Source organism: Gloeothece verrucosa PCC 7822, assembly GCF_000147335.1.
In the GTDB taxonomy this organism is placed as follows: domain Bacteria; phylum Cyanobacteriota; class Cyanobacteriia; order Cyanobacteriales; family Microcystaceae; genus Gloeothece; species Gloeothece verrucosa.
Genome location: NC_014501.1, coordinates 4263184 through 4320854, shown reverse-complemented (window position 1 = coordinate 4320854; position 57671 = coordinate 4263184). Strand labels below are relative to the sequence as shown.

General features: G+C 40.4%; 56 protein-coding genes and 1 pseudogene (1 of these 57 running past the window's edge). 27 read left to right on the top strand and 30 right to left on the bottom strand.

Annotated elements, in window-relative coordinates; genetic code table 11:
* Positions 1-78: 78 nt before the first annotated feature.
* The 3 genes and pseudogenes from CYAN7822_RS39530 to CYAN7822_RS19140 all read left to right on the top strand — a co-directional run.
* Positions 79-542: pseudogene (locus tag CYAN7822_RS39530) on the top strand (alpha/beta hydrolase family protein); the annotation flags it as partial.
* Positions 543-608: 66 nt separating this feature from the next.
* A complete protein-coding gene (locus tag CYAN7822_RS19145) occupies positions 609-1058 on the top strand; it encodes a GNAT family N-acetyltransferase (protein ID WP_013323909.1) in 450 nt (149 codons plus the stop codon).
* A gap of 91 nt (positions 1059-1149) precedes the next feature.
* The gene (locus tag CYAN7822_RS19140; RefSeq protein ID WP_013323908.1) at positions 1150-2574 is read left to right on the top strand and encodes an efflux RND transporter periplasmic adaptor subunit; all 1425 of its coding nucleotides are present in this window, start codon (positions 1150-1152) and stop codon (positions 2572-2574) included.
* A 102-nt stretch (positions 2575-2676) separates the two neighbouring features.
* Here CYAN7822_RS19140 and CYAN7822_RS19135 read toward each other — a convergent pair whose 3' ends face one another.
* A complete protein-coding gene (locus CYAN7822_RS19135; RefSeq protein ID WP_013323907.1) occupies positions 2677-3129 on the bottom strand; it encodes a GNAT family N-acetyltransferase in 453 nt (150 codons plus the stop codon).
* Between the two features lie 170 nt (positions 3130-3299).
* On the opposite strand from CYAN7822_RS19135, the gene CYAN7822_RS19130 reads away from it, so the two are divergent.
* Together CYAN7822_RS19130 and CYAN7822_RS19125 are read left to right on the top strand one after the other, a co-directional pair.
* Positions 3300-4052, top strand: a complete 753-nt coding sequence (locus CYAN7822_RS19130) for a sterol desaturase family protein (protein ID WP_013323906.1) — start codon at positions 3300-3302, stop codon at positions 4050-4052.
* A 100-nt stretch (positions 4053-4152) separates the two neighbouring features.
* Positions 4153-5322, top strand: a complete 1170-nt coding sequence (locus CYAN7822_RS19125; protein ID WP_013323905.1) for a transporter substrate-binding domain-containing protein — start codon at positions 4153-4155, stop codon at positions 5320-5322.
* Between the two features lie 85 nt (positions 5323-5407).
* Here CYAN7822_RS19125 and CYAN7822_RS19120 read toward each other — a convergent pair whose 3' ends face one another.
* Entirely contained in the window at positions 5408-5833 is a 426-nt protein-coding gene (locus CYAN7822_RS19120; protein ID WP_013323904.1) for a Spy/CpxP family protein refolding chaperone, read from the bottom strand.
* A gap of 198 nt (positions 5834-6031) precedes the next feature.
* Here CYAN7822_RS19120 and CYAN7822_RS19115 point away from each other — a divergent pair, with 198 nt between their 5' ends.
* The 8 genes from CYAN7822_RS19115 to CYAN7822_RS19080 all read left to right on the top strand — a co-directional run bounded on the left by CYAN7822_RS19115 (position 6032) and on the right by CYAN7822_RS19080 (position 17377).
* Complete coding sequence (locus tag CYAN7822_RS19115; protein WP_013323903.1) at positions 6032-6925, top strand: SGNH/GDSL hydrolase family protein; 894 nt, start codon at positions 6032-6034, stop codon at positions 6923-6925.
* A 108-nt stretch (positions 6926-7033) separates the two neighbouring features.
* Positions 7034-8611, top strand: coding sequence for a metallophosphoesterase family protein (locus CYAN7822_RS19110; RefSeq protein ID WP_013323902.1), 1578 nt, complete (start codon positions 7034-7036; stop codon positions 8609-8611).
* A 224-nt stretch (positions 8612-8835) separates the two neighbouring features.
* Complete coding sequence (locus CYAN7822_RS19105; protein ID WP_013323901.1) at positions 8836-11850, top strand: PAS domain S-box protein; 3015 nt, start codon at positions 8836-8838, stop codon at positions 11848-11850.
* Positions 11851-11877: 27 nt separating this feature from the next.
* On the top strand, positions 11878-12999 hold the full coding sequence (locus CYAN7822_RS19100) for a hybrid sensor histidine kinase/response regulator (protein WP_013323900.1): 1122 nt from the start codon (positions 11878-11880) through the stop codon (positions 12997-12999).
* 438 nt (positions 13000-13437) lie between these two features.
* On the top strand, positions 13438-13740 hold the full coding sequence (locus tag CYAN7822_RS19095; protein ID WP_083786935.1) for a hypothetical protein: 303 nt from the start codon (positions 13438-13440) through the stop codon (positions 13738-13740).
* A 388-nt stretch (positions 13741-14128) separates the two neighbouring features.
* Entirely contained in the window at positions 14129-14842 is a 714-nt protein-coding gene (locus tag CYAN7822_RS19090; protein ID WP_013323898.1) for a hypothetical protein, read from the top strand.
* Positions 14843-14877: 35 nt separating this feature from the next.
* A complete protein-coding gene (locus tag CYAN7822_RS19085; RefSeq protein WP_013323897.1) occupies positions 14878-15816 on the top strand; it encodes a Uma2 family endonuclease in 939 nt (312 codons plus the stop codon).
* A gap of 91 nt (positions 15817-15907) precedes the next feature.
* The gene (locus CYAN7822_RS19080) at positions 15908-17377 is read left to right on the top strand and encodes a leucyl aminopeptidase (RefSeq protein ID WP_013323896.1); all 1470 of its coding nucleotides are present in this window, start codon (positions 15908-15910) and stop codon (positions 17375-17377) included.
* A gap of 166 nt (positions 17378-17543) precedes the next feature.
* Here the strand turns inward: CYAN7822_RS19080 and cpcA are convergent, their stop codons facing one another.
* The 5 genes from cpcA to CYAN7822_RS19055 form a co-directional block, all read right to left on the bottom strand.
* On the bottom strand, positions 17544-18035 hold the full coding sequence (cpcA, locus tag CYAN7822_RS19075; RefSeq protein WP_013323895.1) for a C-phycocyanin subunit alpha: 492 nt from the start codon (positions 18033-18035) through the stop codon (positions 17544-17546).
* A gap of 60 nt (positions 18036-18095) precedes the next feature.
* Positions 18096-18617, bottom strand: coding sequence for a C-phycocyanin subunit beta (locus CYAN7822_RS19070; RefSeq protein WP_013323894.1), 522 nt, complete (start codon positions 18615-18617; stop codon positions 18096-18098).
* Positions 18618-19477: 860 nt separating this feature from the next.
* Positions 19478-19816: a P-II family nitrogen regulator gene (locus CYAN7822_RS19065; RefSeq protein WP_013323893.1), complete on the bottom strand. Its 339-nt coding sequence runs from the start codon at positions 19814-19816 to the stop codon at positions 19478-19480.
* 22 nt (positions 19817-19838) lie between these two features.
* Positions 19839-20330, bottom strand: a complete 492-nt coding sequence (locus tag CYAN7822_RS19060) for an acyl-CoA thioesterase (protein WP_013323892.1) — start codon at positions 20328-20330, stop codon at positions 19839-19841.
* A 37-nt stretch (positions 20331-20367) separates the two neighbouring features.
* Positions 20368-21378 (bottom strand): Gfo/Idh/MocA family protein, encoded by a 1011-nt coding sequence (locus CYAN7822_RS19055; protein ID WP_013323891.1) that lies wholly within the window; start codon positions 21376-21378, stop codon positions 20368-20370.
* Between the two features lie 129 nt (positions 21379-21507).
* Between CYAN7822_RS19055 and CYAN7822_RS19050 the strand changes: the two genes are divergently transcribed.
* Positions 21508-22191 (top strand): RibD family protein, encoded by a 684-nt coding sequence (locus tag CYAN7822_RS19050; protein WP_013323890.1) that lies wholly within the window; start codon positions 21508-21510, stop codon positions 22189-22191.
* A 76-nt stretch (positions 22192-22267) separates the two neighbouring features.
* The gene (locus CYAN7822_RS19045; RefSeq protein WP_013323889.1) at positions 22268-23458 is read left to right on the top strand and encodes a GNAT family N-acetyltransferase; all 1191 of its coding nucleotides are present in this window, start codon (positions 22268-22270) and stop codon (positions 23456-23458) included.
* 83 nt (positions 23459-23541) lie between these two features.
* Here the strand turns inward: CYAN7822_RS19045 and CYAN7822_RS19040 are convergent, their stop codons facing one another.
* Positions 23542-24156, bottom strand: coding sequence for a heme-binding protein (locus tag CYAN7822_RS19040; protein WP_013323888.1), 615 nt, complete (start codon positions 24154-24156; stop codon positions 23542-23544).
* 66 nt (positions 24157-24222) lie between these two features.
* On the opposite strand from CYAN7822_RS19040, the gene CYAN7822_RS19035 reads away from it, so the two are divergent.
* Positions 24223-25056, top strand: a complete 834-nt coding sequence (locus CYAN7822_RS19035; RefSeq protein ID WP_013323887.1) for a beta/alpha barrel domain-containing protein — start codon at positions 24223-24225, stop codon at positions 25054-25056.
* Positions 25057-25092: 36 nt separating this feature from the next.
* On the opposite strand, the gene CYAN7822_RS19030 is transcribed toward CYAN7822_RS19035, so the two are convergent.
* On the bottom strand, positions 25093-25539 hold the full coding sequence (locus CYAN7822_RS19030) for a hypothetical protein (RefSeq protein ID WP_162052175.1): 447 nt from the start codon (positions 25537-25539) through the stop codon (positions 25093-25095).
* Positions 25540-25971: 432 nt separating this feature from the next.
* Between CYAN7822_RS19030 and CYAN7822_RS19025 the strand changes: the two genes are divergently transcribed.
* A complete protein-coding gene (locus CYAN7822_RS19025; RefSeq protein ID WP_013323885.1) occupies positions 25972-26262 on the top strand; it encodes a hypothetical protein in 291 nt (96 codons plus the stop codon).
* A 156-nt stretch (positions 26263-26418) separates the two neighbouring features.
* On the opposite strand, the gene CYAN7822_RS19020 is transcribed toward CYAN7822_RS19025, so the two are convergent.
* The 3 genes from CYAN7822_RS19020 to hcp form a co-directional block, all read right to left on the bottom strand.
* Positions 26419-26667 (bottom strand): hypothetical protein, encoded by a 249-nt coding sequence (locus CYAN7822_RS19020; RefSeq protein ID WP_013323884.1) that lies wholly within the window; start codon positions 26665-26667, stop codon positions 26419-26421.
* Positions 26668-26854: 187 nt separating this feature from the next.
* Positions 26855-27640 carry a globin domain-containing protein gene (locus CYAN7822_RS19015; RefSeq protein ID WP_013323883.1) on the bottom strand — a complete coding sequence of 262 codons (786 nt, stop codon included), beginning with the start codon at positions 27638-27640 and terminating at the stop codon, positions 26855-26857.
* A 108-nt stretch (positions 27641-27748) separates the two neighbouring features.
* Entirely contained in the window at positions 27749-29383 is a 1635-nt protein-coding gene (gene hcp / locus CYAN7822_RS19010) for a hydroxylamine reductase (protein WP_013323882.1), read from the bottom strand.
* A gap of 90 nt (positions 29384-29473) precedes the next feature.
* Between hcp and CYAN7822_RS19005 the strand changes: the two genes are divergently transcribed.
* Together CYAN7822_RS19005 and CYAN7822_RS19000 are read left to right on the top strand one after the other, a co-directional pair.
* Entirely contained in the window at positions 29474-30157 is a 684-nt protein-coding gene (locus CYAN7822_RS19005; RefSeq protein WP_013323881.1) for a Crp/Fnr family transcriptional regulator, read from the top strand.
* A 427-nt stretch (positions 30158-30584) separates the two neighbouring features.
* Positions 30585-31589, top strand: coding sequence for a linear amide C-N hydrolase (locus CYAN7822_RS19000; RefSeq protein WP_013323880.1), 1005 nt, complete (start codon positions 30585-30587; stop codon positions 31587-31589).
* A 79-nt stretch (positions 31590-31668) separates the two neighbouring features.
* On the opposite strand, the gene CYAN7822_RS35830 is transcribed toward CYAN7822_RS19000, so the two are convergent.
* From CYAN7822_RS35830 to CYAN7822_RS34685, 10 genes are all read right to left on the bottom strand, one after another.
* Positions 31669-32700, bottom strand: coding sequence for a PAS domain-containing protein (locus CYAN7822_RS35830; RefSeq protein ID WP_157871827.1), 1032 nt, complete (start codon positions 32698-32700; stop codon positions 31669-31671).
* A gap of 92 nt (positions 32701-32792) precedes the next feature.
* Positions 32793-33824 (bottom strand): glutaminase A, encoded by a 1032-nt coding sequence (gene glsA / locus CYAN7822_RS18990; RefSeq protein WP_013323878.1) that lies wholly within the window; start codon positions 33822-33824, stop codon positions 32793-32795.
* A gap of 17 nt (positions 33825-33841) precedes the next feature.
* Positions 33842-34597, bottom strand: coding sequence for a MinD/ParA family ATP-binding protein (locus CYAN7822_RS18985; RefSeq protein ID WP_013323877.1), 756 nt, complete (start codon positions 34595-34597; stop codon positions 33842-33844).
* 311 nt (positions 34598-34908) lie between these two features.
* Positions 34909-36147, bottom strand: a complete 1239-nt coding sequence (locus CYAN7822_RS18980) for a DUF4159 domain-containing protein (protein ID WP_013323876.1) — start codon at positions 36145-36147, stop codon at positions 34909-34911.
* Between the two features lie 99 nt (positions 36148-36246).
* On the bottom strand, positions 36247-37266 hold the full coding sequence (locus CYAN7822_RS18975; RefSeq protein WP_013323875.1) for a phage tail protein: 1020 nt from the start codon (positions 37264-37266) through the stop codon (positions 36247-36249).
* Positions 37267-37378: 112 nt separating this feature from the next.
* A complete protein-coding gene (locus CYAN7822_RS18970; RefSeq protein WP_013323874.1) occupies positions 37379-39592 on the bottom strand; it encodes a putative baseplate assembly protein in 2214 nt (737 codons plus the stop codon).
* A gap of 2 nt (positions 39593-39594) precedes the next feature.
* A complete protein-coding gene (locus CYAN7822_RS18965) occupies positions 39595-39993 on the bottom strand; it encodes a GPW/gp25 family protein (RefSeq protein WP_013323873.1) in 399 nt (132 codons plus the stop codon).
* Positions 39994-40134: 141 nt separating this feature from the next.
* Complete coding sequence (locus CYAN7822_RS18960; protein ID WP_013323872.1) at positions 40135-40737, bottom strand: DUF2808 domain-containing protein; 603 nt, start codon at positions 40735-40737, stop codon at positions 40135-40137.
* 41 nt (positions 40738-40778) lie between these two features.
* On the bottom strand, positions 40779-41474 hold the full coding sequence (locus CYAN7822_RS18955; RefSeq protein WP_013323871.1) for a hypothetical protein: 696 nt from the start codon (positions 41472-41474) through the stop codon (positions 40779-40781).
* Positions 41475-41522: 48 nt separating this feature from the next.
* Entirely contained in the window at positions 41523-42962 is a 1440-nt protein-coding gene (locus CYAN7822_RS34685; protein ID WP_013323870.1) for a peptidoglycan-binding protein, read from the bottom strand.
* 417 nt (positions 42963-43379) lie between these two features.
* Here CYAN7822_RS34685 and CYAN7822_RS18940 point away from each other — a divergent pair, with 417 nt between their 5' ends.
* Positions 43380-44429, top strand: a complete 1050-nt coding sequence (locus CYAN7822_RS18940) for a DUF2235 domain-containing protein (protein WP_013323869.1) — start codon at positions 43380-43382, stop codon at positions 44427-44429.
* Positions 44430-44513: 84 nt separating this feature from the next.
* Here the strand turns inward: CYAN7822_RS18940 and CYAN7822_RS18935 are convergent, their stop codons facing one another.
* The gene (locus tag CYAN7822_RS18935; RefSeq protein WP_013323868.1) at positions 44514-46001 is read right to left on the bottom strand and encodes a hypothetical protein; all 1488 of its coding nucleotides are present in this window, start codon (positions 45999-46001) and stop codon (positions 44514-44516) included.
* Between the two features lie 385 nt (positions 46002-46386).
* Between CYAN7822_RS18935 and CYAN7822_RS39525 the strand changes: the two genes are divergently transcribed.
* Entirely contained in the window at positions 46387-46506 is a 120-nt protein-coding gene (locus tag CYAN7822_RS39525; RefSeq protein WP_245602600.1) for a hypothetical protein, read from the top strand.
* A 72-nt stretch (positions 46507-46578) separates the two neighbouring features.
* On the opposite strand, the gene CYAN7822_RS18930 is transcribed toward CYAN7822_RS39525, so the two are convergent.
* Positions 46579-47406: a tetratricopeptide repeat protein gene (locus CYAN7822_RS18930; RefSeq protein WP_013323867.1), complete on the bottom strand. Its 828-nt coding sequence runs from the start codon at positions 47404-47406 to the stop codon at positions 46579-46581.
* A gap of 61 nt (positions 47407-47467) precedes the next feature.
* On the opposite strand from CYAN7822_RS18930, the gene psbP reads away from it, so the two are divergent.
* Positions 47468-48019, top strand: a complete 552-nt coding sequence (gene psbP / locus CYAN7822_RS18925; RefSeq protein ID WP_013323866.1) for a photosystem II reaction center PsbP — start codon at positions 47468-47470, stop codon at positions 48017-48019.
* A 145-nt stretch (positions 48020-48164) separates the two neighbouring features.
* Positions 48165-48758 (top strand): Maf family protein, encoded by a 594-nt coding sequence (locus tag CYAN7822_RS18920; protein ID WP_013323865.1) that lies wholly within the window; start codon positions 48165-48167, stop codon positions 48756-48758.
* Between the two features lie 5 nt (positions 48759-48763).
* On the opposite strand, the gene rppB is transcribed toward CYAN7822_RS18920, so the two are convergent.
* The 3 genes from rppB to CYAN7822_RS18905 all read right to left on the bottom strand — a co-directional run bounded on the left by rppB (position 48764) and on the right by CYAN7822_RS18905 (position 51537).
* Positions 48764-50119 carry a two-component system sensor histidine kinase RppB gene (rppB, locus tag CYAN7822_RS18915; RefSeq protein WP_013323864.1) on the bottom strand — a complete coding sequence of 452 codons (1356 nt, stop codon included), beginning with the start codon at positions 50117-50119 and terminating at the stop codon, positions 48764-48766.
* Between the two features lie 12 nt (positions 50120-50131).
* On the bottom strand, positions 50132-50824 hold the full coding sequence (rppA, locus tag CYAN7822_RS18910; protein ID WP_013323863.1) for a two-component system response regulator RppA: 693 nt from the start codon (positions 50822-50824) through the stop codon (positions 50132-50134).
* Between the two features lie 83 nt (positions 50825-50907).
* A complete protein-coding gene (locus CYAN7822_RS18905; RefSeq protein WP_013323862.1) occupies positions 50908-51537 on the bottom strand; it encodes a DUF305 domain-containing protein in 630 nt (209 codons plus the stop codon).
* Positions 51538-52027: 490 nt separating this feature from the next.
* Between CYAN7822_RS18905 and CYAN7822_RS18900 the strand changes: the two genes are divergently transcribed.
* Positions 52028-52264 carry a type II toxin-antitoxin system HicB family antitoxin gene (locus CYAN7822_RS18900; protein WP_013323861.1) on the top strand — a complete coding sequence of 79 codons (237 nt, stop codon included), beginning with the start codon at positions 52028-52030 and terminating at the stop codon, positions 52262-52264.
* A 78-nt stretch (positions 52265-52342) separates the two neighbouring features.
* Here the strand turns inward: CYAN7822_RS18900 and CYAN7822_RS18895 are convergent, their stop codons facing one another.
* Positions 52343-53068 carry a 4'-phosphopantetheinyl transferase family protein gene (locus tag CYAN7822_RS18895; RefSeq protein WP_013323860.1) on the bottom strand — a complete coding sequence of 242 codons (726 nt, stop codon included), beginning with the start codon at positions 53066-53068 and terminating at the stop codon, positions 52343-52345.
* 148 nt (positions 53069-53216) lie between these two features.
* Between CYAN7822_RS18895 and solA the strand changes: the two genes are divergently transcribed.
* Both solA and CYAN7822_RS18885 read left to right on the top strand, forming a co-directional pair.
* Positions 53217-54359 carry an N-methyl-L-tryptophan oxidase gene (gene solA / locus CYAN7822_RS18890; RefSeq protein WP_013323859.1) on the top strand — a complete coding sequence of 381 codons (1143 nt, stop codon included), beginning with the start codon at positions 53217-53219 and terminating at the stop codon, positions 54357-54359.
* A 187-nt stretch (positions 54360-54546) separates the two neighbouring features.
* Positions 54547-54900, top strand: a complete 354-nt coding sequence (locus CYAN7822_RS18885) for a hypothetical protein (protein WP_013323858.1) — start codon at positions 54547-54549, stop codon at positions 54898-54900.
* Positions 54901-54926: 26 nt separating this feature from the next.
* Here the strand turns inward: CYAN7822_RS18885 and CYAN7822_RS18880 are convergent, their stop codons facing one another.
* Positions 54927-56372: a sugar transferase gene (locus CYAN7822_RS18880; RefSeq protein WP_041933311.1), complete on the bottom strand. Its 1446-nt coding sequence runs from the start codon at positions 56370-56372 to the stop codon at positions 54927-54929.
* Between the two features lie 347 nt (positions 56373-56719).
* On the opposite strand from CYAN7822_RS18880, the gene pirA reads away from it, so the two are divergent.
* Complete coding sequence (gene pirA, locus CYAN7822_RS18875) at positions 56720-57130, top strand: arginine synthesis PII-interacting regulator PirA (RefSeq protein ID WP_013323856.1); 411 nt, start codon at positions 56720-56722, stop codon at positions 57128-57130.
* On the opposite strand, the gene CYAN7822_RS18870 is transcribed toward pirA, so the two are convergent.
* Positions 57120-57671: the final stretch of a CocE/NonD family hydrolase gene (locus tag CYAN7822_RS18870; RefSeq protein WP_013323855.1), read on the bottom strand. The gene runs 1092 nt beyond the window's last position; only the last 552 of its 1644 coding nucleotides appear in the window; its start codon lies beyond the right edge, outside the window — the gene reads right to left on this strand; the stop codon is at positions 57120-57122. The two genes, pirA and CYAN7822_RS18870, sit on opposite strands and share 11 nt — an antisense overlap.

Here is a 57671-nt window from a genome sequence, read left to right as displayed (position 1 = left end):
GGGATAACTATTTATTGTATCAAGAGAGGAAATGGTTTTCCGGTTTTATTATTACAGGGTTATCCCCAAACTCATCTGATGTGGCACAAGATAGCTCTTGTGTTAGCTCAATTTACTGTCCTCGCCACCGACTTGAGAGGCTATGGGACAGTGCTAAACCCCCCAAGCAAACCGATCACAGCAATTATTCTAAGCGGGTGATGACCTTAGATTATCCTCAACGGGAAAAAAATTAGTGCTTTTAGATATTGCCCCAACCTATAAAATGTATAATACGACTGAGCGAGAATTTGCCACTGCTGATTATCATTGGTTTTTTCTCATTCAACCTTATCCTTTACCGGAAACTTTAATTAGTGCTAATGCGGACTTTTTTTTAGAAACTTGTCTAAGGCGTTGGAGTGGCAATTTTGCGGCTTTTACGCCTGAAGCCTTAGCCGAATATCGCCGTTGTTGGGTGCGCCTTCTCTACCATTCATGCCACTTGTGAAGATTATCGCGCCTTCTCTACCATCGATCTAGAACAAGATCACCTAAGTCTGTGAGTTTTTGGTTAACTAAACTCTACTCAAAGCGGCTCAATAATTCCCTCTAAAATCAATCATAATATGGAATGGAATATTCGTCTGGCTAATCTTGAAGATTTTCCACAAATTCATCAATTAATTAAACAAGTTTTCGAGGAAAATAGTAAATATGAAATGACCGAAGAAGGACAAAAAAACTTTCTTCTGTTTATTCAAACTCATGAATTAATCTCTCGTAGCCAAAACGGAGCCGAATTTTGGGTTTGTGAAGCAGACGCGAAAATTGTCGGCGTGATCGAGTTTGCTTATTATAATCATATTTATCTATATTTTGTTGAGAAAAATTATCGCGGTCAAGGCGTGGGAAAAGCCTTATTTAATCAAATAAAAACTCGAGTAAAAGGAGACATCACAGCTAACTCAACAGCTTATGCTCTGCCGGTCTACCTAAAATTAGGCTTTGTGCAAAATGGAAAGCTATTCACTCGTAAAGGAATTAGCGCTTACCCGGTTATGTATAAAAGAGACTAATGTCATTAAATTTGTTAGACTACATTAACGATGGGCTTTTTTGCACTTATCAGAAACTCCAGCCAACAACAGCTATTGCAATAATCGGGTTATGCTAATTGTCAAGAGGGTAAAAGGTTTCGTAAGATGGCAACTCTTAGGAGGGGTAACAGTTTTAGCCCTACTAGGAACACTCATTAGCGGCTGTGAAAACTTGTGGGAGCCAGAAGCCGACGCTCAGTCTAAACCGCGTCAACCCCAAAACCGTAGCATTGCTGTAGATGCCGCCGAAGCCGGTTTAGGGAAATTGCGCCAAGATATTGAATACACCGGTAATACCACCCCCGTGCGAGAAGTGTCACTGCGCTCGCAAGTAGAAGGCCAACTCCAACAACTGAACGTGGATGTGGGGGATGAAGTTAAACTCGGACAAATTCTCGCTCGTTTAGATGATGACTTACTGTTGAGTGCGGTGAACCAGGCAAAAGCCCAAAAAGCGGCTCAACGTTCTCAAGTCGTCAGCGCCCAAAGTGAAGTCAATGATGCTCGCATTAAAGTCGAACAAGCGCGGCTCGAATTACAACAAGCGAGTGCCGATATTACCCGCCTAGAAGCTTCCCTCAAGGCGAGTATTGAACAAGCGCGTCTAGAAGCCCAACAAACCGCCGCCGATGCTGCAAGACTTAGGTTACTCGCTAACCAGGGAGCCATTCCCGAACAACAGGCAGAACAAGCAGAAACAAAAGCCCAACAAGCTCAACAAAGTTTATTAAACCAACAAGCCAGTGCCTCTCAACAAATTAGTCAAGCCAAAACCCGGGCCCAAACCAATGCCCAAATTTTACGCTCGGCACAAGCTCAAGTGGCTATTGAACAACAACAAGTATCGGCGGCACAAGCTGAAGTAGATGCTCAAAAAGCGCTAATTAATCAAGCCAAAACCCGACAATCTTATGCGGTTCTTACCTCACCGGTAACGGGAAAAGTTCTGCAAAAATCTAGCGAATTGGGTAACTTAGTGCAACCGGGGACAGAAATTCTCAAATTAGGAGATTTTAGCCGCGTTAAAATTATGGTAGAAGTCTCTGAGTTACAACTCAGTAAGATTAAAATAGGGCAAAAAGTACCGATCAAACTCGATGCTTTTCCCCAGGAAAATTTTAGCGGTATTGTTACTAGAATTTCGCCGGCGGCTGACCCTACTGCGCGTTTAGTTCCCATAGAAATTACGCTTAATAACCCAGATGTAAAGATTGGCAGTGGTTTATTAGCTAGAGTCAGTTTTCCTGAAGATGAACCCACAAAAATTGTGGTTCCTGAAACGGCTTTACAAGATGAGTCAACTGTTTTTATTATTAAAGGCGAAAATCAACAAACTCGAGTTGAAGCGCGTTCTGTTGTGGTGGGAAATAAAGCCAATGGACAGGTAGAAATTCTTTCAGGTTTATCTGCGGGTGAGCGTTATGTTGCCCGTAGTAGTCAACCGTTAAAAGAGGGTAGCCCGGTTCGTTTAAGTGTTCTGTCGCCCCAAAAATAAAGCGATTTCAATTTATTAGAGATCATACAGTTATAAGGGAGATACTTAGTATCTTGAATCTAACTTTTTTTTTCATTAAGTTAAATTTGTTGAGAGACAGGCTTAATCCATCAGCCATTTGCTCATAAAGTAACGATTTTTATCCTCATAGCCTAGCCTTTGATAAACTTGCTTGGCTCTATCATTATTATAATCAACTTCTAGATGAGTCGATTGTATTCCCAAATGGCGGCAAGTTTCTTCAACCACTTGTAATATTTGTGTGCCAATTCCTTGTCCGCGATGGGATGAGCGCAGATAAAGTTCATCAATTAGGGCAAATTTCCCTCTATATTCGACACTATAACCAAAGGTTACCACTGCATAACCAATAGCCTCTTGCTCTGACTCAATTAACCACACTCGTCCAAAAGATTCTGTATTGATAATATCTCTAAGAACTGTTCGACAGACATCTTCATTAAAATCGAGATGTTCAAATTCATAAAACTCTTTTTCCAGCAGGATCAATCTATCAAGATCATCGATTTGAGCTAGAGGAAATTTAATAGTCATTAAGCTTTTTTTTTACTACTATACACTATTGGCGAAAATTTTGAATAAAAGAATAAGAAATTGCTGACTCACCCTATTATGCGGTCTTCTCTACCCCTTTTAGGAGAGGACAGACAGACTCTAACCGTTGTATGGTCAGATTAAGACCCAAAAAAGAGTTAATTTATTGAATGGAAACCCTACTAAGATCTTCCTCCTTTTGGTATTACTGGTATGTTTTCTTTGGAATTATTCTGGTAAGATATTTACTCATGGCTGGAGGAGCGTATTGGTTATTTTATCGGGTTTTGAGAAAATTTATAACAGGGCGAGGAATAACCCTTAAACCCCCTCCAGACAATGCCATACTTCGGGATATTAAATTATCGGTTTTTTCGGCGGGTGTTTTTGCGGTTGGAGCCGCCTTAATCACCTTAAGTTATCGGCAAGGAATAACCCTATTATATACTCAAATTGAGGCTTATGGGCTGTGGTATTTAGGAGCAAGTTATCTCGCCATTTTAATGCTTCAAGACACTTATTTTTACTTCACTCATCGCTTATTTCATAACCCTTTTTTCTTCAAATTTTTCCACCAAAGCCATCACCTATCCAGACAACCTACCCCTTGGACATCTTTCGCTTTTGATCCAGCCGAAGCGCTAGTACAAGTCATATTTTTATTGGTAATAGTTTTTATCATCCCAGTTCATTTTATCATCTTGGGGGCAGTTCTGATCACCATGACAGTCTGGGCAATGTTTAATCATCTGGGGTTTAAACTGTTTCCTACAACCAAACCCTATAATTATCTCGGTAGGTGGTTTATTGGTCCGTCACATCACTTAGTTCATCATCGCAAATATAAGGTACACTACGGCTTATACTTCACCTTCTGGGATCAATGGCTTAATACTAATGAGCCTAACTCCCATCTTGGCTGAAAACAATCATTGATCAAGATTGACTTTATTGACAGAATACGCTTTATTGATCTCGGTGGTACTTACAAAACTTTCTTGTAGGTAATTTAAGGATAGCAAAGTGGCTAAATCTATTCAAAAAAATGTCATGATTTTAGGGATTGCTGTACAGATATTCTCGATTTTTCCTGTACAAGCAACTCCTAAGTTAAAAGTTGGGGTTTATGTAGCGGCTCCTTTTGTCATGGAAACCGATTCATTTTCTGTCAATAAAATTCCCCCCAAAACTCCCCCATCTAAATCTCAAAAACCGGAAAATTATTCAAAACTTAAAGTCGATTTTAAATCCGTTAATTTTCAAGGAATTAGTATTGACCTATGGCAACAAATCGCTGTTTTAGAAAATTTAGATTATGAATATTTTCGTGAACAGACAGTAGAAGATGGTATTGAGGCAGTCGCTAAGGGAGAAATTGATATTTTGATCGGTTCTATTCCCATTACACCCGAAGGATTACACAAAGTTTCTTTTACTCAACCTTACTATCTATCTGCACCGGCTTTATTAGTTCAAAATCCCCGTCTTACTTTCTGGGACTTAGTTCATCCATTTTTACGACTAGCACTCATTTCTAGTTTAACAGGAGTTCTAATACTAAAATTTATCATCGCCCATTTGATTTGGCTAGTAGAGCGGCATGAAAATTCAAAACTATTTCCTAAAGATTATCTTACAGGAATTCGAGAAGCTTTTTGGTTTGCAGCCGTTACCATGACCACAGTGGGCTATGGCGATAAAGTTCCCATTACCCCACTAGGAAAATGTATCGCTTTTATTTGGATGTTGATATCGATGGTTATTGTAACCACCCTTACGGCGGCTTTAGCAACAAATTTTACTCTATCTTTATCCAAAGAAACCGTTAAGAAATTGACTAAGCCAGAGGATTTAAAAGGGACAAAAATAGCGGTTATTTCCGGAACTGAATTAACGGATATTACCAAAAAATATCAAATGCCAACTGTAGAAACAAAAAATTTAGATCAAGCGATTAATCTTTTGCTTCTGGGTCAAGTTCAAGGAGTGCTTTATCTTGAATCGGCTCTCAAATATTATCAGCATCAACAGGCCGCGCAATCTTTCACTGTAGTTCCGCTCCATTCTTTACCTTTAACCTACGGATTTGCCGTGAAGAAAAATAGTCCTTTAGTGGAAAAAATTGACGTGATTATTCTCCAAATGCAGCAAGATAATCAGCTTGCCGATATGATTCATCAATGGACTAATTAAGAGAAGGCAATAGGCAACAGTTTTCCTTAAACCCTTACCTTTTGCCTATCTTAATGAGCAACTTAAATGAGTGACAACCGATTAATTAAGACTGGCGACGGTTTTGTCGCATTTGTTCAAGTTGTTGCTGTTGTTCTGGGGTTAAAATAGCTTTCATTTTTTGCTGAGAATCTTGTCTAATGGCTTGAATTTGGCTTTGTTGCTCAGAAGTCAAATTGAGTGAAGACCAAACTTGACGCATATTTTGCCCCTTATCTTTGGCCGTTCTCAATTGATTTTTTTGTTCTTCAGTTAAAACATTTTCAATTTGAGTGCGGGTAGATTGCCAAATTTGCCGCATTTGAGTTTGTTGCTCAGGTGTTAGATTGAGCTTTGATGTCTTTCTTTCACTAATGAGAATCTCTGGATGAGAAGAAGTAATTACAGGTCTAGCTTGAGATGGATTCGATAAACCAAAAAAGAAAAGTAATGTAGAGATCGTTCCTAAAAGCCCCAGCAATTGTACCTTCATGTTTTCAATCTGTCGGTGAGAATGTTAGCGTCCTTTTAGACCCCACGAGTTACAAAATGGTTCAAAGCCCTTTTAAAAACAAAAATCGGCGAGCGGCTTTGATTGTTTGTCATAATTAAGAGTAAATTGAAGATTCAAGAAATTTACTCTAGTAACCCAAGGTAAAAAATCATTGTGTTTTTTAGAAGAATATCAGGAATGAAAAAACGGATTTTTCCAGTATTAGCGGCTATATTAGCTTTTTTAATCGTTATTTCGGCTCAGTCCACCTGGAGTAGCAATGGAATTGAACAATTATATATTTTTGGGGATAGTCTTTCTGATGTGGGTAATATTTTTCAGCTAACTGAACAACAACGTCCTCCCAGTCCACCTTATTATTCAGGACGTTATTCAAATGGGCGGCTGTGGGTAGAATATCTCGCTGATGAACTGCAATTAACTCCCAATCATGTCACCAATTTAGCTTGGGGAGGAGCAACAACACAAGGCACCATTGGCAATACAGTTTCTTTGAAAAAGCAAATAGAAAAATTTTTGGCTAACCATCCCAATATTAACTCACAAGCACTTTGTATTATTTGGATAGGCGCTAATGACTACCTCTATGGGGCTACCAATGTTAAAGCGACTGTAGGAAATATCGTAGAAGGGGTTTTCTCGCTCGTCAATACAGGGATGAAAAAATTTTTAATCGTTAATTTGCCAGATTTAGGAAAGCTACCGGCTACCCGTGACACAAAAGCCGCTACTTCTTTAAGTGCTTTAACGAAAGCTCACAATAAATACTTATCTCAATCTATACAGCAATTAAAACAGGATTTAGGCCCAAGGGTTGAAATTGCCGAGTTTGATGTATATTCTGTTTATCAACAAGTCACCAGAAGACCCAATCAATTTGGCTTAACCAATGTCAATGACAGTTGTTTAAAGAATTCTTCAGTTTGTCAGCATCCCGAGGGGTTTTTATTTTGGGATGGCGTTCATCCAAGCACAGCCGCTCATCAAATTTTGGCAAAAAAAGCCTTTTCAAAAGTTGAAGAAGCCTATTTTAGCAGTCATGGCCAAGACCCTTATGTAAGATATCAGTAATCCACCCTTGGTTAATTGAATGGATGAGGATAATTCGTTATGATTGGTGGTTGTTTATGGTTGAGTTCATAAACCGGGCAAGCGGCAAAATCAATACCTATCTAAACTATGAAATTTATTTATGATCCCCCCTCTGAAGTCAAAATTAATAAAATGAAGCAAAGGGTAAGATGGCAAGAATCCTGTATTAAAGCCCGTTCTATTGACCAAACCCAATTAGTAATCGAGGATCAGGGTGCCCATCAACCCGAATTTTCCTTTTTAGTTATAGGAGATAGTGGTTGTGGAGAACATTTAGGTCATAACCCCCAACGACAAATCACCGAAATGATGCTGTCTCATTACGACCAAATACAGTTTTTATTGCACACAGGAGATGTGATTTATCAAGTGGGGTCTAGTGAATACTATTATAAAAATTTTATTTGCCCTTATCGTGAATTTTTAGTAGGGGGAGAAGGGGATAAAATAAAGGCTTATACCGAGATGGTTTTTAACAAACCTTTTTTAACCGTACCGGGTAATCACGACTATTATGATTTACCTATTATTTATGGTTTCTTATTCCAAGTTATTTGGCCTTTACGGCATTTATTAAAGAATAAAATTGATCTAGATGTGGGTTGGCATGGCTCCCATCAAGGAGAAGCTTATGCCGAAGCTTTTTTAGATTATCTCCTAAAATATAATAACAACAAACAACTAGAAACCCATCTCGATTCTCATTACACCGCCCAGATGGGGAATGCTCGATGTCTGCGTTATCAGCCCGGTCAATTTACCCGTTTACCCAACCGATATTATACCTTTCGTTATGGGGGGATCGATTTTTTTGCCTTAGATTCTAATACCTTTAACGAACCCGAACCCATCCCGCAAACTCGAGAGGGTGAAGCTTTACGCCGCCAGTTAATGCTCCAACTCAATGAGTTAGAATTTAGCAAGCAAGACATCCTGGAAAAATCGAGTGAACTCGATCCTAATCATCCCGAACAAGCTGAACAACTCGATGATTATCGGGGGAAGTTAAACCAAATTGAAGAAACTCAACAAGACATAGAAAAACGACTAAAATACAAAAAAGTTGTCGTAGATTTTGAACAATTAAATTGGCTTAAAAACCAACTCATTGAATCTTGGCATACCGAGGAAGTTCGGGGACGAATCCTATTTTTTCATCATCCGCCTTATGTCACTGAAGCAACAAAATATAATCACGGAGAAACCCTTGCCATTCGTCGCCGCTTGCGAGAGGTTTTTGATCAAATAGACAAAGAAGTCAAACAATTAAGAGGAAATCGTCCCCTAGTAGACTTAGTCTTATGTGGTCATGCCCATTGTCTAGAATATTTATATACAGAAAATACAGGACACGCAGACTCGAATATTAATTGGATTATTTGTGGAGGCAGTGGCCATAGTCTCCGCCGCCAAAAAAAAGATGGTCCAATTCTCAGCGAAAGCACTCTCGATGATCAAATTCGGCCTACTCAACCCCGTGAAATAGGACGATCTAAACTCTTTGTCGGGCGCAACGGACGCTCCCGAAGCAAACGCCGCCCTTATTCCTTTTTACGAATTGATGTTAAAGAAGGAACACCTCCTCAATTAATCATTCGTCCCTTTGTGGCTGAACGCTATCAGCATCAATGGAATAATTACTCATTAGAACCCTTTACACTTTAAAACAAATTTTCTCAAATCCTGACAAAAATCTTGAAAAAAATTTCTCTAATTAAAATATAATAGTTATTATATCCTTTGCGAAATAGTCCATAAATGAACACAGATAAGATGATAATATAGTCATCCGTTGCTCAGCTATCAGTATTGATCCCGCTTTTGTTCATAACTTATCTGTATTCATCGGCGTTGATCTGCGTTCATCTGTGGACAAATATTGCCCAATTATGCAGCCGCAAAACCCCCTAAAAAACCTCTTTTGGTTAACTCAGGTCTTACTCATTTATCCCCCAACAGTAACCCCTGAAACCCCAATAACAGAAGTAATCAAGCTGATGCACCAAGAAGGCTCAAGTTGTGTTTTCGTGAGCCAAAAAGAGCAATTTATCGGACTTGTGAGCGAAAGAGATATCATTCGATGTCTAGCCACCAAGAGCAACCCGCAAAAAATCCCCGTGACGAGTGCCCTCAACAAAAAAGTCATCGCTCTTAAAGACATTACCCAACTGAAAATCGATCAAGTCATACACTTACTGTTAGAGTATCATCTCTCTCACATAGCCGTCCTCAAACCCAACAATCAGCCTTTAGGCGTATTGACAGCAGAAAGCCTATTAACGGTCATCCTAGGATTACAACACCAAGTCACTCAACTCGAAGCCCAACATCAAGAACGAGGACGCATCGCCGCCGCTCTGCGAGATGTAGAAGAACGCTATGCCACCCTAGTCTCTGCCGCCCCAGTAGGCATATTTCGCACCGATGTCGAGGGGCATTGTCTCTATGTTAATGAGCGTTGGTGTCAAATTACCGGACTCTCCCGTACTGAAGCAATGGGAATGGGTTGGCTGATTCGGGTACATTCCGATGATCGAGAACGCATTACGCGACAATGGTATCGATCAACCCAAACCCATCTCCCGTTTCGAAGTGAATATCGCTTTCAACACAAAGATGGGACATTGATCTGGGTATTAGGGGAAGCCGTTGAAGAAAGGTCCAACGATGGAAAACTGATCGGCTATATTGGCACCGTGACCGATATTAGTGATCGTATTCAAGCCGAGGAAGCCTTAGCCAAAAGTGAAGCGACCAATCGGGCCTTACTCCATGCCTTGCCGGATATGCTTTTACGTCACAACCGTCAAGGAACATATATTGACTTAATCTCATCAGGAGAGTTAAAACCTTTTGCCTCTCCTAAAGAATTAATTGGTAAACTTCCAGAAGAGGTCTTACCGTCCAAAGTGGCCAAAATCGCTAATCAGGCTATTCAAGATGCACTGCGAACCAATGAATTACAAACCTATGAATATCAGTTACAAGGCACTGATCATCATTGGTGTGACTATGAGGCACGGGTGGTGAGTACCGGCAATGGAGAAGTTTTATCCATTGTCAGAGATATTAGTGACCGCAAAGCGGCTGAAGCGGCTTTACAACAATTAAATGCACAATTAGAGGCCAGAGTAGAACAAAGAACCTTAGCCTTAACCGAAAGTGAAGAAAGATTTCGTAAAATCTTTGAAGAAAGTCCCATCGGCATGGCCTTAGTGGGATTAGATTATCATTTTTTAAAAGTTAATACTGTGCTTTGCCAGATGTTGGGTTATAGCGAATCCGAGTTACTCGAATTGACCTTTGCTGAGATTACTCATCCCGAAGATATAGACAACAGTTTTGATCCCGCTACACAAATTTTTGAAGAAACCCATACTCGCTCTCAGGTGGAGAAACGTTACCTTAAAAAAAATGGGGAAATTGTTTGGGTGAATTTAACCTCTTGTATTATTCATCAAGCCAATGGTCAGCCGCTCTATACTTTGTCTTTAATAGAAGATATTAGCGAAAAGAAAAAGGCTGAAGAGGAACGAATGCGGTTCTTAAATGTGATCGAAGCTAGTCTCAATGAGATTCATATTTTCGATGCTCAAACCTTTAAATTTCAGTATATCAATCAACGCACTTTGTACAATTTAGGTTATACGCGAGAACAGATGAAGCAGATGACTCCTTTAGATATTAAAACGGAGTTGAACCGGCAACAATTGGTCGATCTGCTCAGTCCTTTAGTGGAAAAAAAACAAGAAGAAGTGGTTTTTCAAACTTTTCAAAGACGGGCGAATGGAAATTATTATCCGGTGGAAGTTCATTGGCAATTAATTGAGCAACAGGGTGAACATCTCTTTTTATCAGTGATTCTCGATATTAGTGATCGTTATACAGCCCAAGCCGAAAGACAAAAGCTCGTGGCTTTAGTAGAAAATAGTACCGATTTTATTGCCATGACTACTGTAGAAGGACGCATGACTTATTTAAATAAAGCCGGACGCAAATTAGTGGGTTTTGATGAGAAAGGAGACCTTACTAAAAAATTCCTGGAGGATTTTTATTTGGGCTATGATTGCTCTTTTTTTCAACAAGAAATTATGTCTAAATTAATTAGAGGAGAACCTTGGCAAGGCGAATCTCGTTTGCGTCATGTAGCAAGCGGCGCATCCATTGCCGTTTTACAAAGTTTATTTCCGATCAAAGAGCCTCAAACGGGAAAAATTCTGGCCTTTGCCGGTATTATTCGTGACCTCACTGAACGCAAACGCGCAGAGGTTCAACTGAAAACCTCTTTAGAGCAAAAAGAATTATTACTCAAAGAAGTGCATCATCGGGTGAAAAACAATCTTCAGGTAATCTCGAGCCTCTTTTCTCTGCAATCTCAGTATATTCAAGACCCCCAAATTCTCTCTATTTTAGAAGATAGCCAAAATCGAATTAGTTCTATGGCTCTGATTCATGAAAAACTCTATCATTCAGAGAATTTAGCCAAAATCGATTTTAAAGATTATATTAAAACCCTCGTACAGTATTTGTTTACTTCCTACAATATTAATCCCGAATTAATACACCTCAATTTTAATGTTCAAGATATTTCCCTCAATCTTGATCAGGCGATTTCCTGTGGATTATTACTCAATGAATTAGTTTCTAATTCCTTAAAACACGCTTTTCCTAGACCGATGAACCGACAGGGGACAATTACCATTGATTTTACTCCCCTACAAGAGCAGCAATTGTGTCTGCGGGTAGAAGATAATGGCATCGGTTTACCGGAAGGATTAAATGTAAAGTCTACGCCTTCTTTAGGGTTACGCTTAGTTCGTGCCTTAACCCGACAACTCAAAGGTAAACTAGAGATGTATAACAACAAAGGCGCAGTCTTTGAACTGGTTTTTCCCCAAGCGTAAATTTTTCCTGGCAGATCAATTAATCAAATGTCAAATAAAAAAATTTTGGTAGTCGAGGATGAAGCAATTGTTGCAGAAGACATTGCTAGTCGTTTAGAAAGAATGGGCTATATGATTACAGATATAGTCGCATCCGGAGAAGAGGCGATCATCTCAGCTATCACCACACCTCCGGATTTAGTGCTGATGGATATTATGTTACAGGGAAAGATAGACGGGATTACCGCCGCCACGCAAATTTATAAAACCGTCAAACGTCCTGTGGTTTATTTGACAGCTTATGGAGATGAAGATACTTTACAACGCGCCAAATCATCGGGATCTTTTGGCTACCTCCTCAAACCCTTTCACGAAAGAGAACTGCGGGCAACCATTGAAATTGCTCTTTCTCGACACCAAGTTGAAACTGATATTCAACAAGCTTTGGATTTAGCTCAGGTGTTACGCCAACAAGCGGAAACTCAAAGCCAACTCAAATCTCAATATATTTCTTTGGCTTCCCATGAATTTCGCAATCCTCTGACTAATATTAAAGCCTGGGCACAATTATTACAACGTTATGGACATACTTGGTCATCGGAAAAACAACAACAAAGTTTAGAACGAATTCAAGTTGCGGCTGAACAGATGAATCAGTTATTAGAGGATATCTCGACTTTAGGACGTACAGACCTAATAAAAAGCCGCTTCAACCCTGTCCCTGTTGATTTCGTCGCCTTTTGCCAAAATTTAATTCAAATACATCAAATGATGGTGGGAGAAACTTACAAGCTGACCTTGACTTATGAAGAAAATTGTGATAGGAATACGATCGCTCTCGATGAAACACTTTTAGGATATCTTCTTAATAATCTTCTCTCGAACGCGATTAAATATTCCCCTCAAGGGGGTGAAGTCGCTTTAAAGTTATTCTGTCAAGAAAGCGAGATTTATTTACAGGTTCAAGATCAGGGGATCGGTATTCCTCCATCAGATTTGCCACAGGTATTTGAACCATTTCAAAGAGCCAGTAATGTCGGCACAATTCCAGGAACCGGTTTAGGATTGGTAATTGTCAAACGAGTGGTAGAATTACATGGCGGTCGTATTGAGGTGGAAAGTCTTGAAGGTACAGGTACAACTTTTACAGTGACATTGCCTAAACTCTAGATCAATCCATCAACTCATTCAAGTTTTCTCGGGGTTATTGTGACTTTTTTGGACTTGAAAAAAAAGTATATTTTGCTACAAATTAATAGCGGCTTCAGTCAAACCTGCTCGGATTTTTGTCAGTTTTTATCTTTGGAAAAGGGGGAAATTCTCCCTTAAGCAAATTTACTTAATTCCAATGGAATAGAACAAGATTAGCGCAACAAATCTTTAAAAAACTGAAGGCGAAAAAAGGCTTTTTTGAAAAAATTTATCTTTTTGCATAGTTTTGTGAATAGTATTGACGAATGTTTACCAAGTTTGTTTAAGATAATTTTAATATTTTGACATTTTTGGCCAACTTGTGTTTTTTTTGCTTATCGTATAAGCAAGCAGGAATATAATAATTTCATTTTTATTCTTGTGAAGTGGTTATAAGCTAGCTTGGAGATGAGCATGGTGTTTAGTTTATTTCGTTCTCTGTTTTTATCAACACTACTGAGTTTTGCCATGCCGGTGATTTTAGTGGGTGGGATTTTAGCGTCTCTATACACAGCCAGTTATATTCCCGGCTTTACCTGGATTAGCGAAACAGGTACAACTCAGGTTTCTAAGTTCTTAGCGGTTTTTGGCAATGGATGTCCTTTAGAAGGAATGCTCACCATTGGTTTTGCTTTCGCCTTTGTAGGTAGTTTGTTCGATTTGTTCAACTTTTCAATGTATCAAGGACTACGAAATCACTCGAGTGAACAAGCCCGATAGACCTCAATTGACCACTGCCCTCTAAGATAGTCAACAAACAAATTTAAGAACCGTCTAAGATTGCTCAAAAAATTATCGCTCTATTGATTCAAAGATCTTCCGCTCCTCAAAGCGGTGTTATAGGGGGATTATTTTCCGAAAAAAAGGATTGATCTAAAGAGATTTTTCAGACTCCAAGCCAACAATCAATTCACAATTTGTTTTCTCCTTTAAGCGATACATAAATAAAATATATCCCCTCGCTATTACACCAAAGTTCTAAGGTCTCGCCTTTGCTCCTCTAGGTCCCGGTGTTCCAAAAACTTACCTATTACCAAAAAAGCAGCGATAAAGTTATACTTTAATCGGCAAAGCTTGGTTAAAGTAGTTTGTATCACTCTAGGTAACAATGGGAAAAGTTGTTATTGTCATCAATTCAGAAATAGCAGAAAAAGGCAAGGTTCTCAAACGCTCGCTAGTCACCGAGAAAATGGTAACAGCCCTCAAAAATGCCATCGCGGTTAATTCTCCTTTCCCCCTCACCATCGAAGTCGTGTCTTCTAGCGGGTTAGGGCCTCACAAACAAGATCCCGATCCAGATAGCGTGATTTATTGTCCTCTGACCATTCAGTTACCCCATTGGTTTAACTTTCCGGGGCAACAAGTTTATCAAGCTTGTCGAGAAATTAAAGAACGACAGATATGGGTCGCTAAACATTTATCTTATCAAACAACGCTCGATGAGGGTCCAAATGCCGGCCTCGGGGATTTGTGGTTACCCATTGTTTTAACCGCTAAAGGCCCCATCTACGCAGAAGTGATTGAAGAAGGAGAAATGCCTAACTTCTATCGCCAACCGGTCGATTTAAGCGATGATTTGCGTCAATCCCTTTATCACTTAGCCTATCAACTATTAGAAAATTTAGCCGCACCTCCTTCAGTTTATTTGTTACAGTTTAGTTTAAAGGGAAAAGAAATTATTTTTGATCGTTTGTGGCCCTTTCCGGCTGCACCCGCCCTAGCGTCTTTAATGAGACAAAAACCCGACTTATTTACCTGTTATTGGTTGTGTTTAAGCGGTCAACCGATTTTTGATTTAAGGGTTTTTCCTAACTATTTTTAAGCGAAAAAAAACTCAATCTCAGGGGGATTAATCAGATGTCAACTCAAATTCAATCAGAAGAAGTGTTGCCAACAGCGACTCCAGAAGCGGAAGAATTTACTCCCCCTCTACCACCAACCGATTTAATTTTTGACGACGGAGAACCCTTGGAAAGTAATCGTCATCGCCTTGCTATGAATACTTTAATTCGGTCAGCCGAATTAGTTTTAGCTAACCGAAGAAACGATTTTTTTGTCGGCGGCAATATGTTTATCTATTTCAGTAGTAAACAAGCCAGAAATAGAGACTTTCGCGGTCCCGATTTTTTTGCCGTGTTAGAAGTAGATGGTCGTCTAGATCGACAAGGTTGGGTTGTCTGGGAAGAAAATGGACGTTATCCAGATGTGATCATTGAATTGATGTCTCCCAGTACAGCTAAAATAGATGTGGGCGAAAAAAAAGATATTTATGAGCGAACTTTTCGCACTCCCAATTACTTCGTTTTTGATCCTTTTGAGGCAAATTCTCTGCGAGGATGGTATTTAAATTTAGACCAAGGCTATCAAGAATTAACCCCCAATGATCAGGGGTGGTTATGGTGTTCTCGCTTGGAATTGTGGCTAGGAACCTGGGAAGGAACGATCGGACGAGATCAGGGCATTTGGTTAAGATTTTACGACCAACAGGGTAATTTAATGCTCTTGCCCGAAGAAGCGGCTCAACAACAAGCCCAAGCCGCTCAACAACAAGCCCAAGCGGCTCAACAACAAGCCCAAGCCGCTCAACAACAAGCCCAAGCGGCTCAACAGCAAGCCCAAGCCGCTCAACAGCAAGCCCAAGCCGCTCAACAGCAAGCCGACAATGAACATCAACGCGCCGAAACCGAACGTCAACGCGCCGAAACCGAACGCCAACGCGCCGAAACTGAACGTCAACGCGCCGAACGTTTAGCAGAGCGTTTACGAGCTTTAGGAGAAGAACCAGATAATATATAAATCAGGAATGATTTTGGGGAAGCGGCTCGGTTTGAGCGATAACCCCTCAAGGATAAACCAAGTAGCATAAACAGTCATAGAACACAATAGAATGGAAATTCGAGCAACAGAACAAACAAAACTCAATTGGACAGGAGAAGCCCTAGCGCTCGGGATCTTTGAAGGGACAGACTTAAGTGGAGAACTTGCCGAGTTAAATGAAAAACTCGCAGGAGTCATACAAGAATTAATCACCGAGGAAGAATTTGAGGGGAAAGCCGGAACATCAGTTATATCAAGAATCGGCAATGAACTTTCTATTCGTAAACTGATTTTAGTCGGTTTGGGAAAAGCTGAAGACTTTAAACTCAATAGCCTGAGAATTGCAGCAGCCAGTATTGCCCGCACAGCCAAAAAGCAAAAAATTAAAACCCTTGGCATCTCTCTTCCCTTAGTTAACGATGAGCCGGCCCTGACTACAGGTGCGATCGTCGAAGGATTTCTGTTAGCCTTACATACTGATAACCGTTTTAAGTCAGATCCAGAAGATAAAGGCCCGAAATTAGAAACGGTTGATCTTCTCGAGTTAGGAGGACAACAAGCCGCGATTACTAAGGCTCAAATTATCGCTGATGGGGTGATTTTAGCGCGAGAATTAGTCAATGCTCCGGCTAATACTCTTACCCCTGTAACGATGGCCGAAACCGCCCAAAAAATTGCCTCTGACTATGGGTTAGTTTTGGAAGTTTTAGAAAAAGAAGACTGTGAAAACTTGGGCATGGGAGCCTTTTTAGGAGTCGCCCAAGCCTCAGATTTGCCCCCGAAATTTATTCATTTAACTTACAAACCCGAAGGCACTCCTAAGCGAAAATTGGCCATTGTGGGTAAGAGTTTAACCTTTGACTCGGGTGGGTTAAATATTAAAGTCTCTGGCAGTGGCATTGAAACGATGAAAATGGACATGGGAGGCGGTGCGGCAACGTTGGGCGCGGCTAAAGCGATCGCCCAGTTAAAACCGGATGTGGAGGTTCATTTTGTCTGTGCGGCCACAGAAAATATGATTAGTGGTAAAGCCATTCACCCGGGCGATATTTTAACGGCTTCTAATGGGAAAACCATAGAAGTGAATAACACTGATGCAGAGGGACGTTTAACCCTAGCTGATGCCTTGGTATTTACTGAAAAATTGGGGGTTGATGCCATCGTAGATTTAGCCACCCTGACTGGTGCTTGTGTGATTGCTTTAGGGGATAATATCGCGGGTTTGTGGAGTCCTAACGAAGAACTGGCCAACCAAATCAAAGAGTCAGCCGAATTAGCCGGCGAGAAATTCTGGCAAATGCCTCTAGAAGAGAAGTATTTTGAGGGGATGAAGTCACCCATTGCCGATATGAAAAATACTGGCCCTCGTGCAGGCGGTTCGATCACCGCAGCCTTATTCCTGAAACAGTTTATTAAGGAAACCCCTTGGGCACATTTGGATATTGCTGGTCCGGTTTGGACAGAGAAAGAAAATGGCGTTAATAATTCAGGGGGGACGGGTTTCCCGGTGCGAACTCTGGTTAATTGGGTTTTAAGTTAATTTTTGGGTGGGCAAGGCCCACCTTTAAATCAAAGGCAATTCCATAGCAAAAGAAAAAACCCTTGCGTAATAAGAGACTAAAAGCCGTATCAATTTTAGGCTTACTACGCAAAGATTGGCGCATTCACGCTTATGCTGTACTTTTTCTGAAGACAAAAACTTTATATTAACTCAGGGCATTGATAATATAATCGATGTAGGAATTGGCTTCTGTTGCCGGATCGCCCGATAATCCGTGATTAGCCTTGATGTACTTGAGAGCTTCGATATACCAACTCGGAGATAATTCAAAAGCACTGTTAATTTCTGGCAAACCCGCGATCAAATAATCATCGATGGGGCCAGTTCCTCCTACTACTAAAGCATAGGTGACAATCCGCAGGTAATAACCAATATCACGCACACATTTTTCTTTACCCCGTTGATCATAAGCATAGTTGGGGCCTTGCAACTGAGTGGTGTAAGGAAACTTTTGATACACTGCATTGGCAGCACCTTCAGCAAGACTCTGGGCCTTTTTAGATAAAATTTTCACGGCCTCTAAGGTGTTGGTTGCTTGACGGAAGCGACCAAAAGCCACTTGAATTTCTGCACTACTTAAGAAGCGGCCTTGAGAATCTGCGGTTGAAACGGCTTCAGTTAAAGGTGTTTTTGTCATTGATGAAAGTTCTCCTATTGGTATTGATTTGAATCAGTTTTGCCTGCTGAAAGTAACGTCTTAGCTAACGGCTGAAGCCGCACGATCAAAGTAGGAGGATAATTCGGCAATTAGATTGCTGCAATCTCCTCGGGTAATGCCATTAGGGTCATTGACGATGGCAATGGAAGCTTCTTTAAGCTTGACAATTCCTGCCGCTACCGAAGCGGTAGGCACTCCTAAAGCCACATAGGTTTCCCGCAGTCCGTTGAGAGCGCGATCATCGAGTACGCTAGGATCGCCAGTAAAGATGGCATAGGTAACATAGCGCAAAATGATTTCTAAGTCCCGTAAGCAAGCCGCCGCACGACGGTTTGTGTAAGCATTACCACCCGGCGAAATCAGTTGAGGCTGTTCGGCAAACAGGGAACGAGCCGCATTAGTAACAATTTGGGTGGCATTGCCAGAAATACGGTTGACAGCATCAACTCGCTTATTGCCATCTTTGACTAAGGCAATCAAAGCATCTACCTGAGAATCGCTTAGATATTCGCCTCGGGTATCAGCTTGAGAAACAACTTTAGCAAAGGCATCCAAAACCATCGTTTTTATCTCCTTTCAGGTTTATTAGTTGAAAGTTTTGATACTCAAAAAAATTTGAGTTTTTCTTGCTCAGGAATGTTTTATATAGCCGGAGACGGTCTAGTTTAAAGAACTAGAATCCGAGCAGGGCTATTTCATTCGAGGAAAAGCACTAAGCGACCCTTAAAGTCTGAGCAAGCTTTATTTTGGGGATTAAAGGTATAAAAACTAAAATGAGAAAATTTTTTTTCCTCAATTTAGCCGGTTAATCCTCACAAAATATTTTATACAATATTTCCTTTTTCTTATTTATTAATATTTATTAATTTTGTTTTTATGAATTTTCAATACTTTCAGGCATTAGCCTCAAAAATTGTGACAATAAGTGTTTAAAAATACCAAAATTTTGTCGCCTGTTTTTCGTTAATTAAAAAAATAAGTTAAGTTTTTTGAAAATAGTGATTAAGAATACTAAATTTTAACATTTAGTTTGGGTGTTGGGATGAGGTTTAGCTCAAAAAAAAGACAAACATAGGAGTTAGGCACTCCCGATTAAAAACAACGATTTTATGTCCAGCGAGGAATCTCAAACCCTTATGATTTAGTTAGGGTGCGTAAGTCCTAAAACATTCCCTATGAAAGCCGGCTTAGTGCGGCTTGATTCCGTTCAATCTAAGAGATTTAGAAGAATGAATAAACAAATATTTTTAAATAAACCCTTTGAACAATTAGGGTTTATATAGCGTTTCTCAAATCAATGAGGTACACCTCAATTTTATTTTTGATTACCTTTTCCCTGTTCCCTGCTTGCACTGAGCTTGTCGAAGTGTTCCCTCTTCCCTAAAATCGAAAAACTATGTACCTCACTAAAATGAGAAATGCTATATAGCTTCTAGGTTGTGTTCTTCGGTTCGGATTCTCACAGTTTCATTGACGGTAGAAACAATAATTTTCCCGTCTCCAAGTTTGCCGGTTTGAGCCGAATTGACTAAAGCTTGAACAATTAAATCGATTTGCTCGTCATCGGCGACGACTTCGACTTTGAGCCGCGTTTGAAAATCCACATTATAAACTACGCCTCGATAGCGTTCTTGTAAGCCTTTTTGTCGTCCAAATTGTCGCAGTTCAGTAATGGTCATGCCGATCACTCCAGCATTGAGAGCGGCGGTTTTTACCTCGTCTAATTTATGGGAGCGAATGATGGCTTCTATTTTTTTCATGAATTAACCTGATTGAATTATGTTATCGACTGAGTTTCATCAGCGCTTCTTTAACCGCCGGAGGCAACTGACGCATAACTTTCCCTTTTTCTGAATCTATGGCCACTAAGGTGACTCGTCCAGTTAAATATAATTGTTGATCATCAGAAGATTGAATCTTATAATCCCAATGAATTCTCACGCCGGCGATTTCATCCATACGGGTTTTAACGATGGCTTGTTCTCCTAATTTCAAAGGGCGATGATAACGTAAGGATAATTCTACAACGGGTAAAACACATCCAATCTTAACTAAATCAGCATAATTAATGCCCATAGAGCGTAAACATTCTACCCGGGCCTCTTCCATCCAGGTTAAATAAGTCCCATGCCATGCTACCCCTTCATAATCAGTATGATGAGGTTGTACTCGGATGGGGTACTCAAACCAGGTTTCTGTCGATGCTCTCAACCCTTGATCGGTGGCTAGTGCCGTTGTGGGCGATAATTGGGGGGGTGGGGTTTGCTCAGACAAGTTTTTTCGGGAATTTAATCATAATGTTTTCTGAAAATTATTTTAGCGTAATGGTTTTGCCTTGTTCTTGCATCGATTGAGTTAAAGCACTGAGAATTTCAACCAATTGAGTAGCGGTTTGTGCAGAAGCTATAGAAGGGGTTTGTTGAGATTGGATCGCTTTGATAAACTCATGGCAAACTCGACCTAATGGTTCGGCTTTTTCCACTTCGATGACAGAGGTGCTGACTCCGGCTGGTAAAAATAGTTCTCCTTGTGGCTGTACGTAACCCTGTTGCCATATCAGGGGAGTAGGGGACATTTCATCAAAGATTAAGTTGCCTTCTGTTCCCAATAGACACAAGCGCCTTTGTTTATCTGGATTTAACCAGCACAGATGTATAGAAGCTTCAAACCCATCGGGATAGGTGAGAGTTACCCAGACAAGATCAGCTAATCCTTTTTCTGGTTGTAGCCAAATCTTTCCTCTCGCTTGTACCCGGTTGGGGGTTTGTCCTAACCAATGATTGAAGATAGCAATATCATGTATGGCTAAGTCCCATAATGCGTCTACATCTTGACGAATGGGTCCGATATGGGTACGACTCGCATAACCGTAGCGTAATTCTCCGAGTTTCCCACCTTTAACGATTTGTTGTCCTTGTTGGACGGCAGGATGAAACAGATAGGTATGATCGATAAATAATTGCCGTTGCTGTTGTTTGGCAAGTTCTGTCAGTGTTCTACATTCATCGGGGTTGAGGGTTAAGGGTTTTTCGGCTAAAACGTGATAACCCTGATGGAGAGCATCTGTAATTAGGGAATAATGGCTACTAGCCGGGGTCGCAACCACAACCGCATCGAGGGTTTTTAGGTCGCGTATGGTTTCCCATTCGGTTGCTAAAATTATCTGTTGTTCATCTAGCTTAAATTGCTTCTGACATTGAGTGAGTCGTTCCCGAAAAGGATCAACGATGGCGATTACCTGGGTATCTGGATGCTGTAAAAAGTTTCTCACCCAATGCACTCCCCAGCGCCCTACTCCTAAAATAGCTATATGGATGGTCATAGATTATTAAAAGTTTTCTTCTCAATTTTTTGTCGAGACTAATTGTATTTTATGCTCAATGAGCGGTGGTGGAATTTATGCGATCATGGGTTGTAAGCTTTGAGCGGCTCTACTTTGAGATTTTCTGCAATGAAACGACCTCATACCCTTGTAGTTTTAGCCATGACAGCAGATGGAAAAATCGCCGATAAACATAGTTCTGCCGCGCGTTTTGGTTCGGATGCTGATAAAAACCATCTAGAAACCCAAATTGCCCAAGTAGACGCAGTTTTATTCGGTGCTGGTACCCTTCGCGCTTATCATACCAGTTTCCCCATTTCTAACCCTGAACTCCTGCAATGGCGAAAACAACAACATAAACCCCCTCAACCTGTCCACATTGTCTGTTCAGCGTCAGGAAATCTTAACCCTGAAATGCGCTTTTTTCGGCAATCTCTCCCTCGTTGGTTACTCACTACCCACAGGGGAGAAAACACTTGGCAACAGACCAATTCTGAGGGGTTTGAACGCATTTTAAAGGCTGATGACCTAGATAACCGTATTAATTGGCTTAAGGCTTTTGAACAATTCACCACATTAGGCCTAGAAAAATTAGCTATCCTCGGCGGTGGCGGCTTAGTGGCCAGTTTACTCGAAGCCGCCTTAATTGATGAATTTTACTTAACCCTTTGTCCTCTCCTTTTGGGGGGTACAGATGCACCAACCCCGGTAGAGGGCCTCGGATTTAGCCAACAGCAGGCGCAAGAGCTAGAATTATTGAGCGTTAAACAGATTGAAGGGGAAATTTTTTTACACTATCGCTTACACCATTAACAGAGATTGCGTTACGCTGATATAAACCCCGCCCTTTAAAGGCGAAGCCCTAAAAAACAGTTGTAATTGCAGTCCCATGTTTCAAAAAGTCAAGCCAGAATATTCTCTTGCCTGGATACAAAAAATGGCGGAAATTCCCGAAGCCCAATGGGATGCCTTGGCTCAACCCCTTTCTACTCCCTTTTTGGAATGGGAATGGCTCAATAATTTGGAAACTTCTGGCAGTGCAAGCGGGAAAACCGGCTGTCAACCCTGCCATTTAACCGTATGGCGGAACCGCCAATTGATTGCGGCTGCCCCTTTATATATTAAAAGCCACAGTTACGGCGAATTTGTTTTTGATCATCAATGGGCAGATTTATCCCATCGTTTGGGCATACGCTATTATCCTAAATTAGTGGGGATGACTCCGTTTACCCCGGCCGAAGGCTATCGCTTTTTAATTGCTCCTGGAGAAGATGAAGATCAACTTACAGAATTGATGGTAGCCGCTATTGACCATTTTTGTGATCGAAATCATCTTTCAGGATGTCATTTTCTCTTTGTCGATCCCGAGTGGCGAGCGAAAATGGAAAATTATGGCTTTAGTCGTTGGTTACATCATAGTTATATTTGGACGAATAAGGGCTTTAACAGTTTTGAGGATTATTTAAGCATTTTTAATGCTAATCAGCGTCGTAATATTAAACGAGAAAGAAAGGCTGTTCAGCAAGCTGGATTAACTGTTAAAACTTGGGTCGGAGAGGAAATTCCTCATCATTTATTTCCATCCATTTATCATTTTTACAGTAGTACCTGTGATAAGTTTTATTGGGGAAGTAAATATCTAACTCGGAAATTTTTTGAGCAATTATATCCTAATTATCGTCATCGGGTGGTCTTAGTGGCTGCCTATCAGCAGGAAACAGATACTAAACCGGTTGGTTTATCTTTTTGTCTGCGAAAAGGGGATAACCTCTATGGGAGATATTGGGGAGCTTTACAAGAATTTGATTGTCTTCATTTTGAAGCTTGTTATTATCAGCCTATTGAATGGGCCATTCAAGAAAATATTCAAATGTTTGATCCCGGTGCGGGCGGGAAACATAAGCGAAGAAGAGGTTTTCCGGCTACCCCAAATTACAGCTTACACCGCTTTTATAACGCGAAAATGATTAAACTTTTACAGCATTATATGCCCGAAATTAATGAAATGGAACAGCAAGAAATAGATGCTATTAATGAGGATTTACCCTTCACCAAACGGGAAATTATTTTTCAACTATAGGCCCGATTGGTAGTAGCGTAATGGAAATATCCGGTTTTTCTATAGAGACGTGGCTTGGAACGTCTCTAAATTTTTAGAGCTTATTAATTTTGAGTAATTAACTGAATGGGAATTTGAATTTCACTACGTTTAAAGGCATCAGGAATATAAGGCCCATCATAAAAAAAGCGCCGAGGTTGTCCCACCACTTGATACTCAGGATGTTGTGATAGCCATTCGGTGAGCCGCTCAAGATTTTCTTGATAACTAGAATAGCTATAAGCGCCTTGCAATCCTAAACTCACTACCGTCATGGGAAGAACATCTTCTACTTCAATATTTTGAGCAATTTCTTTGGGATAAATCTGATTGTTACGATAGAGAAAGGAAACAGACGCTTCTCCATTAGCCGCAGCAGAGGAAACTGTATTATTGGGGTAACGGGTTTCCACTGGAGAAGTCATAGAAATATTATTAGAGGAAATATGTTGATAGAGAGGATAAAAAGCCTGATTAGCCGCCTGAGATAATTCCCCTTGATAACGATAGGTAGCCGCACGGTAACCCGGATATTGTTTAACCTCAATTTTTCCGGGTTCTGTGGGAGGCGGAAAACCTTCGGGTAAGGGAGCGCTGTTAGCTTGATATACACTAAAGGCAACCGCTACGCCGGCAAGGGTTATAATGCCCAATGTTAATAGAATATGATGGAGTTTCATATAAATCCTAGATAATCTAATACAGACATGGTATGTTAGATTCCTTATCCATCATAGTAGATTTTTATGAACAATCTCTCTGAGCAAATTCTCATTTTAGACACCACAATGCGTGACGGGGAACTTGTGCCGGGAATTAAAATGAGCCAAGCGGAAAAATTGCGGCTGGCTCAACTCTTAGAGGAGGCGAAAGTAGATATTATTGAAGTGAGCTATCCGGCGAAGTCTCAACAAGATTTTGATGAAATTGTCGCGGTTTCAAGGGAGATTAAAAATTCAATTGTTTGTGCTTTATCTAATCTTTCAGTCCAGGAAATAGAAAGGGCGGCAACAGGACTCAAATCAGCTTCTCGGGGCAGAATTCATCTCTACAGTAATGTAAATCTCGCTAAAAAAGAGCCTCTAAAGCGGCAAGAAGCACTTTCAATGATTCAACAGGGAGTTACTTTAGCTCGAAATTACTGTGATGATATAGAATGGTCTGCCTTTGATGCTAGTCGCAGTGATTTAGATTTTTTGTGTCGAGGCATAGAGATGGCTATCAACAGTGGGGCAAAAACCATTAATATTCCGGATAGTTTAGGAGTCTTATTGCCTGCTGAATTTGCTCAACTTCTTGAGAAAATATTTACTCGAGTTCCTAATATAGACAAATCCATCGTTTCTGTTCATTGTCATGATGACTGTGAGCAGGCACTCTTAAATTCTCTTATCGCTCTTGAAGTAGGCGTAAGACAAATTGAATGTTCTCTTAATGGGTTAGGTGCTAGAAAAGGTAACGCTAACCTCAAGAGTGTCATTAAAGAAATTGACCAAAATCCCACCTATAAAACCTCTGTAATTCTTGAAAAAATTCCCCCAGCCGAAGAACTGGTTAAACAAATCAGCGCAAGCAACTAGCAATAATCCCGTTGAGTATGAATAAACCCGAGTAGATTAAGAGGTTTTGGCTTCCTCAAGTAAAATAGTCAAATGTCCTACAGAATCGATGGCCACTTTAGCCGCATAATCTTCTTTTTTAAAAATGCTCGAGAAAATCCCCGCAGTTAAACCAACCGTTCTTCCTATTATTACACCTAGAGAACCTAGGCAAAGACTCCCAAAAACTTCTCCGGCAGTGGTGGAGCCGTTAATAATAATTTTGGATAAATAAGCCGAAGATAAACCAACAGAACTAAAACTTTTGGGAATAAAGGAAGAACTTGTCTTACTAACCCATGTATCAGTTTTATACTGATTGAGTTGAAAAATCTGTTTGAGATGGGTGGGAAGATCGCCAAAGCGAGTATAATCTGTATGAAGTTCAATAGTTTCCCCAGTAGTAACAGCATAACTGAGTTTTTGGTAAAACTCTTCTGTATCAGCAAAGATTAGTTTTCTCATAAAATCATTTGAGATCAATTGTTGAGCATCAAACTTGTAGCTGTCCATCAGACTACAGTTATAACATTCCCTAATCTTGAAAAAAACTAACACTCCTGTGAGTCGCGCTTTGCTCACCCGTTAGTGACTCGGTGTTAATGAGTCAGCCGCTTGCCAGAGGATAATACCCAAACCCGAGTAATAACGGGATTTCCTCCCCTGTGGATATGTGGGATACAACGTCTATATCCAAAGAGGGATTTTTAAAGCGGATTTACTATCAATACTTAATTAATATATTAATTAAACTTAACCTATTTTAAGCTGACAAGGTAAGCCAAAAACTTGAAAATATGGTATAATACAGAAGCATATAATTTTATCAATAGCTAATGTCAAAAATTTAAGAGCAGGTTAAATAAAAAATAATTGTTTAATTTTAGAAAGTCGAAAATGGATTGGAAATACTGTTTAATTGTTTTGGCAGTTTTATTGAATTTAATCTGGATTCAACCGGCCTTAGCTGATCAAGGAAAATCTTGGAAAAATGCAGAGAATTTTTATGTAGGTCAACAGGTCATCTGGCTTTACAAAGCTCACGCCAGTGCCAAAAATGTACAAAAAGTGCCCGGTGAAGTGCTTAAACTAGGAACCAAAGAAATACAAATTAAAGTTAAAACCAATAACGACGAGTTTGTTAAGCGTTGGGTTAGTCCAGATAAGCTCTTGAATATTAACAGTTAAAACCTCAGCACCAGGGGTTGAAAAGGGGGGTCTTATTAAAAAAAGCGAAGAAATCCGTTCACTACTCTAAAAATTAAACCGATTTTTTGAACCGAACACTTATTGATTAATCAGCAATTTTTGTTGATAATTTAATTATATTTAGGAGTAAAAATATTAAACACTCCGTATGGCATTAGCGAGATATCCGAGAATAATTTGCTGATTGGTATCAGGGTCTTTAAAAAGAATCACGCCTCGGGGTTCCTGATGCTCAGTTTGAATGACTCCATAACCGATTTGATCGTGTTTTACGCCTTCAAGAAGCTTAATAAACAATTGTTCCTGAAAAGAAAGTTGTTGATGATTGGCTTCCTGAATAACTTCTTCTTCTATTAAATATTCAAAATTAATTCCGTCAAACATAAATAACTCCGTTCTTCAATTGCTTGGAGTTCATTTTACCACTACAATTCCCCAATTCATTAAAAAATTATTAAAGAAGTAGAGAGAAATTAATAAAAAGGAAACCCCCGCCTCAACAAGGAAAGTAGGGGGGAGTGCTTCGCGGCACTAGGTGAGAGATTAGATGTAGCAGGGAAAAAAGGCTTTATTACGCCGGATGGTGAGAAATTTCCTGCTCTCTATCAATAAATATCTGCGCTAACACCTGATAAGCTTCTGTCCATGCCGCCATCACTTCATCAGTAGCGGCATCCCCTAAGACATCCTTAATCGCTTCTAAAAGACTGGCTCCGACGATAGGATATTGTTGGGGTTGAACATGAGTTTTAACGTGACGATGGGCTATGGTTTCTACCATAGATTTTAAAGCATCGAGATTGTCAATGTGAGTGGCATAACTCCATACAGCACGAGCCAGTTTTGCCGGCTGAAAACCGTTCGCTTGAGCAGACATATCGAATTGAGCTTGAATCTCGGGATGGTTGCGAAACATAATTTCATACATCCGAGTAGTAATTTGCTGACCGTGCTGTTTAATCAAAGGTGCTGTAGATTTAACAATATCGATAGTTTGTTGGCTGATGCGCGGCTGAGATTGAGGCTGTTCTGATAAAACCAGCACAAAAGCTAAATTTTCGGCTGCCTGTAGTGCATGGGGAGCATTAGCCGCCATAAAAACAAAAACTCCCGGTCTTAAAGCAATGTCATTACCTTCTAAGCTGAGAATTCCTTGACCTTCAATTACCGTAATCACCGCATTACGAGTGCTAGTATGTTCTTCAATTTGTGTGCCTTTAGCCAAACAAAAAAGACTATATTGGCTATGGTTATCTTTAACCAAAACTTTACTGAGAATTCCATCTTGGGGATATTCAATTAACTCTTGTAAATTTTGGGAAAAAGAAGTCTTTGAGGAACTCTTAACACTAACCATGTTTTTAACTCCATTAATATCGATTAAATCCGCCAATCAAAGTTCAATCTATCTCAATTTCATCTGTGTTTATCTCGGTTTATCTGTGGACAACACAAATCAAATTAGTTAAGCCAAACAAGCCATTAAATCTTGCTCAGGAGTCGTAATTGGTTTGAGATGATAGGCTTGAGAAAGCAGAGAGAGGACATTAGGAGAAATAAAAGCCGGCACCGTTGGGCCCAAACGAATATTATGAATGCCCAAATATAATAAAGTCAGTAAAATCGACACCGCTTTTTGTTCGTACCAAGAGAGAATCATCGACAAAGGCAACTGATTCACATTGACCTCAAACGCTTTAGCTAATTCCAAAGCAATCATAATAGCAGAATAAGCATCATTGCATTGGCCCACATCCATCAAACGGGGGATATCTCCAATGCATCCTAAATCTTGAGTAAAGAAACGAAACTTACCACAAGCAAGAGTTAACACCACACAATCAGAGGGAACTTTTTCCACAAATTCACTATAGTAATTGCGTCCTGATTTGGCTCCATCACATCCTCCCACTAAGAAAAAGTGACGGATATGGCCGGCTTTAACCGCATTAATCACATCAGGGGCTAACTCTAACACAGCATGACGAGCAAATCCAGTCATCACCGTTTTAGTTGCTTCTGTTGTCGTAAAACCGGGTAATTCCAAAGCTTTTTCAATAGCAGGAGTAAAGTCTCGTTTTTCCAGATGAGTGATTTCAGGCCAACCCACAGGGCCACAAGTAAAGAGCCGCTCTTTATAGGAATTATGAGGCGGCATGAGACAATTAGTCGTCATAATAATTGCCCCCGGAAATTGAGCAAATTCCTTGTGTTGATTGTGCCAAGCCGTGCCATAATGCCCATAAAGATGAGGATATTTTTGTTTTAAATTTGGATAACCATGAGCCGGCAACATTTCCCCGTGAGTATAGATAACAATTCCTTGATTAGCCGTTTGTTTGAGTAATTCTTCTAAATCTTTCAGGTCGTGGCCAGAAATTAAAATTGCTTTGCCGGGGATAGGATTAAGCGGCACAGAGGTAGGAACCGGATGACCATAATAGTTAGTATTGGCCTGATCGAGAATTTGCATCGCCCTTAAATTAATTTCCCCGACTTTCAGGGCTATTTCTAACCATTGATTGAGGTTTAAATCTTGACGGCCCAGATTAGTTAAGGTTTGATGGAAAAAATGATATATACGCTGATCTTCTTGTCCCAGTTGAGCGGCATGGTGAACATAAGCGGCAATACCTTTGAGTCCATAAAGAACAGTTAATTTAAGAGAGAAAATATCTACATTAGCCCCAGACTGACTGATAAATTCAAATTCAGCATCTTTCCCTTGTTGAACGAGGTTTTCTAGAACTGTAGCGGGGAGAAAATCAACAATTTCTGACCATTGTGGCGAGGTTCGGTGCAGGGAAATTTGAGCTTTTAACTCTTCGCGGATAGCTATCCCCTCATGAAGATAGTTGACAAAATCTTGCGAATCAAAGTTAACATTAGTAAGAGTAGAAAAGAGAGCCTCAGCGCTAAAGCGATCAGCTTTACAGGTGTCTAGTTCCAGTTGATGAGCAACCAGAGCAACTTCTCCTAATCCTCGTAAGCAATAAATTAATAAATCTTGAAGGGCATCAACTTCTGGACTTTTCCCACAGACACCATGTTGATAACATCCTTGTCCTTTAGCCGTTTCTTCGCATTGGTTACAAAACATGATCGCGTTCTCCTGATGGATCTCTTTTGCTTATGTGATTACTTTATCTCTACTGCTATAGACAACGCCTTGACTTAAGTCAAATGCAATATGAAAGATCAACTCGAAGACTTTTTAGGGACGACTCAAATGTTTAAAGGCTTACCGGCCGAACAGTTAAGCCTATTAGCCAAAATTACTAAAGTTCAAGTTTATGAGAAAGAGGAAACCCTTTTTTCGCAGGGAGATGAAGGAACAGGTTTCTTTATCGTTAAATCGGGGAAAATTAAGGTTTTTCAACTGTCGGCTGAGGGAAAAGAACAGATTCTTCATTTATTTGAGTCAAAAGAACATTTTGCTGAAGTGCCGGCTTTTGATGGGCTATGTTTTCCGGCTTGTGCGGCGGCGGTGGTTAGGAGTGAGGTTTTATTTTTTTCGAGAGAAGATTTTTTAAACCTTCTGAATGCTTATCCCCAGATAGCGATCAATATTTTGTCGGTGTTTGCCAGGCATTTGCGGCGGTTTGCTCATTTAATTGAAAACTTATCTTTAAGGGAAGTGCCGGGAAGATTGGCGGCATATTTACTCAATTTAAGTGAGCAACAAAATAATAGTGAGATAGTGAAATTGGATTTAACGAAGGGACAATTGGCGGCTGTTTTGGGGACAATTCCTGAAACGCTTTCTCGCGGCTTGGCTAAACTGACTCAAGAAGGATTAATCTCAACCGATGGCTTGTCAATTCGGTTGTTAAATCGGCAAGGGTTATTACAAAGAGCCGGAAAAATTGTCTAGTAAGTTAAGCCAAAAAATTGCTAACTCGAAAAATTCACAACAGGGTTTTGAGAGCGTCTTAAGAGTATTGTAAACTTTCAATACAAATATAGCAAAATAATGTAAAAAGTAGTAAACTATATCGTATGAAAAGAGCCTGTTAAATCTCATTCGTACAGGTGAAAAACCTTCTGAAGTGCGAGACTTGTAACCAATCGAGTTTGATCAGGTCAGAAAGCAATCACGGCGAGATGGAGACAATCAACAATTAATAACATAAACATTTCCAAATGCTTTATAACTAGGGGATAGAGAGGTGCGTAGTTCACGATTATGAGAATGATCTCTCAAAGTAAAAGTGAAGGGAGCATTTGAAATTATGTTGATGTCTCTTACAATATTTGACTAAACTTTTACGAACTATACAACCAATTCAGGGAATAAAATTATGTGTACTAGAGTTGTTTATCTTGGAAAAGACAAGCAAACAGGAAAGGACATGATTCTCACTGGCCGCAATATGGATTGGACCAGCGACGAAATGATGGAGAATAGTAATCTCTGGGCTTTTGACAAGGATATAGAGCGCAATGGAGCGGCTGGACCAGACCCCATTCAATGGACATCTCAATATAAAACTGTTGTGACGAGCTATCATGATGGTGCGGTGAGCGATGGCATCAATGAGGCGGGATTGGTTGCCAATATGAACTATCTCACTGAAACCAAATTTCCCGAACAAGCTGAGGGTCGTAAATCTCTAGCCGTTTCCGCTTGGGTGCAATACGTATTGGAAAATTACGCTACTGTTGCCGAAGCCGTTAAGGATCTAGAAAAAGAACCGTTTTATATTGTCTCGGCTGCACCTCCCGGTCGCCCACCGAACGAGGTAGCAACAACCCATCTATCGATTTCTGATGCTAGTGGAGATTCTGCTATCTTCCAGTACATCGAGGGTAAGTTGAATATTCACCACAACCGGGAGTATCAGGTTATGACTAACTCACCGATTTACGAAAAGCAACTAGCCCTTAATGAGTATTGGGAACGGATCGGCGGAATGACCATGTTACCAGGTACCAATCGATCCGAGGACCGGTTCGTTCGCGCTTCGTTTTATATTAATGCAATCCCCCAAAAAACCGATATCGATCAAGCGATTGCTGCTGTTTTTTCAGTTATTCGCAACGCCTCGGTTCCTTTAAACATTAGTACCTCAACGCAACCTATTATTTCTTGCACCCGTTGGCGCACAGTGGCAGATAGCACAAACAAGCGTTATTTTTTTGAATCCGCTTATGCTCCTTACGTTGTTTGGGTCAATTTAGCCGATCTAAAATTTGAAGACAATAAAAAGGCGAAAAACCTGGTTCTCAAAACTAATAAATTTATAGCTGGCGACGTGACGGAGTTGTTGGAACCTGCCGATCCATTTGAGTTCAGGACTGAGTAACAATAGCCGGCACAGGTAGCATAACGGTAGAACTGTAGGTTATAGATCGCCCCCTTCTAAACCAGGGGGTAGTCAAATATTAAAATTCTTCTTCATCAAGCCGCAGACTATCGACTTCTGCTTGCAATTCTTGAAAATAACTCGTTTGGGTAATTTCTGCCACTTGCGAGGCTCTTTTTTGTTGGTCAATTTCTATACGAAGTTCTTGAACTTGTCGTTTGAGGGCTTCTTGTTCTTGTTTACGCTGAGTAATATCTTGAATTATCCCTTCATAATATAAAACTTGGCCTTGTTCATTTCGCACTACTCTAGTATTTTCTTCTACCCAGATTTTGGTTCCATCTCGGCGATAGGTTTGATATTCAAATCCCTTAACTTGTCCAGTTTCTTCGATCCAACGTTGAAATTCTTCTCGCTGTTGAGGGTTGGCATAAATTTGAGTAGAAATATCTCTAACATTGGCTTTCATTTCTTCGGGAGATTCATAGCCATAAATCCTCGCCATTGCTGGATTAATATCCATATATACCCCTGCGGCTGTGGTTTGAAAAATTCCCTCTAAAGCGTTTTCAAAAATCCCTCTATATTTTTCTTCAGCGAGTCTCAATTTTTCTTCGGCTTTTTTTCTGCCTGTGATATCTTCTATGGTGGCTAAAATTCCGACGATATTACCTTGAGTATCTTCAATGGGAATTTTTTTTGTGTTATACCACACATCTTTATTCGGTTTATATTCTAAGGTTTCTGTCGATTTCCCACTGGTGATGACTTGACGGTCTTTTTCGATGTATTGTTCAATATTTGTCGCGTTCGGATATAAATCATAATCCGTTTTTCCCATCACTTGATTAGGGTCGCTAAATCCTGCGGCTTTTGCCCATAGTCGATTACAGCCTTTAAAAACCGAAGTTTTATCTTTCCAAAATATTAATTGAGGAATATTGTCTAAAACTAATTGCAGTAATCTTTCTTTTTCTTCCAAAGTTTTAATTTTTTGTAAATATTCTTGATTTTCTTGTTTTAGCTTGGCTATTTCTGCTTGCAAAAGCAATAAGTCTTCTTGATAATTTTGCTGTGGTTGTTTTTGATGCTCACTTGCCAATCCAGTCATAGTATTTTTCCCAATGTTTAAGCTGATCTGCATCTCTATTACATAATAGCTAAACTGATAACTTTGACGATTTTTAGGTTTCCGTTGTTTGTTTACCAACTATCTAAAGACTCATTTCCTTCAATCCAATCATTAAGATTGTTTTTGGCTAAAGCCGCATTAAATAAATGTAAACCAAAATCTACAGAAAGATCTTCACAAACTTTTATTCCTCGAATGCTGTTTCCTTTGGCATCTAGGAGAGGAGAAAATACACCTATGCCGAGTGTTTTTGGGGCAACGGCTGTAATTCCCCCACCCACGCCGCTTTTAGCCGGCATTCCCACCCTATACACCCATTCTCCTGATGAGTCATACATCCCACAGGTAAGCATGACACTGAGGACATCTTGGACATACTGTGCATCAATGGCTTTTTCGCCGGTTATCGGGTTAATTCCTCCATTGGCTAAAGTTGCCGCCATCATCGCTAAATCTTTGGCATTAACCATGATCGAACATTGTTGAAAATAGAGGTCAAGGGTTTCTTCTATTTTGTCGCTTATCATGCCAAAATTGAGCATTAAATAGGCGATAGCACGATTGCGATTTCCGGTGGCTTTTTCTGATAAAAAAACGGGAACATTAATATCTAGATTTCGTCCCGTATATCGACGAAACATATCTAAAATGCGTTTTAATCTTTCCGTTGCCCCTTTACCTTCAATTAAATCTGTGGTGGCAATGGCTCCAGCATTTACCATAGGATTATAAGGACGATTAGTTGTTTGGTCTAAAATAATAGAATTAAAAGCTTCTCCTGTGGGTTCTACTCCTACCTTTGTCCAAACATAATCCCGTCCATGATCTTCTAAAGCTAACCCATAAATAAACGCTTTAGAAATGGATTGAATAGTAAAGAGTTGCTCACATTCTCCCACTTCAAAAACTTGCCCGGCTTGAGTAATCACGCAAATGCCAAACCAATCAGGATTTGCCCCTGCCAATTCAGGAATATAATCAGCAACCACCCCCTCATTTAATTGCTTATATTTTTCATATAGCTCATTAATATAATTGCGAAAAGGAGAAGCAACGGCTGTAATTGAATTGGCTAGAGATTGTAAATTAGATTTTTCTGTCATCGTTTTTGGCCATCAATTTAGTTGATAATTTCTTGAGCTACCTTAAGAAATTCTTGGCTGACGGGATGGTGGGGATATTGTAAACAGAATACGCCATTACTCGCCAGTTGAATAACTTCTTCAGTTAAGGGAAATACACCCGCAACCGGAAGCTCATAAGCGGCTTCTATTTTATGTTTTAAATCTTCAAAACTCAGGCTTTTTAAGACTTTATTAACAACTAAAAGCATCTTTTTTACCTTTAACTGTCTAGCCACATCCACCGTAACGGCCGTACCTTGATAGTCTTGTTTATCAGGTCGTATAATTAAAATTAAAACATGGGAAATAGCAATAGAAAGAAAAGTTTCTTTAGAAAGACCGGGGTGAGTATCGATAAAAAGATAATCTAACTGTAAATCTTTAACTAATTTACGAAATCCATCATTAAGGAGTTTAACATCATAACCTTCACTTAAAATCCGTGAGATATCATCTGCTTTGACACTGGAAGGAACTAAAAATATTTTTCCTTCTCCGGGTAATTTAATTGTCTCACTGACATTGTAGGCGGCATCAGAGATAGCGGCTTGTCCCCAAAGATAATTATTAAGGGTTTTATTGATAGTTTCCGCTTCTAACCCAAAAATATTATGGATGCCAGGAGATTGAATATCAGTATCCACTACTCCCACCCGATGTCCTTGCAGCGCAATGGTAGTAGCCAGATTGGCTGTAAAATTCGATTTACCTGTTCCACCTCGATAAGAATGAACGGAAATAACTCTAGGCATAGGTTATAATTGTTCTAAAAGTTGGCTAACTATTTGCAGATGGTTTTAATTGTGCTTATTAAAAATTTTTTAGTTATAAGGTTTGATGACATTATAGTCATTTGATCAAGATAAAACAATAGGAATTATTAAGTTATTTACTAACTTAAGGAATTTTATTTAAACTATACATAAAAATATTATTTTGTCAATAAGTTTTTTTCAGGATTTTGTTAGGTTTTGACAATATTAACTGGGCAAGGGATCTATAATATTGATTAGTTTTTATCTCGGTTTTTAGGGCAGTACGGATGTTGCTGCCCCTAGTACCATTAGAATGTTGAGGCTTGGTGTAACTTAGTCATAATGCGCCGATGCCAAGCATAATGCAGAATATTGACCCCTAATTCTTGGGCAGATCGTAACACTTCTCGAGAGATAGTCATTTGCTGATCCAACCCCCAAACGGCGGCTATATTTCCGGTTGCTAAAATAACCCCTCCTCCACAGAATAAATTAACGGGTTGTCCGAACCCTCCAGTAGGAAAAGCGCCAAATAGAAAAGGCATGCGGCGCAGAGGATGTCGTCTAGCAATAGGTTTAAGAGGAGTTCCCAATTCTCGTTGTGCCAAATCTCTCACATAATTAGTAATAGGAGAATTATCTCCCAAACTATCCACAAATACCACACCTCCATGCTCAATATAACCTTTCAGTGCCTTAACTTGTTGAGGGCTAAAATTCAACTGAGAACCGGTTAAATAAAGTAAATCATATTCCTCTAAATCCGAGGCTCTCCATCTGACTTTCCCTTGTGATTCTTCGTTTTGTTGTTCTTCTCCTTTCCAATTAATTAATCCTACTGGTTCTATTCCCTGTAATTTTGGATAAAGAATGTCGCTACTACCCACCAAAAAATCTAGATTAGGAAAATTAACATTATGTTGGGGGTCATCATGTTCAATTTGGGCAATTTTTACGGTCCCCAAAGGGCGAAGAGTAGCCCATTGACGAAAGCGAAAATCGGGATTGAAATAGCCAGGAAAAAACACATCATCTGTCGCCTTTAATTGTATAGGTTGATTGGGCGGCAACCAGATGCGGCAAACTTCCACTTCCAACTCACTAGGAGGTTTAGTTTTAACATCAATCCGAAACTGTTCTCGAACTATTTCACTGTCTTCTCTAATCATTAATTCATCGGGGTCGCGATAGCTAACCACAAGATAGACAGTGAGAGGTTCTTCTGTTGGCGGTTCCACAGCAATTTGAACATTTTCTGCTTGAGGAACTATAATCGGATTACCTTTAAGGTCGATGGCGATACCTGGTTGTAACTTAATCCCACGCCCATCACGATACTGTTCAGGTTCATTCGACTCAGGAGAAATCAGAGTCACGCCCAACCCACAAACCACACCCGGTTGATGTAGAGATTGATAATGAAAGTTCTGCCGTTGTCTGTGATAATCATGGGCTTTACGCCATCTTTGGGCGTTAATTAAAAGACCATCAGAAGGTCTAAAACGATCAAAAGGAAGTATCGGGGGAGGGGGGAAGAATGTCGTCATGGTTGCTTACCGGTAGGGGGTTTTTTAATGATTGTCCTGCGCTGCGATCTTCTGGGGCGAAGCCTACGCACATAAACGGGGATGAGTTATCGGTGTGAGTTATGAGGACTGTATATAGAGTTCGTAGGTACACCAAGTAGGTTTTTCTTGTTCGATAATTTGGCGCACCAAAGCTTCATCAATTTGTCCTCGATATTGCTGACGCAAACGCACAATAAAATGGTAACAGCGCCCGCCTCCTAAAACGGTTTCTCGTCCCAAATGAGACTCACCCAAAATAAACCCAGGTCCAAAAGGTTCCTCAATGCAGATATGCTTCTGACCTTCTTCGGGGATATCTTCATCTAGCGGCAACTCGGTGTATAGATGCAAATAAAATCTTAGACCGCGACGAGTTCCTCGCCAACGATATAAAGTCACAGCATTACGAATGAGTTGTCGTTGTTTTTTTGGGTCTAAACTAGGTATTAATTCCCAGCCGACCCAATGAGCGAGAAAAGGTAATAACGATGAGGGGGCTGTGAGGGGGTCTAAATAAGCCCACATGGCCTCTAACATCCAGACACTAGGCTCAAACGTTTGCTCAAAAATTTTCAGCAAGCGCCCGACTAAGTCTACTTCTCGATAAAGGGCAGGTAAAAAGTTTAAATAAATGCTGTGGGGGCGTATATAAGCTTTAAATTCGATAATTTCACAAGCGCGGGCAGTTTGTTCAGGGTTTCCATAATAGATATAAATAGCACAGGTATAATCTAGAGGGGGTTGTTTACCTTCACTCCAAGTTGCATTCCCTTCAAAAAAGTCAGCAGGAACATCAAAATAAATGCCGCACCACATTTGTTGATGAGGAAAAATAGAAGGCCCTTCTGCATGAATTCTCATCCAGTCTCGAGGAAAGTTACCTCTTAGTTCAATTTCGGTGGCGATCACTCCTTGAGTTATGTTAGCAATTTGTAAGATCATCTCACTGGTTTCTCCAGGATAGATCAATAAATCCGTTTCTGTAGGAGAGTCAACCGGATCTCCAAACCCCATTCGTTGCGGCTTGAGGGTTGCTTCTAATGGCCGCATGGGGGTTAATTGCACTTTTAAACTTGAATTAGAACGAACTAGGGTCATTTTAAAGAATACCCGAAAAGGGGGAAGGGGGAAGGGGGAAAGGGGAAAGGGGAAAGGGGAAGGGGGAAACTACTAATGACTAATGACTAATGACTAATAACTAATGACTAAATTACAAAAAATTGATCACATGACCGGAACGAAGGCGGCGATCTTTCCAAGAACAAATTAAACCTCTGTCTCCTGGATCGATCATCGGGACAGGTTCAGGGTTTCGTTGCCATCCCTGTTGAGTAGAATTAATCTCATACAGCAGTACCGGCCCAATATAACGGACTCCTGGGACTTTTTGAATTAAAGCAATAATATCTGAGACATAAACCGGTCTGCCAAAGGGCCATCCTTTCCCCTCCATTCCTCCAGTAATGGGGTTGAGGAAACGATATAAAATGACTTCGAGTTGACGACGGAGGATTTCTTGAGCTTGAGAATTGTTATAAAATGGTTCTAATCCAATTTGAGTTTGTACACTGGCCCCCACATAACTTGCAGACCTCAGCCGCACTTGAACCCCTAATAATTTTCGCTCGTCTAAATAATTCCTGATCCTTTCTTCTAACTCAGTCCCTAACTCGAATTTTTCTGGGGCTAGGCCGTTGGCTTGTTCGATCTCCTCAGTATTGGCTGCCGGAACTACTAAAATGGTAACTGTACCCGCTTCTCCACTGCTAGTAGGGGGAATACATAACGCTTGGGCAATACTTCCTCTAGCCGCATCAAGGGTGAGAGTTTCAAAGTCTTCTCGTGTGACGGCCCGGTCTCGGGTTCTCAGCATTTTGGGAACGCGCAACACCGCTTGTTGTAAAGACTCTGCATCTGCGCCGCCTCGGGCGGGTTGGTAATTAACGACTCGGGTAATATAGGGAATGGCTGATTTTAGCACTGTTAAGGTTTGCCGTTCAACGTTCCCCTCACGACCTCCCCCTGATCGATATTGACGCATCCGAATTTGGGCCCCTCTTGGGGGAATACTGCCATATTGCCTCTCATTGGGCCCATCGGCTGTATTAGCGCGTTCGATCGGGTAATTTCCTAGCACCGGTAGGGGGGTTACTCCGGCCCGGTCTTGAGTGGCTTTGACGAGTCGGGAAGGTTCTTGAATGAGGGGGCCAAATTGTATTTTACCGGTCAGGGAGTCGATCGTATAGTGACGGTCTTCGGGGTTAGAGTCGGCGAAGTCTTGGACTTCTTGCCAGTTTTGGGGGATGCCGCCTAAAGGGGTAATGATAATATATTCATCGTCTCGACGTTTTAAAATAGGAGCATTGGCTAATTGAAAAGTTTGCCCGGGTATGCCTTCGCTGTTGCCTAATAATTCTTCTCGAACTACGCGGCTATGACTGGCTGAAACGGTTCCCCCAACGGCATTGACTTTTAGACTGGTAATGCGCGGAGAGTTGACATAACCGGGTTGTCCGGCTTCGGGTTCAGTGAAGCGGCAACGTAACCAGCGCCCCTCATAACCGGTAAAGACGGTAACCGGCCAGCTTAGGGGGAGATGAAGCACAATATCAGCCGCTTGTATGGGGTTGTCGCCGGCTTCTCGCAGACGGTTAAAACTAAACCCTTTGGTCAAGTCATCCGCTTCTTTTAGTAAAACCGGTTGCCATTTTTGCCCGTCCCATGCTTCCCAACTGCGGGGCGGCTGATCGGGATCGATACCGGTAGGGGTGGCGGCAAGTCCAGAGAAGGTAATGGTTAAAACATTCCCATCGAGGGGTTGATCGGGTTCGCAGACGAGATAAAAACTGTTACCGGGTTCGGGTTGTTCATCAAATAGTGTTTGTTCTGATCCGCCCCATTCTCCGTTGTCTTGTCGCGTCCATTGATGAGTGACGGTATCTCGTAAGACGCGGGGACTTTCTTCACTGGTTCGGGCGCTTAAAAAATAACGGATACTAGGTTTACCAATGAGTAAGTCTCGATCTGTACTAAATATTATTGCTTCTTCGTTGGCGGTGCGTTCGGTGCCCACTTCTGTATTAGCGGGTATGCGATAGGGAAAGTTATCCGGTTCAGTGATATAAAAGGTTAATTCTGTAATAGCGCTGGCGGGCGGTTGTAGGCGTATGCCTAAGAGTTCGAGAAAGGTGATATAGTTGCGCCTGGGGACTTTATTAAACCTCAATAACATTTGGTCTGTTAACCAAGAAAACAGTTCTATGAGGGTTATGCCTGGGTCAGTGGGGTTATAATCTGTCCATTCGGGGCAATAACGCGGTATTCTTAGGATACATTCGGCGACTAAGTCTTCAAAGGTTCGGTCATCAAGATTATCTTTTGGTAATGAAGGCAAAAATTCAAACTTTACATCATCATCAGCCATCTTTACCCCTCCCTGGCCATTAAATAAAATGGATAGACTAGGCTACTGGGTTGGTAACTTTCTTTGAGACGGTACTCTATACGGATATCCACTCGACCTAAGATCGGATCGGGTTCGGTGGTCACCTCATCGAGATAAATTCTCGGTTCCCAGATTTCTAAGGCTTCTTGAACATATAGTTTAATTAAAAATAGGGTTCTCGTGTTGAGGGGAGCAAAGGTTAATTCAGAAAGACGACAGCCAAAATTTGGGCGATAGACTCTTTCTCCGAGTTCAGTGCGTAAGATGATCCAGATCGCCTCTCGAACATCTTGGTGATCCGAACTGAGTCCTAGTCCCCCTTGTACGTTGGTCTGTAGGGGAAATGTTAACCCTGTCCCTAAATAGTCCCGTTTAACCATAGTTTGTGATCGTACCCGGTTTTCCCTAGGTTACTGTATTTTAGCGGCTGACAGTATTCGCCAAAGGTCGAAAAGAGGTCTTAGTTTAGGTGCGTTACGCAACGCGCTTCACACCCTACGGCTTAACTACGGCTTAACTGCTTAACTACTGCCCCCAGGCATACTAAAATGTAATCGTCCAGGCCCTAAATATAACCCCTGTTGATCATTGCCTTCAGGGAAAGCTGTTACTCCAAACTGATAAACGCCTCCATATAAAGGATTTATTGCCCTTAAAACCACTGTTACCGTATTGCCGGGTAGAATAGGTTCATTAAAAATCACTTTAACCCCATCTGTGTCATTTTCAATCAATTCTCCTTGAACAGCAACCGGGGTTCCCCGATGGAAACTTTGCCCGATAAAAGCTTGGCTACCTTGAGGTAAAAAGCGAATTTTTTCTACATTAAGTTGTTGAATAATGGTCACTGATTTTAGCGGCTGTCCGGCATTGGAGGGGACTTGTATTGTAAAGTGATAATTAGCTTCACTTGCTGGTCCTTTAGCACTGGTTGCAGAACGGATTAATGTTGGTGATTTAAGAAAAAAAGACGGAACCTGATAACTTGTTGGCTGCGGTTGTTGTGTGATATCTTGCGCGAGGATGTCCGTTGTTTGAGAAATATTTAATAGTACAATTCCTGAAGTCAATAATATTGTTAGCACTCTGAGATGGTGGTTCATGTGATCAAAAAAGCGGCTCATTAGGGAAGGACAAATAAATTACAAGTATATTTATATTATATTCAATCAGATTCTAAAGGGATAGGAATAAGTTTAAAGCCAAGAGATTCTAAATGATTTTTTAAGGCTTCAAAAGTTTGATTAGATTGTAATTGATTTAACAATTCTCTGGCCCGGTCTTGGCGGTATACTGTCAGGGTCACATAATCAAAATCTAATTGCCCTGATGCCGGTTGCCACCCAATACAGGTAAATTGTCCTGGATAATTCCATAATGCACCGACCAGTCCTTTTTCATCTTCTAAACGAAACCCCCCTTCGAGTTTTAACTGAAAAGTATTTTCCCGAGAAACAACATCATAACCTGCTTCAATTAATAAGTTAATATAGTTATCAAAACTGGTGGATTTTCTTAATAACGTTCCCATTTCATCCTCACTTTTTGCATCATAAGCACTCCCATGAATAAAGGGATGAGTCGGTGCGCCTGTGGGGGGAGGACTGGCCATTGAGTGAAGTGTGCCGGGACGGTCTTCGAGCGCAAGGGTTAATACTCCATTTTTATAAATATAAAATGTTCGGATGTCTCGTTTAGGAATATTTTCAAACATAGTTGAACTGTTATTTTTTTGAGATATTACTGTAGGCAATGGTTTTAATTTTTCAACAGCATCAGTTTTTTGTGATTGTTGATCTAACTGATTCAATAACAAAACTATTAAAAATATTGCTGCTAAATTATACCATATTTTAACCATTTTTATTAAAGATTTTTTTGCCGATAGAAGGTTAAATTTTAAAGGATTTTAGGGGCGTGGATTCGCATTAGATACAGTGGCCCCGCTATAAAGCCGCTCAAGCAGTTTAAATACTTCTGGTTCATGGGTTTTAACCCAATCTTTAGTATTTTGCCTGGGATCTCCTGTACTTGGGTCATTGCCGGTATTGGTTCCTAAATAAGCATTACTCAATTGAGCAAAAAATTCCGCTTCAGTTTGAGAGGCATAACAACCTTCTCTTCCATCTACCCATTGATCAGGATCATCGGGTTTAGTTTTAGCGATAGCTTTGCGAGCATTATAAGCATCAGTAATAATTTTTTGATCGGCTTTTTCAAGAACAAATAGATGAAGGGTGTGAGCAAATTCATGGCTAGTGGTTGAATAACCTTTCGTATAGAAACCACTCACAGGTTTACCTTTGTAGGTTGCGGTACAATCTTCTCCGAGTAAGTTTTCTTCTGTGATAGCTGTATAAACTTTGCCGCCGATGGTTATTCCTCCTACGCCGCGTGTAGTCTCCCATTCCCTCCCGTCAAAAGTTTTAACGCCTTTGAGAGAGGAAAACTCGCTTAAGTCTGTCATCAGGGTATCTTTGGGTACGATCACCACAAAAATGTTTTTATCAATGGTACGCCGGGCAATGGCTTTATCGCCTCCGAGTTGCGCTGAAAGGATACGAACCGCTTCGTTTTTAGCCGCCGTTTTACTCACCACTTTATCGGGTACTACCAAGATCAATAGTGCCGCTAATTTGCCAAATTGGGCATTAGTCATGAGGCTTTGACTACTGTCGAGGAATTTTGCATCCTTGCGTAGCGTGGCGATCGTTGCAGCGTCGGCATTTTCCACCACTTGTAAAATTAATTCTTGGGTAGAGGGTTCTGGGGGTTCTGGGGGTTTTGGGGATGGTCCTGTACCGAGGAGTTGATCGAGTTTTTCTATGGTATCTTTTCCCACGATACCATCTTTATCTTTTAGTGCTTGATCGGTTTGAAATTGTTTAACTGTTTTGCTGGTTTCAGCGCCATAAATGCCATCGGGTTCGCCGGTTTTTTGTGTCGAGATAGGCATCGGATATTTTAAATCTATTAAAGCTTGTTGTATTTTTTTGACGGCTTCTCCTGTAGAACCATTGCGAAGATAACGGGTTTTTTCTCCATCGTAGCAACCTTCTAATACTTCATCGCCAGCAAAACGAGCGGATTTTAAATCGTGACCATCTCCGATTTTCAGTTGTATTAAATGGGGGCTTTTTTGAGGAGAAGATGAGTTAGTAATAGCAATATGAGTTAAACTATGTCTTAAGGGTTGTGTCGGGTTTAATGGAGGTTGTCGGGTAGAATTCTGTTGAAGGTTTAGATTGGTTGATTGAGGAATCGGGCGACGGGTTTTGAGTTGGCTCTGGTTAGTCAAACTAGCGGCGGGTGCTGATTTTCTCATGACGGCCTTGCGGATATGTGCCATAATTTGACCTCCTGATGGGATTATATGTGCCCATTTTACCCTTCATTTTAGTTTAGTTGATACGGGTTTAAGCCGCCTATTCTCCTAAAGTCGGATCTAGAGAAATAGCTTGGAAACACCTTCGCGGGCTATAAGTAGCCGGAGATAAATAAAGTTAACTGTGATATTGGGGAATGGGGAATGGGGAATGGGGAATGGGTAAGAGTTCGGATAGTTTTACCGGAGCGCTGGTACAGAGTGCTTTATAGAGTGTTTAGGTACTTAGATAAAATTATTGGGGGTTTTTCTTGGGGTTCTTTGCTCAGGAGCGCCTTCAATAATTATAAACTTTTATTACAAAAATTCTCTTTTTCAGGAAACGAACATGGTCTAATTGATATTTAGGTTGGACAAAATATATAGAAGCAAGCAAAAACAATGAAGCGGCTGATCGTTTGTTGTGATGGAACCTGGGAGACATTAACTAACCCTACTGCCACTAATGTTGTTAAAATCGCCCAAGGTATTAAAAGCTTTGACGATAAGGGCATCGCTCAAATTGTGTACTATGAACAGGGAGTCGGAACAGGCGAGGATTTCATTAATAAAATAGGTGGCGGGGCATTTGGTTGGGGTATTGATCAAGCTATCCAAACTTCTTATCGATTTCTCTGTCTAAATTATGATCCTGGGGATGAAATTTATCTGTTTGGGTTTAGTCGTGGTGCTTATACTGTTCGCAGTCTATCAGGCTTTATCTTTAATTGTGGTTTAATAGAGCGCCGCTACATTCGAGAAATTCCTAAAGCTTATGAATTCTATCGGGACCGAAGGGATGAAACCAGACCGAGTAGCGATCAAGCTGTTAAGTTTCGCCAACAATACGGACAAAATAATGGGGCACAAATTCCCATTACTCTTTTAGGTTGTTGGGATACAGTGGGTTCTCTGGGTATCCCTGATGTAATCCCCTATTTTCCTTTAGATAACTGGATTAATCAAAAATATCTATTTCATGACACGCAATTACATGGTCAGACTGTTCATGCAAGGCATGCTGTGGCAGTTGATGAGATTCGTAGCACGTTTAATGTAACACCGATGGATAAGGCTTACCCTGAGCAAGATATCAAACAAATTTGGTTTCCGGGTGAACATGGTTGTGTGGGTGGTGGCACCGCACAGACTCAAGGGTTGTCTGATCGGGCTTTGCAATGGATGATCGAGGAAGCTGTGGCTATTGGGTTAGGGTTTGATGTGTCGAGAGTAGAGGGCGGCATTAAACTTGATCACACGGTTAATTTTAATAATGAACCTCAAGGAGTCTTTAAATTGGCGGGAACTATTCACAGGAAGATTGACAGCTTTAATAATCTTGATGATAGCGTCAAAAAACGTTGGCGAGATAGACCAGATTATCGTTCTAAAAACCTCAAGCCTTTTGAAAGTCAACTCAATGACTGGAGTACAAAAAATCCTAGGCTTTAAGATCAAAGAGTGTTTCGCGCCATTATTTAAGCCTGCCTAGGCAGGCTTTGGTTATCTATGCTTACCCTTAAGGGTTAGGGTGTTTTAACCTTTTAATAAGGCTTCTCCGCGTTCAAATATAGTACGGGCGTAATCTGTCCAAGCGCCTTGTCCCCAGTAACGGAAACAACTGGTTTGTAAGAGTAAATTGTACAGCAGGGCTTCTTGGTAATCACGCCGCTTGGTAACAGAGGGGTCTTGTTGCACCAATGCGTCATATTTTTGATGGAAGTCAGCACTTAATTGGATCATGGGGCCTAATACGTTTTCATAACCCCGAACCCAACTTAAGTCATTTGTCCAGGAAGCGCCATCTACATGAAATTGATGATCGTTTTGTTTCAATTCGGCGATGGCTTTTTCTACCGCTTCTGGCGTGACATTATTGAGGTCCACTCGTTGCCAGATTTTGTGTTGCTGAACGGGTTGACAGGTGGGATAATCTTCTGGGTTAACCCCGGAAGCTTCGAGTAATTCGATATACTCTGTACCATTAACCCCGGCTACATCTCCATTATTCTTGATGTCATGCCAAGCGGGCATATAACCGCCGGGAAATTCATTCATCATTACGCCGCCATTCTCACCATCGGCTATTTGGCTGACGCAACAAGGAACGGTTTTATCTCCTATTTGCTGTCTTCCGCGACTCTTAGCTTCGTAATAAGGCTGCATTTGAGCCACTAATTTAGTATCTGAACCTTGAGTTTTAATCAAAGCGGTAATACTGACCGTTTCGCCTTTGGAATTACGGGCAATTAAACGGTTGGGGATATATTTATCCTCGTGCCATAAGCTGTTACCATCTAGACGTTCTACTGAACTTTCTTGTACCAATAACCAACGATAGCCGCATTCTTTGAGGGCTTTAATATACTCATAAGCGGTATCAGGGTGGTTAGGGAGGTGCATTTCTGGGGGAGAAAATCCTTTTACCCGTCGTAGGGCATCATAACCAAAGATAGAGGCAAAGTATTGTTGCCAAGCTTGGATCTGTAGTTTTAGGTCTGGAATGGGAGTAGAAGGCGCTACCGCATGACTCCACATGGTACCTAACCATTCTACATAGGGCTGATACTGAGGCTCGCAGGTAATCCGCTTGAGGTTATTGATTACATCGTCTCGCCCCATTTGCCGTAATCCCCATAACAGATTACCCGAATAATCTAACATAATGCGAGGATTGCAACCTTGATCCACCAATTCAGGGATAAAATCTCCCATGCGACTGTAACACCAGGCAAATACACCCGCATTGTGGTTATCTCCCATGCCTTGATTTTCAAACATATGTTGAAGATTACAAATTAATGACCCATCATGTCCTGCCGGGATGGTGGGTTGGTGCATATGCAAGGCACAGGCGAAGGCAGATTTAATGTTATCTAGCTTAATATTGCTCGTTGGCAAAAAAACAGGCTCGTCATGCTGCACCACTGAAGCGATTTCTGCCTCCCAACCACAAATATTGGGTAAACCGTCTTTGATGTCTTCTAATTTCGGTAATGTCGATGATGGTGCTGTTGCAATCATACTGGTTTCCTTTTTTATTCTCGTTTCGTGGTTAACAAACACTCCTAACACACCCGCGCTATTCTGCCAGCGCACACATATACGTTCATCATACCCAAATTTATACCAGAGTTTGCTTAATTTTTTCTGAAATTTGTCAGGGTTTTCTGAACTCAATACTATTGATAAAAACTTAAAGCATGAGTCTGTTTCAACTTCCAAAAGGCATAAATCTTTTTGAGAGAGGTTTAAGAGATTTTTTCTGTTCGAGCTAAATATTATATCAACAAAAAATATTATTTTACATTAATTTTTAATTAATAGTTTTAAAGGGGATTTTGCTAAAAATATTACAGATTATTGATTACCTTAGATTTATATTAATTATAGTAACCCTATCAAGTTAGTGAATTTTAAGTGGGGGAACGGCAATATTACCTTTTTTAATGATGCTAATTCGTTTTTAGGAGCGGCTCAATTTCCGGGTGAGGGACCAGTAGGCTACCGAGGCCAACTAAAAGGCTAAATCAGTGCGTTCAAAAAAATACTTGGTTGATGTTTATTTGGATAAGTGGGGAAAATGATCCCCCGCTTATTTTTAATGTTTATTGCTAAAATTCAAGGATTTTTGCTGTTCACTTTGAATCTGATTAATCAATTGTAGAGCCTTATCTTGCTTATCTTTTTTCGCCTGATCAGTAAACAATCGGGCAGCAATTTCTAAATCCACCATCGCCTCTTGATTATTTCCTAAAGCATAATAACTAGCCGCTCGATTGTAATAAGCATCCCCATCATCAGGATTTAAAGCAATACTGTCAGTATAATCAGCAATGGCCTGTTTATGATTCTCCAAACTCTGGTAAGTTCGACCCCGATTATAAAAAGCTTTGGCTCGAGTTTTAGGATTATTAGCCGCTAGACTAATGGCTTTTTCATAATCAGATAAAGCCTCTTGGTTTTGATTTAACTCGCTTTTAGCATTACCCCGATAAATATAAAAATCTGCATAATCAGCTTGTAGAGAAATAGCTTTATCACAATCAGTAATAGCCGCTTCATACTTTTTGCTCAAAAAGTACACATAACAACGGTTCCCATAGGCATAGGTATAATTCGGGTTAATCTGTAGCGCTTGAGAATAATCAGCCACAGCTTTTTCAAAATCGCCTAAAATCAGATAAGCATAAGCACGATTATAATAAGCATCTGGATCATTGGGGGCAAGTGCAATAGCTTGAGTAAAATCGGCAATTGCTCCGGTATAGTTAGCGGCACTCAACTTATCTACCCCATTATTATAAAGCTCTACAGCATTTAACTGTTTCTGTGGGGGGGGTTGAGTTTGGGCAACAGCAACAGAGGAGATAACAATCATGTTTGTTACCAGTGCTAAAGTCCCTAATGCTCTTATGGTCTGTTTCATGTGTGATGCACCCTAGCAATGTACAATAGACAGCGAGTAAATATTGATCTACATAGAAAAGATGTTAAGAGCAATTGTTGCCATTTTGGTTTTAATCTTAAATTTAAGCCTATCGAGTTGTGCTACTAACGTAGGCAATTTACAAAGTTATGTTAGCCCAGGCGCAGGTTATCAATTTCTCTATCCTAACGGCTGGATACCAGTAGATGTGAAAAATGCCACTCAAGGAGTAGATTTAGTCTATCGGGATTTGATCGAACGCTCAGAGAATTTGAGTGTTATTATCAGTGATGTGCCAGACGGGAAAACCCTATCGGATATAGGAACCCCTTCTGATGTGGGTTATCGATTTTTTCAAACGGTGAATAATGACCCTAATGTTAATCGGACTGCGGAATTAATTAGGGCTGATTCTCGAGAAGAAAACGGCAAAACTTATTATATTTTAGAATATCAAGTTAAACTGCCCGATAATACAGAACGTCACGACATTGCCAGTGTGGCGGTTAGTCGCGGCAAACTTTATACTTTTAACCTGTCCACGCCTGAACAGCGCTGGAATAAAGTAAAAGATACTTTTGAAACGGCAGTTAATTCATTTTCAGTTTATTAAAATAGTCATTAGTCATGGGTTATTGGTTATTGGTTATGAACCGCTATAGCGGCTATAAGAATGTTATCAAAAAGTCACTCACGACTAACGACTAATGATTAATGACTAACGACTAATGACTAACGACTAACGACTAACGACTAATATGACTATTCCTTTTATTCTTGCTTCTGCATCTCCTGCAAGGCGAAAACTATTACAAACAGCCGGTATTGATCCCATTGTCCGTCAGAGTGATTTCGATGAATCTAAAGTCCCGTTGAGTGATACAATTGCTCTGGTTACTACCTTAGCTCAATGCAAGGCCGAAGTGGTGGCGAAGCAATGGAGTGATGGGTTAATTTTAGGGTGTGATTCTTTGTTAGAAGTGGATGGAGAAAGTTATGGTAAACCCTCCTCACCCCAAGAAGCGATCACCCGTTGGCAAAAAATGCGCGGCAATCAGGGAATTTTATATACCGGTCATGCGTTAATCGACAAAAGACAGGATCAACAATTACTGCGTTGCGGCATTACCAAGGTGTATTTTGCTGATATTAGTGATGAGGAAATAGCGGCTTATGTTGCCAGTGGAGAACCGTTAAAATGTGCAGGTTGTTTTGCTTTGGAGGGGAAAGGAGGGCTATTTGTGGAAAAAATCGAGGGTTGTCATAGTAATGTCATTGGGTTGAGTCTTCCTCTGTTGTGGCAGATGTTAAAAGAATTGGGCTATAAAGTTACAGATTTTTGGAATTTTTAGCCGCACTAAATTAAAGGCAATTTCAAAGTAAAAATACTGCCCTTACCCAACTCGCTTTGAACCGAAATAGTTCCTTGATGAATCAGGGCGATCGCACGAGCAATAGATAACCCTAAACCTGAGCCGCCTCGGTCCCTAGCACGAGCTTTATTAACCCGATAAAATCGGTCAAAAATATGATTATGTTCGTCTATATCCATACCAATTCCCGTATCTTCTACTCGAAGGATAGCGGCTTGTTTAGTTTGCTCTAAAATAATCATAACCTGGCCGCCTCGGGGAGTATATTGAATCGCATTAACCACTAAATTAGACACTAAGCGATAGAGTTGCTCCGCATTTCCTTTGACTTCTAAAGCATGAGAGATGAGAATTTTTTCCGACAAACTTACTCCAGAAGATAAAGCTAAAGAAGCCAATTCTTCTACCAGATCACTGACCAAATCATTAAGACAAACCGATTCATTTTGCTCCCTTAATTGAGAACTCATCATTAACTGCCAATCCAGACGACAAAGCATCAATAAATCAGCCACTAAATAAGCCAACCTTTGATTCTGACGATTGAGTATTTTTAGCGTATCGCGGGCATCTTTTTCTGTCAAAGTAGGCATCATCAAAGTAGATTCTACCGTAGCACGAATAGCCGCTAAAGGCGTTCTCAACTCATGGGCGGCATCAGCCGTAAATTGCTGCATTTGTTGGTAAGATTGATAGACCGGCTGCATAGCTAAACCCGCTAACCACCAACTACTAAACGCCACTAAAATTAAAGTTGTCGGCAAACCTAACTGTAAAATCCAACGGACATTTTGCAAATATTGTTGAAAATCTTTAAAACTGCGTCCCACTTGTATATAGCCCCAAGATGAACCCTTATCTGTATGAAGTAATAGCGAAATTTGATGATAAGAAAACCCTTGATTATCTTGTAGAGTTTGCCACTCCTTGGCGTTAAATTTCGTGGACAAACCCATCGGATCAGTTCCAGCAATAGCGACTAATTCTCCTGAAGGTTTATAGAGACGAACATAATAATTTCCCCGATAAATTGCGCTAGTGGTATAACGAGGAGATAGGGGCGAAGATTCTTTCATACAAAGAGAACCTACTTGACAGAGATTGGGCAATAATTCTTCTAGGTTGGGTTCTAAGCGTCCGGGAACTTTAAGTTTTGATTCTAAACCATCATGAAGAATACCAGCAACAGTCTCTAATTCTCGATCTAAAGTCATCCAATGAGCATGAGCAATGGCTTCATATAAACCATATCCTGATACACTGAAAATAACGCCCATTACGCCAGCATACCAAACCGCTAAACGCCATCGAGTTCGATTAAAAAGTTGATTTTGCTTCATAAGTTATTAGAATCAATCTGAAGCTAAATTAAGATTAAAACGATAGCCTACACCATGTACTGTTTCAATGCTATTTTTACTGCCTACAGTTTCTAGTTTACGTCGTAAGAGGCGAACCTGAGCCGCTACCACATTACTTAAAGGTTCTTCTCCCATTTCCCAAAGATGATTACGAATTTGTTCACTCGTGAGAATTTGATTGGGATGATTAAAAAAATACTCCAGAAGTTGAAATTCTTTTGTGGTTAAAGGAAGAGTTTGATGATTTTTATAATAAACAGTGCGAGTTCCATAATCTAGAATCAAAAGACCTCTTTGAAACTGTTGAGGTTGAAGTTGAGGAGAACGTCTTCCTAAAGCCCTTAATCTAGCTAATAATTCTGCCATTCCAAAGGGTTTAATTAAATAATCATCTGCCCCGGCATCTAATCCTATAACTTTATCTTCCATCTGATCTTTGGCCGTCAACATCAAGACGGGTAGGGAATTTTTTTGCTTTCGGAGACGTTTAATAATATCTAATCCGCTTATTCCGGGTAGTAACCAGTCAACAATCGCTAAATTATATTCTGTCCACTGAGATTCTAGACAAGTCCAAGCTTCAGCGCCATCTTGTACCCAGTCAACAATATATTTTTTTTGATTGAGAGCTTTTTTAAGAGCTTCTCCTAAGTCCGGTTCATCTTCAACTAATAAAATTCTCATCGGATATTTCTCTTATTCAAAATCCTCTTAGTAAACAGGTAAAAAAACGCTCTGACTAATGACTAATGAGTATTGACTAATGATTAATACCAACTATTTAACCACTGATTCATTTCCTCAATTTCTGCGCTTTGAGTGTTAATAATGTTGAGAGCGAGATTGCGTAATTCTGGGTGTGGACTATTTAAAACCATTGCTGACATCATGACGGCATTTTGGTGATGAGGAATCATCTCTTCAATAAACACTTTATCAAAATCTGACGCATTTTTGAGGGCTTGTAAATTAGTCGACATCATGCTCATCATCCCACAGCCGCTAGAATTAGCAGAAGTTTGTGAGTTAGAATCATTGGGCAGTTCTACCCCATACCATTGTTTATACCAAGTTTTCAGTTGTTCAATTTCTTGGTTTTGAGTTTTTTTAATGGCTTCTGCTAACTGTTTAATTTGAGGATGTTGAGATTGCTTTAAGGCCAAATTAGCCATATCTATAGCTCCTTGATGATGAGGAATCATCATTTGAATAAAATGCTTATCTTGTTGTTGATTAGTCATTCCCATTCCACTACAACACCCAGAGGAAGAGTTAAGCGGATGCTGAGGATGATGCGGTGATGATTGAGCTTGTGTCGGGTTGATGAATAATAATCCTGTTAATGTGCTACTAGCCAATAAGCCTACTAAACTGCATAATAAAGATGAATTTTTCATAGTTATACCTCAATCCTGTTTGGTTGTCAGGGACAATACTTAAGTTGTTTCTTTATTAATCCCTATTTCAAGGATGGCTTTTAACTATGAAATTAGGATGAAACTCCAAGATTAATTTACCGGTAATGATTTCTAAGCGGCTCCCTTGGGGATAAAATTTGCCATAGGCAAGAGCAGTGGCTTATGTGGAGGTACAATACCCCTAGTGGTCTGTCAAGTTAGATTGGCATGATAAAATCAAAAGGATTACAGCTTGCATCAACTTTGGTGTAAGTTTTTATCTGATGTTGATGTTAAAAAAACTCGCCAATATGTTAAGAATTAGCTCTCTGAGGCTATATTTGGCCATCTAGCCTCATTCCCGCCTGTTAGCCGCACTTACCGCTAATATCTAATTTATTAACCGCCAACTAAGCAATTTTTCTGGTAATAGTTTATCATAAAATTAGTGTTAATTAAAAACCTGTCAATTCCTATAGTTCTATCATCGATGAACAGCAACAGTAAACAAATTTACAATTATACTGTTATTCTAGAAAAAGAATCTGATGGTGGCTATCATGCCTTTTGTCCAGCCTTAAAAGGCTGCCACTCTCAAGGAGATTCTTTTGAAGAAGCTATCGCTAATATTACAGAAGCCATTGAATTATATATTGAAAGTTTAAAAGCTGATAATTTGTCCATCCCTCCCGATTTAATCGTTAAACCTTTAACGATATTAGCATGAGTATTTTTCCTTCGGTTAAAGCCAAAGAATTTATCAAAGTTATTGAACAATTTAGACAAACTCTATCACAAGTACAAATCAGGGTTTAAAAAAACGAAACAGCCCTGGCCCCTTAACCACCACTGCCCCTAGATAATTCTCAGCCACAACAAGCGGCAACAATGACCAATTCTCCACTTCTTGAGCATTGCCATTAATACTCAAAAACTGCCTTGATTCCTGAGAACTTAAGTCAACTTCTATCTGATCCAACCCCCCGGCAATTCCTTCACCAGTAGCTTTTAAAAAGGCTTCTTTTGCCGTCCAAGCGCGAAAAAAGGTTTTTTCTATCTCACCGGCAGGAAGTCCGCTAATGGCTTCTGATTCGCTCTGGCAAAAGAAACGTTTGGCTAGTTGTGCGGCATCTTTCATGGGACGAAGATATTCTATATCGACTCCGATGGGGCGGTTTCGGGTTACGCCGTATAAGGCCAAGGTTTCCGAGTGAGACATATTAAACTCAATGCCTTGGCTTGCGATGATGCTCGGTTTACCTTTAGGGCTGTAATCAAATTCTATGCGATCACTTACCCGATTTAAATATTGTCCTAAAATTATTCTTAGAGTGCCTCGGGCAGCAATAAAACGGTGTCGATGGTGTTCAAACTGAAATCGGTTAGCTCGGTTGATTTCTTCTTCACAGAGAAGTTTTGCTAATGGTAAAATTTGTTCTTGAGGAAGGTCTAGATTAGCGCACCAAATATGAACGTCCTGAAAGTCTAGTGTCAATTCTTGGGGGGGAGTTTGCCAAATTGGGTTCATCATTAAATCTTTTCAAGGTCTATTTTTTTTATAGCATTTTTCCTTCATTTATACTAGAAATCATCGCCGGTTGCCCGGTTTAATAAGGGGAATTGCTAGTAGCTGATTTGTAGCAGACATTCAGTAAATTGGTCTTAGAAGTGAAATTTTTATGACACACAATTTTGATGTTATTGTCATAGGTGCGGGTGGAGTCGGTAGTGCTGTTGCTTATTACTTGGCTCAACGTCAACAACGAGTGCTAGTCTTAGAACAGTTTGAACTTAATCATAAACTTGGCAGTTCTTACGGTTATTCTAGGGTCATTCGTTATGCTTATGATAACCCAATTTATATTGAGTTAATGCGTTCTGCTTATCCTCTCTGGTTTGCACTACAAGAGGAAGCCGGGGAAAGTCTTTTGATTAAAACGGGACAATTAGACCTAGGTTTACCCCATACCCGCAGTTTAAAAGAACTGGCTGAAAGTATGGAAGCGGCTAAGATCGCTTATGAACGGTTGAATGCTCAAGAAATACAGCAAAGATTCCCGCAATTTCAGCTACCCCCTCAGATGGAAGCCTTATATCAAGCTGATACCGGCATTCTTAAGGCCTCTCAATGTGTGTTATCTCATCTGCGTTTAGCGAAAAAATATGGAGCCGTTATTTGTGAAAATACTGCCGTTACTGAAATTCACGTTCAGTCTGATCACGTGGAAATAAAAACAAGTCAAGATAGGTATTTTGCGGATAAACTGGTGCTGACTGCGGGGAGTTGGTCTAAACAAATTTTGGCTCAAATGGGTGTTGATTTACCTTTGACAATTATGCCTTGTCAGTTTGGCTTTTTTGCCGCTCAAAATCCTGAAGATTTTCAGCCGGGTAAATTTCCCGTTTTTTTAGCTCATTGGCTAGATGATGCGGGAGAGTTTCCCTATGGTTTACCGATTTGTGAGCATTCTGGTGTAAAAATTTCTACGTTTTATGGATGGGAAACGGTAGATGATGTTAAGGCAGTTGATTATACTCCCTCGGATATTTGGATAGAAAAATTGAGAAAGTTTATTGCCCAATATATTCCGGGTGCTAATGGGGAATTGCTAGAAACTCGCCGATGCTTATATACGATGACTCCTGATAAGGATTTTATTATTGATTTTCTTCCTCAACACCATCATGTTTTAGTGGCGGCTGGTTTTTCGGGTCATGGCTTTAAGTTTACTACCTTAGTGGGCAGTATTTTAGCTGATTTGGCCATGAGAGGCACAACCGAACATGAGATTGGTTTGTTTAATCTTTCTCGGTTTTTATGATCGGTTTTTAATTAAGTATTTTTCCTATAAGTGAAATTGCTTTCTAAGGGAATTCTTAGACAAAAATCAGTATTTTATCGGAAGAAAATTAATATTTCAAAACGTTATTTTTATAATGAGCTAAGTGCAAAAAAAAACTCAATAGCCCAACTGTTAATAAGGCCTTTAGCATAAGAGGTGATTGACTATGTTTCAAACCTATAAAACTAATGCTGAAATTGGTAAAGAATATCGGAACTTAGATGTTAATGTTTATACTAATTTGCAAGGTGATACTTCTCTCAAGTGTTTTTATCTGAAAGATTTTACTCCGGATTTAACCTTGGGGTATAATGGCTGTGCGATCCTTTTAAATAAGGAGATGGAAGTTAAAAAGATTGTGCCGAATACGATTCAATTTTTAAATCATACCGTCTTGGGAGGTTGGGAAATTGTGGGATGGAAAAAAACAGGCCTCTTAATCGCTCCAGGACATTTATTGTATTTAAAAAAACAAGCCAATTTGCCTGCTGAGAAAAAAATCGGGAAAAGTTACCAATAAATCTCCTAAAAAAGCTTAAAGTTAACTTAATAGGCTCCTTTGCCAAACAGCACCAATCTGACTGTTTCTACTAAAATATCTAAATCTAAGTTGAGTGACCAGTTATCAATATAGTAAAGGTCCAGACGAGCCGCATCATTAAAGTCTTCAATATCAGAACGTCCTGAAATTTGCCAGAGACCAGTAATACCCGGTAGGACTTGATGACGAATGTGATGCCAAGGTTCAAAGCGTTCCACATCCCGTAGCGGTAAAGGACGAGGACCAACTAAACTCATTTGACCGATGACCACATTGAAGAGTTGAGGCAGTTCATCAATACTGGTGCGTCGTAAAAAATGGCCGATAGGTATAATACGAGGATCATGTTTGAGTTTAAACATAATCCCATCTTGAGTGATATTTTCTGCTTCTAATTGTTGCTGAAGTTGTGCGGCGTTAACTACCATTGTGCGAAATTTCCACATTTGAAAGATCTTACCCTGTAAGCCAATGCGTTCTTGGCGGAAAAATACCGGACCCGGATCACTCAGTTTAATGGCGATGGCAACTCCGAGCAAAAGAGGAGATAAGATAATCAAACCGAACAAAGCACCAAAAAAGTCTAGTATCCGCTTCATCCGATAATCTAATCCCAAAACAAAAGGGGTTTCTACTCTTAAGCTTGGGATTCCTGCCACAATTTCTGGTACTCCTCGACGATAGAGAATTTCTCGACTTGAGGGGAGCAGACGTAATCTAATACCGGCGCGGCGTAAATTCCAAAACAAGGTTGAGGCTAATGCTGTCTCTGGTATGCCTTCTGCTAAGACTTCTTCGGCACCTGAATGATAAATTGCCGTTAAGGTGGCAGAGGTGTTGGCTGTACAGGCTAAGGCGGCTCCCACCACTTTATAAGCAGAACGTCTTTCTAAAATTGCCGCTAATTTTTGTAAGCGTGAAGCAGGTGCTATGACAAAAACGGGAATTTCTGGCTGATTGCGCCGTTCAAATTGATTGACGATTAAGGTAATAAACAGCCGAAAACCCACCACGATGAATACACTGCTCAACCAAGCGGTAAAAAATAGGGACCTTGGTGGGTCTAGTTTAGGGTCATAAAAGTAAGCTATCACCAGCGACAATAAATAAACCGCACTGACTAATTTAGCCGCACGCACATAGTTTTGAGCCTTCTTAGAAGAACTGTAAAGGCCGCCATAAGCAAAAAAGACGAGGATAACACTCACTAACAGCCAAAACAAACTGGGCATTCCCCACCACTCCCACCAATTTAACTGAGGAGGTATCGGAGAGTAAAAGTGATTGAGGAAGTGGGCTATTTTCCAAGCGGCGGCTAAGGCCAATACGTCACTCGAGAGCAAGCATAAGCTGTAGTATCTTTGTTTTTGATCGTGGGTGAACCAATGAAACTGATCCGTAGCTCGAATATCTGATGCTATTCGTTTGCTTGTGGGTGAAGGTTTGTCCATTGCCGTCTTGACTCTGTGTCCTTCCTCAATTTTAGGCCGACCCTTTCTCATTGGAGACTACTGCACATTTTTCTTAAGACAGGAGCAATTAATTTTTGTTAACTTTGGCCATTCATTTCAAAAAAATGTAAAAATAGATACAGAATAAAATTTTAAGTTTGTCTAGCTATGGCTCTTAACTTCCAAGGAAAACTCGTTCAGACTAAGCATTATTGCTTAGGGAGGATTAGCCGTAAGAGGTCAAGGCCTATTTTCTTATCTTTTGGAAGTTAAGGGCAAATTTAAGCGGCTCAAACACATTTATAGCAAAATCTAGCCTTAAAACTGTTTATAGGAGCAAAAGTCAGATGAAACTAACCTATCGAGGTGTCAATTACGAACCTGAACCAGCAACTGTAGAATACTATCAAGGGGAAATTGGCGGTCAATATCGGGGACAAGATTGGCACTATCGCTATCCTAAACATATTCCTCAGCTTCGGCCAAAACTCTATAGACAGTATCGAGGAGTAAGTTATAGCACTCGTCCTGTTCCTTATGCAGAAAATCCTGTTCAAGAATCAACCACCGGGGGAAATTGTTGCCCACTAACCCATCAAAAGCCGCGCAGAGTTTATGTGGATCAAACCGCTTTGGTGCATTTAGATAATATTCGTCGAAATTTGGAACGCCGCCTAGCAGTAGCGAAAGCTAAGGGAGATGAAACCTTAATTAGTCTGTTGGAACAAGAATCTCAACAACTGGCTTTTAAAAATTAGGATTCATAGGAGTGATATTGACCCTAATCAGAGACTTATAATTAACCTCATAACTTATCTTTAGTGTAATAATTTTGTTTTCTATTAGTCTTTCTTCAAAAGGTAGCTTGCCCGTGCCGGAATTAACGGGATAAGCGGGAAAACAGGCAGCACTTAAACTCAATCTTAAACAGTCCCCTTGAGCAATTTTTATACAAGTTGCTTGCAGGGGAATTTTTAGGGGAAATTCTTCTGTTTCAATGCGTTTATATCCTTGAGTAAAGTTATAAACTCTGCCATCGGGATAAACTTCAGATAAAATGACACACAGATCAAAACTTGGAACATCGGCTGTACAATAAATTTCGGCGGCTATATCCCCGACAATGGTTAAATCTTGTTCTAGGGGGTCACTGGTATAGGTTAAGATATCAGTGCGGCAGTCGAGACTAGACCGTTCAAAAGGCCCCGCAGGTATAGCCGCATGACCGCCTAATGTGGGAACAGGTCGCCAAGGGTCATGAATGAGGATATCTTCTGCGCTAAAAGAAGGGGGAGATTC

What these genes read in the sequence shown, in the direction of transcription:
- glsA (WP_013323878.1), bottom strand. Translation starts at nt 33,824, where the DNA reads ATGACAGAAAAATCTAATTTACAATCTCTAGCCAATTCAATTACAGCC.
- CYAN7822_RS19105 (WP_013323901.1), top strand. Translation starts at nt 8,836, where the DNA reads ATGCAGCCGCAAAACCCCCTAAAAAACCTCTTTTGGTTAACTCAGGTC.
- CYAN7822_RS18985 (WP_013323877.1), bottom strand. Translation starts at nt 34,597, where the DNA reads ATGCCTAGAGTTATTTCCGTTCATTCTTATCGAGGTGGAACAGGTAAA.
- CYAN7822_RS19045 (WP_013323889.1), top strand. Translation starts at nt 22,268, where the DNA reads ATGTTTCAAAAAGTCAAGCCAGAATATTCTCTTGCCTGGATACAAAAA.
- CYAN7822_RS19065 (WP_013323893.1), bottom strand. Translation starts at nt 19,816, where the DNA reads ATGAAAAAAATAGAAGCCATCATTCGCTCCCATAAATTAGACGAGGTA.
- CYAN7822_RS18930 (WP_013323867.1), bottom strand. Translation starts at nt 47,406, where the DNA reads ATGAAACAGACCATAAGAGCATTAGGGACTTTAGCACTGGTAACAAAC.
- CYAN7822_RS18920 (WP_013323865.1), top strand. Translation starts at nt 48,165, where the DNA reads ATGACTATTCCTTTTATTCTTGCTTCTGCATCTCCTGCAAGGCGAAAA.
- CYAN7822_RS18955 (WP_013323871.1), bottom strand. Translation starts at nt 41,474, where the DNA reads ATGGTTAAAATATGGTATAATTTAGCAGCAATATTTTTAATAGTTTTG.
- CYAN7822_RS19100 (WP_013323900.1), top strand. Translation starts at nt 11,878, where the DNA reads ATGTCAAATAAAAAAATTTTGGTAGTCGAGGATGAAGCAATTGTTGCA.
- CYAN7822_RS19140 (WP_013323908.1), top strand. Translation starts at nt 1,150, where the DNA reads ATGCTAATTGTCAAGAGGGTAAAAGGTTTCGTAAGATGGCAACTCTTA.
- CYAN7822_RS18880 (WP_041933311.1), bottom strand. Translation starts at nt 56,372, where the DNA reads ATGGACAAACCTTCACCCACAAGCAAACGAATAGCATCAGATATTCGA.
- CYAN7822_RS19025 (WP_013323885.1), top strand. Translation starts at nt 25,972, where the DNA reads ATGGATTGGAAATACTGTTTAATTGTTTTGGCAGTTTTATTGAATTTA.
- CYAN7822_RS19115 (WP_013323903.1), top strand. Translation starts at nt 6,032, where the DNA reads ATGAAAAAACGGATTTTTCCAGTATTAGCGGCTATATTAGCTTTTTTA.
- CYAN7822_RS19110 (WP_013323902.1), top strand. Translation starts at nt 7,034, where the DNA reads ATGAAATTTATTTATGATCCCCCCTCTGAAGTCAAAATTAATAAAATG.
- CYAN7822_RS18965 (WP_013323873.1), bottom strand. Translation starts at nt 39,993, where the DNA reads ATGGTTAAACGGGACTATTTAGGGACAGGGTTAACATTTCCCCTACAG.
- CYAN7822_RS18940 (WP_013323869.1), top strand. Translation starts at nt 43,380, where the DNA reads ATGAAGCGGCTGATCGTTTGTTGTGATGGAACCTGGGAGACATTAACT.
- CYAN7822_RS18885 (WP_013323858.1), top strand. Translation starts at nt 54,547, where the DNA reads ATGTTTCAAACCTATAAAACTAATGCTGAAATTGGTAAAGAATATCGG.
- CYAN7822_RS19120 (WP_013323904.1), bottom strand. Translation starts at nt 5,833, where the DNA reads ATGAAGGTACAATTGCTGGGGCTTTTAGGAACGATCTCTACATTACTT.
- hcp (WP_013323882.1), bottom strand. Translation starts at nt 29,383, where the DNA reads ATGTTTTGTAACCAATGCGAAGAAACGGCTAAAGGACAAGGATGTTAT.
- CYAN7822_RS19020 (WP_013323884.1), bottom strand. Translation starts at nt 26,667, where the DNA reads ATGTTTGACGGAATTAATTTTGAATATTTAATAGAAGAAGAAGTTATT.
- CYAN7822_RS19085 (WP_013323897.1), top strand. Translation starts at nt 14,878, where the DNA reads ATGTCAACTCAAATTCAATCAGAAGAAGTGTTGCCAACAGCGACTCCA.
- CYAN7822_RS19090 (WP_013323898.1), top strand. Translation starts at nt 14,129, where the DNA reads ATGGGAAAAGTTGTTATTGTCATCAATTCAGAAATAGCAGAAAAAGGC.
- CYAN7822_RS19130 (WP_013323906.1), top strand. Translation starts at nt 3,300, where the DNA reads ATGGAAACCCTACTAAGATCTTCCTCCTTTTGGTATTACTGGTATGTT.
- CYAN7822_RS19005 (WP_013323881.1), top strand. Translation starts at nt 29,474, where the DNA reads ATGAAAGATCAACTCGAAGACTTTTTAGGGACGACTCAAATGTTTAAA.
- CYAN7822_RS19080 (WP_013323896.1), top strand. Translation starts at nt 15,908, where the DNA reads ATGGAAATTCGAGCAACAGAACAAACAAAACTCAATTGGACAGGAGAA.
- CYAN7822_RS34685 (WP_013323870.1), bottom strand. Translation starts at nt 42,962, where the DNA reads ATGGCACATATCCGCAAGGCCGTCATGAGAAAATCAGCACCCGCCGCT.
- CYAN7822_RS18960 (WP_013323872.1), bottom strand. Translation starts at nt 40,737, where the DNA reads ATGAGCCGCTTTTTTGATCACATGAACCACCATCTCAGAGTGCTAACA.
- CYAN7822_RS19000 (WP_013323880.1), top strand. Translation starts at nt 30,585, where the DNA reads ATGTGTACTAGAGTTGTTTATCTTGGAAAAGACAAGCAAACAGGAAAG.
- CYAN7822_RS18935 (WP_013323868.1), bottom strand. Translation starts at nt 46,001, where the DNA reads ATGATTGCAACAGCACCATCATCGACATTACCGAAATTAGAAGACATC.
- CYAN7822_RS19050 (WP_013323890.1), top strand. Translation starts at nt 21,508, where the DNA reads ATGAAACGACCTCATACCCTTGTAGTTTTAGCCATGACAGCAGATGGA.
- pirA (WP_013323856.1), top strand. Translation starts at nt 56,720, where the DNA reads ATGAAACTAACCTATCGAGGTGTCAATTACGAACCTGAACCAGCAACT.
- CYAN7822_RS18975 (WP_013323875.1), bottom strand. Translation starts at nt 37,266, where the DNA reads ATGACCCTAGTTCGTTCTAATTCAAGTTTAAAAGTGCAATTAACCCCC.
- rppB (WP_013323864.1), bottom strand. Translation starts at nt 50,119, where the DNA reads ATGAAGCAAAATCAACTTTTTAATCGAACTCGATGGCGTTTAGCGGTT.
- CYAN7822_RS19145 (WP_013323909.1), top strand. Translation starts at nt 609, where the DNA reads ATGGAATGGAATATTCGTCTGGCTAATCTTGAAGATTTTCCACAAATT.
- CYAN7822_RS19135 (WP_013323907.1), bottom strand. Translation starts at nt 3,129, where the DNA reads ATGACTATTAAATTTCCTCTAGCTCAAATCGATGATCTTGATAGATTG.
- cpcA (WP_013323895.1), bottom strand. Translation starts at nt 18,035, where the DNA reads ATGACAAAAACACCTTTAACTGAAGCCGTTTCAACCGCAGATTCTCAA.
- CYAN7822_RS19055 (WP_013323891.1), bottom strand. Translation starts at nt 21,378, where the DNA reads ATGACCATCCATATAGCTATTTTAGGAGTAGGGCGCTGGGGAGTGCAT.
- psbP (WP_013323866.1), top strand. Translation starts at nt 47,468, where the DNA reads ATGTTAAGAGCAATTGTTGCCATTTTGGTTTTAATCTTAAATTTAAGC.
- CYAN7822_RS18895 (WP_013323860.1), bottom strand. Translation starts at nt 53,068, where the DNA reads ATGATGAACCCAATTTGGCAAACTCCCCCCCAAGAATTGACACTAGAC.
- CYAN7822_RS19070 (WP_013323894.1), bottom strand. Translation starts at nt 18,617, where the DNA reads ATGGTTTTGGATGCCTTTGCTAAAGTTGTTTCTCAAGCTGATACCCGA.
- CYAN7822_RS35830 (WP_157871827.1), bottom strand. Translation starts at nt 32,700, where the DNA reads ATGACTGGATTGGCAAGTGAGCATCAAAAACAACCACAGCAAAATTAT.
- CYAN7822_RS18905 (WP_013323862.1), bottom strand. Translation starts at nt 51,537, where the DNA reads ATGAAAAATTCATCTTTATTATGCAGTTTAGTAGGCTTATTGGCTAGT.
- CYAN7822_RS18980 (WP_013323876.1), bottom strand. Translation starts at nt 36,147, where the DNA reads ATGACGACATTCTTCCCCCCTCCCCCGATACTTCCTTTTGATCGTTTT.
- solA (WP_013323859.1), top strand. Translation starts at nt 53,217, where the DNA reads ATGACACACAATTTTGATGTTATTGTCATAGGTGCGGGTGGAGTCGGT.
- CYAN7822_RS19040 (WP_013323888.1), bottom strand. Translation starts at nt 24,156, where the DNA reads ATGAAACTCCATCATATTCTATTAACATTGGGCATTATAACCCTTGCC.
- CYAN7822_RS18900 (WP_013323861.1), top strand. Translation starts at nt 52,028, where the DNA reads ATGAACAGCAACAGTAAACAAATTTACAATTATACTGTTATTCTAGAA.
- CYAN7822_RS19015 (WP_013323883.1), bottom strand. Translation starts at nt 27,640, where the DNA reads ATGGTTAGTGTTAAGAGTTCCTCAAAGACTTCTTTTTCCCAAAATTTA.
- CYAN7822_RS18970 (WP_013323874.1), bottom strand. Translation starts at nt 39,592, where the DNA reads ATGGCTGATGATGATGTAAAGTTTGAATTTTTGCCTTCATTACCAAAA.
- CYAN7822_RS19030 (WP_162052175.1), bottom strand. Translation starts at nt 25,539, where the DNA reads ATGAGAAAACTAATCTTTGCTGATACAGAAGAGTTTTACCAAAAACTC.
- rppA (WP_013323863.1), bottom strand. Translation starts at nt 50,824, where the DNA reads ATGAGAATTTTATTAGTTGAAGATGAACCGGACTTAGGAGAAGCTCTT.
- CYAN7822_RS19035 (WP_013323887.1), top strand. Translation starts at nt 24,223, where the DNA reads ATGAACAATCTCTCTGAGCAAATTCTCATTTTAGACACCACAATGCGT.